The following is a 57,366-nucleotide window of genomic DNA, read 5'->3' as shown; positions in this document are numbered from 1 at the left end:
GGCGAGCCAGCCGTCGCGCTCGGCGGCGGCCGCGGCCTTCTCCGCCGCCTCCGGCCTGGTCAGCAGCCCGAGCCGGGCCCGGAGCTCCACGTGTTCGCCGGAGAGCCAGGCCGCCGTCGTGGGCAGGTCGTGGGTGGTGAGCGTGGCCAGACAGTCCGCGCGCCACTGGTCGGGCGGCAGCGGTCCGTGCCGGCCCGTGGAGCCGCCCAGGTACTCGAAGCGCTGCACGGAGGTGCCGAGCATGCCGCGCGCGGCGAGCTCCTCGCGCATGCCGTCCTCGACGGTGCCGAGATCCTCGCCGATCACGCCCGCGCCCGCCCGGTACGCCTCAAGGGCGAGGACGCCGAGCATGGCGTCCCGGTCGTACCCGACGTACGTGCCCTCCGTCGGCGGGCGCCCCTCGGGCACCCACCACAGCCGGGAAAGCCCCATCACGTGGTCGACCCGCAGGGCGCCGGCGTGCCGCAGACCCGCGCGCAGCAGCTCGGCGAAGGGCCGGTAGCCCTCGGCGGCCAGGGCGTCAGGACGCCAGGGCGGCTGGCCCCAGTCCTGGCCACGCGGATTGAAGTCGTCCGGCGGCGCGCCCACGCTCATGCCGGTGGCGAGACAGCGTTGCAGGGCCCACGCGTCGGCGCCCTCCGGCGCGACGCCGACCGCCAGGTCGTGGACGAGCCCCACCGGCATGCCCGCGCCGACCGCCGCCGCCTGGGCGGCCGCCAGCTGCTCGTCGGTGATCCACGCGAGCCACCGGTGGTGGTCGACGGCCTCGGCGAGCTCCTCCCTGGCCCGCGCCACGGCCGGGGAGCGGGGGTCACGCAGCTCGGCGGGCCAGGAACGCCAGGCGCCGCCGTACACATCGGCGAGCGCGCACCACGTGGCGTGATCGGTGAGCCCCTGCCCCTCGCGCTCGGTGTACGCGGCGAAGGCGGCGGCGCGCCCCGGCGACAACGGGACGTCGTGCACGGCACGCAGCGCCCGGCGCTTGAGATCGAGCACGGCCTCCCGGTCGATAAGCGAACTCCCGCTGAGCACACTGTCGTTGAGCTGCCGGGCCCGCTCGACGAGCCGCTCGACGGCGGGGCGCGCCGAGGCGTCGAGATACGCGTACTCGGGCACCGCCTCCACGCGGACGTGCATCGGGTCGGCGAACCGGCGCGAACTCGGCCGGTACGGGGAGGGGTCGGGCAGCGCCCCCGGCTCCACGGCGTGCAACGGCCCGAGCTGGACGAAGCCCGCGCCCAGCTCCCGCCCCGACCAGGAGGCGAGCTCCGCCAGATCACCGAGGTCGCCCATGCCCCAGGACCGGCGCGACAGCACGGAGTAGAGCTGCACGAGGAACCCCCACGTGCGGCGCGCAGGAGCGGGCAGGCGCTCGGGCACGGCGAGCAGGGGCGCGCAGGCCTGACGGCCGTCGGGCGTGCGGACGTGGAGGGTGTGGTGGCCGGGCGGGAGGCCGGGGGAGAGGGGGACGGTGCCGCCGTGCTCCAACTGGACGGCGGCGTGGGTGTGTTCGGGGAGGTAGAGCGGTGGAGTGGTGTCGGTCCCACCCGGGTCCTGCGGTCCGCCGCGACGGCCGGCCCGCCGGTCCGAGGCGCCCCGCCCGCCGGATCCGTCTCCTACCGGCACCCTCACCAGCACACACGGCGGCAGCAGCCGCGCCGCCCGCTCACTCCGGTGGGCCTCCAGCGCTGCCCGCGCCGCCCGCTCCGTGCCCGCGTCCACGCCGCACGCCGCGAGCACGGCGACGAGCGTGTCCGGGGTGACGTCGACGCGGTGGCCCCGGTCGGTGGTGTAGGCGGTGGCCACTCCGTGCGCGCGGGCGAGGTCGGACAGGGCGTCCGTCATGACAGGGCCTGCGCTCGGGCGGCGGCGGAGGGCGGGGCGAAGAGGCGTTCCAGGACTGCGGCGACGCCGTCCTCGTCGTTGCTCGGCGCGATCTCGTCGGCCATCGCGCGCAGCTCCGCGTGCGCGTTGGCGACGGCCACCCCGTGGCCGGCCCAGGCGAGGAGGGGAACGTCGTTGGGCATGTCCCCGAACGCGACCGTGTCCGCACCGGTGAACCCCAGGAGTCGCGCCGCCCGCGCGACTCCCGTGCCCTTGGTGATGCCGGGCGGCAGGACCTCCACCATGCCCTTCACGGAGTGGACGACGGTGACCTCGTCGCCGCACAACCCGCGGGCGACGGAAACCAGTTGGTCCTCCGGCACCTCGGGGTGGTGCAGGACGAGCTTGTCGATGGGGCCGGCCCACAGCCGTTCCCGGTCGGCCGTCACGTCCCACCCGTGCCGGACCCGCTCCCCGAACCGTGGAGTCACCTTGAAGCGGCTCTCGGGCGGCGCGGTCACGACCCCGAGCTCCACCGTGCCGAGCACGTCCTCGACCCGTGCGACCACCGACCGGGCCAGCTCCAGATCCAGCTGCGCGGAGTCGAGGAGCCGGTCCGCACCCGCGTCGTACAACTGGGCGCCCTGCCCGCACACCGCGAGGCCCCGGTATCCGAGCTCCGTGAGGAACTGCCGGCAGGCGGCGGCGGGCCGCCCGGTGACCACCAGATGGTGCGCGCCCGCAGCGGCGACCAGTGCGAGGGCCCGCCGCGTGCGGTCCGACACGGACAGGTCACCGCGCAGCAGCGTGCCGTCGAGATCGGTGGCGACGACCCGGTACGGCACCGACACAGGGACCTCGACGACGCGTGCAGTGGCTTCCGCCGTGGCCTCACCCACCGGCCCGACCGCCACCCCGTCGACCGGTATCGCGTCCCACGCGATGCGCCCCGAGCGCAAGGTCACCATGGCGACCAGTTCGTGCCCGACCGGCGGCGCGGTCAGGGTTCCATGGAAGGTGCCGTGCTCCCCGCGCTCCAGGGCCAGGAAACCGGCGCCGCTTCCGGTCGGCACCGCCTCGTCGGAGGTGGCGGCCTCTGCGGGGGACTCCAGGGCGCCGATGGTCCGCGCCGTGCCCGGCGACTCCACCACCACCTCCACGCGCTCCGCCCCGGTGTGGACGTACTCCACACGCCACCCGGCACCGTCACCGGCGGGGGCCGGAGTGAGGCGGCAGCGGGAAGTCAGCCGTGCCGTCCAGTCGGCGCGGCCGGCGAGAGACGCGAGTTCCGCGCAGCGCGCGAAGTCCGCCCGTGCCCAGGCCGCTTCGAAGAGGCGCTCATGGGCGGGGCCGTCCAGCGGGGCGCAGCGGGCGTACGCCGCCGCGTCGCCCCGTTCGGCCGCCGCGCGCGCGATCTCCTCGCGGAACCGCGCGAAGTCCGCGTCGTCCAGCGCGTCGAACCATCCGTACGAGATGGCTTCCTCGGCGGGGAAGGCGAGCCGTTCGCCGCGCAGCACCGTGGCGAACGCCGCGAGTCGGAGCTCCGCGCTCCGCGACCAGGTGAACCGGCGGGCCAGGCCGCAGGAGTTGGCCGAGAGGCGGGCGTAGGTGGCCGGGGCGTCCCGGAAGAGCGCCGCGGCCTCCCGTATGCGTCCGGCCAGTTCACGCGCGAGCAGCGGGTCGTCGTCACGGAACGAGCCGCGCACGGGGAAGCCCGTCGCCTCCGGGTCGGTCAGCGGCCGGGCGTGCCCGAAGTGGCCGGTGACCCGCTGCGCGGTGGCGATGGGCACCGCCCCGCAGGCCATTGCCTCGGCCTGGGCGATGAGGAAGCCGTCCAGCTCGTACTTGGACGGGTAGACGCAGAAGTCGGCGCAGGCGGCCTGCTCGAAGAGGGTGTCCTCGTCGGCGAGCCGCCAGTCCAGGTACACCTGACCGGGGTGCCGGTCGGCGACGCTCTGGAAGTACGCGTTCGCGGCCTTCGGCGCCGGCTCACCGCCGCCGCCCGTCGAGCAGCGGACGACGAAGCTTATCTCCGGGTCGTCGGCGAGGACCTCCTCCATCGCGCGCACCAGCTCCAGCTGGCCCTTGTGGTGCACCGCGTAGCGCGCGGCGTGGAAGAAGACGGGGCGGGCGGGGTCGAGGCCGAGGCCCTTCAGGACCGCGGCACGGTCCACCGCCGCCGGATCCCGCTCCAGCCAGCTGTCCGCGACACCGCAGCCGCCCATCAGGAGCTTGTGCGGGTGCGCGCGGAGCTCGCGGGCCACCGGCAGCGTGGCGAAGAGCGCCTCGAAGGGGGTGCCCTCGAAGGTGCTGCAGTAGGCGCGCTGTCCGGGTGAGACGAAGTCGACGAGGTCCGCGTGGGCGGCCACCAGTGGAAAGACGCCGACGTGGTCGGGCCGGCTCTCCTGGTGCATCCGCGTGCCCGCGAGGGCCCGCGCCATCGTCGCGACGGCACTGTCCTCCGGGGGCGGCGGACCGTCGAGCGCGTCGAGGTCCATGTCCGCCGCTCCGAAGAGCGCCAGCAGCCGCTCCACCTGCGGCCGGTGGACCTGCTGGCCGACCGGCGCGTTGGCCGCGACCGTGCTCACGGTCCGGCGCAGCGGGTCGGCGGCGAGCACCGGTGGCAGGAGGTAGTGGTAGTACGGCTCGAAGCCGTGGACGACCGCGGGCCCGCCGCCGAGCACGTCCGACTCCAGGAAGCGCAGCCCGTCCACCTGGAACACCAGCGGCTTGAAGTACGCCAGGTCCCCGCCCTCCATGCCCGGCGGCGGATACAGCCGGTCGGGCAGCAGGTCCAGGTACGCGTCGGACAGGAAGTAGACGTCCACGCCGTCGAGGCGCAGCCGGTACGCGCGCGTGGTCAGCTCGACGGCGACCTCGGCGGGGTGGTCCGGCCACACCTTGGGGTCGAGGACGAGCGGCACCACGTGGTCCGCGCGATAGTCGAGTTCCTCGATCGGGAACGTCTCGCGTAGCCGGTCGAGGTGCCCGTGGGCCGGGGTGATCACCGAGACGCGGTGGCCGCGTGCGGCGTACTCCCGGGACAGGTTCCAGACCAGTGGCGAGAGCCCGCCCCGCATCAGCCGGTTGTCGAAACCGCCGCACTCGAACGAGAAGTTGATGATGTGCACGTGAGGGGTGCCCTTCACTCGGCGGCCGGGGCGGCCCAGGCGTTCGCTCTCGCTCCGCCGTCCGTCCTCGCGCGCGCACACGCGGCGCGCAGCCCCGGCAGATCGATGAACTCGGTGTGGGTGCCCGCGCTCCCGCAGGCGAACGCCCCCGACACGGACCCGGCGAGCACGCACTCCTCCACCGGCTTCCCTTCGAAGAGGGCGTACAGGAAGGCGGTGACGAAGGCGTCCCCCGCGCCGTTGCTGTCGACCACGGGCCGCTCCGGCCGCACCGCGGGGAAGTGCCGCACCGCCGCGTCGCCGCGCACCAGGACGTGGCAGCCGTCCGCGCCGTCCGTGGCGACGACGAGGCGCGCCCTGCCCTCGTCGACGATCGAGTGCAGCACCTCGTCGACGCGGCCGTGGATCGCGGCGGCGCTGAGGAAGACCTGGTCGGAGGCGAGCGCGTACCCGCGGTGGTGCGGGTTGTGCCCGTCCCAGTCGTGCAGGTCCGTCGAACACGTCAGGCCGAGCCTGCGGATGTCGTCGTACATGTCGCGGTTGATGCCGGTGATGGAGAGGTGGACGTGCCGGGCCCGCTCCAGGTACGGCAGGTAGAAGTCACGGGGCAGCCGCAGGCCGGCGGGGTGGCGGCCGTCGTAGAAGGAGAACCGGCGGCCCTGCGGATCGACCAGGTTGACGCCGCGCGGGGTGCCGTGCGGCGAGACCACATGGCTGAAGTCCAGGCCGCGCGCGGCGTACGCGTCGAGGACGGAGCGTCCCTGCGCGTCGTCCCCGAGGAAGTCGATGAACTTGGTGGCGAGCCCGAGGGCGTGCCAGCCGAGCGCGACCCCGTTGCCGGTGTGCGCCACGTAGTCGTACACGGGCGGTACGAACACCGAGTCGCCGGGCGGCAGCCGGAGTTCCTCGACGCGCACGATGGTGTCCACTCCGGCACCGCCGACCACCAGGACGTCGTACTGCGGCTCGCTCATGCGCGTACTCCTTCTGTCTCCGTCAGAGCCCGGTCCTGCGGCACGGCCGGCGTCACCTGCTGGATCCGCCCGTCCTCCATGAACACCGCCCCGTCGATGTCGGCGCCCGCGGGGACGCGGGCGCCGGGCAGCACCACACTGCGCCGCACCCGCGCGCCCGCGCCGATCCGCACGCCGGGAAAGAGCACGCTCTCCGCCACCCGGCCGTCATTGACCAGGTCCGACGCCACGACCGACGAGCGCACCCCGAAGTCGTCCGCCACCCAGGCGCGCCGCACGCCGGGGGCGACGGTCCACGGCATCCGGTCCACGGGCAGCCCGGCCGTGGGGGAGGCGGCGAGGGCCAGATGCGCGCGGTGGTAGCGCTCGACGGTGCCGATGTCCTCCCAGTGCCCCGCCACCTCGTGGCCGCGGATGTGCTCACCGGCCGCGAGCATCGCCGGAATCACGTCCCTGCTGATGTCGTGCTGCCAGTCGGTGCCGTCCAGCTGCTCCAGGTACCGGCGCAGGATCTTCGCGTCGAAGACGCAGAACGCCGCGAACACCAGGTCGCTGGTGGGCACTTCGGGCTTCTCGACGAACGCGGTGAGCCTGCCCCGCGGATCGAACTCGACCATCCCGAAGAGGTGCACCCAGCGCGGCTCGATGCGCTGGTACGCGAGGGTCAGCGCCGCCCCCGACGCCCGGTGGGCGGCGATCAGCGGCCGGTAGTCGAAGCGGTAGACGTGGTCGGCGTGCAGGACGAGGACGTGCTCGGCGTCGCGTCGGCCACCACCGCCCCCGCCGTCCTCGAAGACGTACCCGCCCTTACGGATCAACGCGTCGGCCGTGCCCCGCTCCAAAGGCCAGGTGCGCGCGGGCAGTTCGTCCGGCAGGTGCGTCCCGGCCGCCGCGTACGCACGGTCGTATGGACCGAAGTGCACCCGGAAGTCCGGCCCCTGGTTCCACACCCGGTGCAGGTCGTCCATCAGCTGCCGCTCCTCGTACTGCGAGAGCAGCAGCACCTCGCCGAGGCCGGAGGCCCGGGCGTTGGCGAGGCTGAAGTCGATGAGGCGGCAGGCCCCGCCGTACGGCACCAGCGGCTTGAGCCGCCCCGCGCCGAGCGGACCCATGCGCCTGCCCTCACCGCCCGCGAGCAGCACCGTGCGGACCGTGTCCGCGACGCTCCGGTCAGCCATGACGCACCTCGTCCCAGGTGACGCGCCCGGAGGACAGCGTCAGGAGCAGCCGGGCGCCCGGCCGGTCGGGTGCCGGCCCAGTGAACTCGCCCGGTGCGATGCGCTCCAGAAGCTGTACGTGGGGGAGGGCGCGGCCCTGCCCACCGGTGCTGGAGGCGTCGGCGGTGTCGGACGGCTCGGCGGGGTCGGAGGGAGTGACCAGCTCGACGCGTTCCGCATGCGGGAGCCGGTAGCGGATCCGCCCGTCGGCGGCGACGGCGAGGCGACCGCGCAGCCGGTCCACGTCCTCCCGCCGCACGGCACCGCTCGGCGCCCGCTTCAGGACCCGCTCGCAGGCGGCGAAGTCGGCGCGTCGCCAGGCGGTGTCGAAGATGCGGCGCGCGGCGTCGGCGTCCAGGGGCGCGTGGCGCTCGTAGACCTCCACGGCGCCGTGCGCGACGGCTGCCTCCCGCACCGCCTCGACCGGCGCTCCCCGCACGGCGTCGAACCAGCCGTGACGCAGGGCGAGTTCGTCGGGCACCTCGGCGGGTTCGCCCCTCCACAGCCGGCCGAAGGCGGCCAGGTGCAGGTCCGCGCAGCGCTCCCAGGTGAAGCCGCGCGCGACGGCGGACGCCCGCGCCGACAGCTCCCGGTAGCGGGCGGGGTCGTCGGACCACAGCGTCACCGCTTCCCGGATGCGATCGGCGAGCGCGTCCGTGAGCAGCGGGTCGTCCTCGGCGAACGACCGGTTCACGGCGAAGCCGGTGCCCGCCTCGGGCCCCTCGGCGTGCCGGAAGTGAGCCATGCCCTCCTGGGCCGTGGCGATGGGCACGGCCCCGCACGCCATCGCCTCGCCCTGGGCGATCAGGAAGGTGTCCATCTCAAACTTGGAGGGGAAGAGGCAGAAGTCCGAGCTCGCCGCGTACGCGAACACCCGGCGCTCGTCGACCCGCTCCCACTCCAGGTGCAGCCGGCCCGCGTGCCGCCGTGCCACCTCGTGGAAGAAGGGGTCGTCGATGCCCTCACCGGCGATGCAGCGCAGCACGAAGTTGGCGGCCAGGCCCTCGCTCAGGACCCGGTCCACCGCCCGCACCAGCTCCACCTGGCCCTTGTGGTGGACCGCGTAGCGCGCGTTGTGGAAGAAGGTGGGCAGGGCCGGGTCGAGGCCGAGGCCGCCGAGGACGGCCGCGCGGTCGACGCCGGCCGGGTCCATCGCGAGCCACTCGTCGGAGATCGCGCAGCCCCCCACGAACATCTTGTGGGCGTTGCGCCGCACGACGTCGGCCATCGGGAGCCGCTCGAAGAGCTCGGCGAACGGGGTGTCGCGGAACGAGGCGTAGAAGTCCAGCTGCCCGGGGGAGAGGAAGTCGATCAGATCGGCGTGTTCGGCGGTGAGTTCGTAGAGGGCGACGTGGTCGGGCGGGTAGGTGTAGTGGAGGTGGGTGAGCTGCTGGTACTGCACGATGGCCGCGGGGGCCGCGTGCTCGTCCCGCTCCGCCGGCGCCGGCAAGGCGGCCTTGGCGCCGAGGAGTTCGAGGAGGCGCCGCACCTCGGGCCCGTACACCTTCTTGGCGATGGGCATGTTGCTCTGCACGGTGCTGACGACCAGTTTCGTCGGGTCGTCGCGGAGCGCCGCGGGCAGCAGGTAGTGGTAGTACGGCTCATGTGCGTGCACCACGGCCCGTTCCTCACCGAACCAGCGGCGCAGGAACCGGACGCTGTCGGCCTGGAAGACGAGCGGCTTGAAGAAGACCAGGTCACGGCCCTTCGTGGAGTACGGCGGATAGAAGGTGACGGGCAGCCGGTCGAGATAGTCGTTGGAGAGGAAGTACAGGTCGACGCCTTCGAGCCGGATGCGGTGCGCGGTCGTACGCAGCCCGAGCGCCGCCTCGGCGGGAAAGCCCTGCCACACCCGCGGGTCCAGGACGAGCGGGAGCGTGTACGTGTCCTCGTACGGCAGGTCCTCCACGTCGTAGCGCGAGCGCAGGTCGTCGAGCCTGCCGTGCGCGGGCGTGACGATCGAGACGCGGTGGCCGCGCGCGGCGAAGGCCCGGGAGAGGTTCCACAGGTACACCGAGGTGCCGCCCTGCAAGAAGGTGTGGTCGAAGCCGCAGCACTCGAAGTAGGTCTCGATGATGTGCATACGGGGGGTGTGCGGGGTCGTCACGGCCTCACGTCCTCGTGGTTGGGGCTGCCCAGGCGCAGCGCGTGGCGCAGGTCGATCGCGGCGTGGTAGGGGCGCGCGTGGGCGTGGTTGTAGGCGAGTTCGTGGAGCAGCCTGCGCAGGTAGAGCAGCCGCCACAGCGGATCGTCGGCGGCGGGCCCGAGGAGCAGCTCCTGCACGCGGTCCCGCCAGCTGTCCGCCACCGCGAACACCTGGCTCAGGATGCCTTGCCGGTCCTCGGGAAGGTCCGCCGCGCCGTCCAGCGCACCGAACATGGCCTCCAGCGAGTCCACGCCAAGGCGCCCAGCCACCTCGAACGCCGCCTCGTCCGCCGCGAAGTACTCCAGGCCCCGCCGCAGGGCGACCACGTCCTCCAGCGGCGACTGCGCGGCCCAGCCCGGCGCGGTCGGGGCCGTGCTCGGCGTCGACAGGTCGATCAGGGCGAGCGGGCGCCACAGCAGATGCGACAGGTGCAGGTCGCCGTGGCAGGGGCCGCCCCTCCAGGACACGCCCGGCCGGGTCGTCGCCCGGCGCAGCGCCGCGACTTCACCGTCCAGGGCACGGAACGCGTCCCGCACGGCCCGCGCGGGCAGCGCCGGGTCGGCGGTGGTGCGGCCGTGCAGCTCGGCGAGCCTGTCCTCGGCCCGCGCCAGTTGTTCGCCCACCGGATAGGCGGGCTGCGGTGTGCCGTCGCCGAGCCGTTCCGCCAGATCCCCGTGGAAGCCGCGCAGAAAACGCCCCGCCTCCCGCAACGGCCGCTCCAGCGGGCGGAGATGGCGGCGCGCCACCTCGTCCGGCGTCCCCTTCTCCAGGAGCCGGGGCAGCGCGGGCCACAGCGCCCTGATGTTCTGCCGCAGCGGTACGTCGATGCCCTCGCCCGGCGCGTAGCGGTAGACGACGCCCAGCGGATGGCGGGTCCCGGACGCGGGGTCGGTGTACGCGTAGTCGCCCGCCCACTCCGGTGTGCGCCCGGTGCCGTTCATCAGCCGCAGCAGGTCGGGCTCCCGCACGCTCTCGTCGAGGCAGCGGTACGTCTTGTGGATGTGCGCGACGCCGCCGACCTCCATCAGCGACAGGGCGTTGGACGACCAGCCCTGCTCGAAGGAGAGCCGCCGCACCTCGCGCGAGGCGCCGGGCCCGCCGGCCGCGCTCCGGAACTCCACCGTGCCGCCGCGCGCCGTGTGCAGCAGGCCGCCGGACAGTGTTCTGAGCACCGCGGTCCGGTGGAACTCCTCGCTCGCGTGGGCCTCCTGGAGGCCGCCGCGGACGGCCACCGGCACGAAGAACCGCCGGCCCGCCGCGGGCCCGCCGACCGCCGCCACGACGAGCAGCAGCGCGGCGGAGCCGAGCACGGCGTGGTCGACCCGCTCGTACCGGTCGGCCTTCCGCCCGTCCTCGGACATCCAGGATGCCGTGCGCAGCAGCGCGTCCAGCTCCTCGTCCCGGATCAATGACCTCAACTCCCTGTCATCTCGTACGCGTTGACGCCGCGCCGCCACACGGCCAGGGCGAGCAGCAGAGACAGGGCCGTCACCACGGGCAGCCACCCGAGCAGCCCCGTCCCGCCGGACAGCAGATAGACGCACGGGACGTACGAGGTGAAGGCGAACGGCAGCACCCACGTCAGCAGCGCCCGCAGCGACGAGTGGTAGATGTCGACGGGGTACGCGGCGAACTCCGACACCTGGCTCGCCGCGTACATCGCGGGCAGGCTCGTCACCGTCCAGAACGACAGGGACGCGAAGAACAGCTTCACCGCCGTGTGGATCAGCGCCCCGCAGAGCACGAGCAGCGGAGCGAGCGCCCACTGGACCGCCGTGAGGTCCAGGTCGAGCGAGGCGCCCGCGTACGTCACGAGGACCGCGCCCACCACCAGCTCACCGACCGCGTCGGGGTGGAAGAAGCGCTCGGAGAGCAGCGAGAAGAGCGGGTTCACCGGACGGATCAGATAGCGGTAGAACTCGCCGCGCTGCACCAGCTTGCGGCCCAGCTCCCACAGCTGGTCGGTGAAGAGGTGGTCGAGGCCGCGCGGCAGCAGGGAGAAGCCGAGCAGGAACAGCACCTCGTGGTACGACCAGCCGCCCACCGCCGGCACCTGCCGGAAGACCAGGCCCACCACCGCCGTCTGGATGCCGACCCGCACCAGGAACGCCCCGGCGCCGAGCGCGAAGTCGAGGCGGTAGGCGGCCAGCCGGTGCAGGCCGACCCCGCCGAGGAACCAGGAGAGCCGGACGTACCACAGGGCCGTGCCGAGGCGTGTGCGCGTCATCCGCCGAGCACCTCCAGACGGCCGAGCGCGGCCCGCCACAGCACGGCGCACAGGACGGTGAGGCCGACGACCCAGCCCGCCTGCTGGGCGAGCACGGAGACGGCCCCGCCCACTCCCTCGTACCGTCCGAGGAGGAGCGTGAGCGGACCGTCGACCATGCCCCTGAACGGCAGCGCGTGCGCGACGGCGGCGAGCGGCCCCGGCATCAGCGCGATCGGCACCAGCTGCCCGGCGAAGAAGGCGACGACGCTCTGCTTCACCATCCGTACCCCCCACGTGTTCGTGGTGAGGAAGCCGGTCATGCCGGTCAGCAGATTCACGCAGAACGCGATGAGCACCGACAGGGCGGTCGACACGGCGAACAGCAGGGCGTCGCCGGGCCGGGGCGCGGCCAACGGCACCAGGAAGGAGAAGAGCAGCAGCACCGGCACGCCGACCAGGACGGCGTTGGCCGCGACCACCGGCAGACACGCGAAGAGCCGCACCAGCGGATAGCTGACCGGCCGCACCAGCATCACCGCGACGTCCCCGCGGTAGACCTCGGCGGCCACCTCGTCGTCGACCCGGTTGGCGTGCAGGACCTGAAGCACCTGTGCCACCAGCAGATACGTGGTGATGCTCGCCGGCGTGAAGCCGCCGGGGCCCCCGCCGTCCGGGGAGCCCGCGTACACCGCGCGCCACAGGAAGACGGTCACCGCGGCGCCCGCGGCGGCGGTGACGCCCGTGACGACGAACATCGAGCGGTACTGGAGCAGCGACTGGAGGCCGCCGGTGGCGAAGGGGACGTAGCGCCGCACGCGGGTGTTCATGGGCGGCCACCGTCGGCGCCGACCGGCGAGGGCCGCGGCGCCCGGCCGTAGATCTGCCGCAGCACCTCCTCCAGGTCCGGCTCCGGCGCATAGCAGTCGGTGAGGTCGAAGTGGTCCAGGAGGAAGGCGAGCACCTGCCGGGAGGTGAAGAGGTCCGCCGGATAGTCGACCCGGATCCGGCCGCCGTCGCCGACGGCCGCCCGCACGCCGGGCAGGCCCCGCTCGATCCGGTCGAGGGCGTCGCGCGGCGGGAGGCCGCCCCGATGGTCGAAGGCGACCGAGCGCCGGTCGGCCGTGCGCAGCAGGTCCTGGAGGGTGCCCTGGTGGACGACCCGGCCGTGGTCGACGACCAGGGCGCTGTCGCAGATCGCGGCGATGTCGGCGATGTCGTGGCTGGTGAGCACCACGGTGGTGCCGAGCTCCCGGTGCGCGCGGTTGACGAGGTCCCGCACGGCCTCCTTGAGGACCATGTCGAGGCCGATGGTCGGCTCGTCCCAGAAGACGACCGCCGGGTCGTGCAGCAGGCTCGCCGCGATCTCGGCGCGCATCCGCTGGCCGAGGCTCAGCTGCCGTACGGGTGTGGTGCCGAGGGCGTCGATGTCGAGCAGGTCGCGGTAGAGCGCGAGGTTGCGGTGGTAGACCGGGTCCGGGATGTCGTAGACGCGGCGCAGGATGCGGAAGGAGTCCGGCACCGACAGGTCCCACCACAGCTGGCTGCGCTGGCCGAAGACGACGCCGATGGAGCGGGCGTTCCGCCGCCGCTCGCGGTAGGGCTCGACGCCGGCGACCAGGCAGCGCCCCGAGGTCGGCGTCATAATGCCGGTGAGCATCTTGATGGTGGTGGACTTCCCCGCTCCGTTGGCGCCGATGTACGCGGTCTTCGACCCGGCGGGGATCTCGAAGGAGACGCCGTCCACGGCACGCACGGTGCGGTACTCGCGGGTCAGGAGGGTGGCGAGGCTGCCGAGCAGGCCCGGCCTGCGCTCGGCGATACGGAACTCCTTGGTGAGGTTCTCCGCGACGATCACGTCACCACCTGCTCGCAGGCCCGCTCGACGGCCAGCTCCAACAGCGCCACGCCTTCCTCGAGTTGTGCTTCGTCGAGCGTGAACGGCGGGGCGAGCCGGATGATGTGGCCGCCGAGAGCCGTGCGCAGCCCGAGGTCGAGAGCGGCGTTGTGGACGGCGCGGGCGAGATCCGGCGCGGGGGTGCGGCTCTCCCGGTCGGTGACGAACTCCAGGCCGTACAGGAGCCCGACACCGCGTACGTCACCGAGCTGGTCGAACCGGGCACGCAGGGCCGCGAGCCGGTCACCGAGCAACTCGCCCAGCGCGGCGGCGCGTTCGGCCAGGCCCTCGCGCTCGATGACGCGGAGCGTGGCGTGGGCCGCGGCGATGCCGAGCGGGTTGCTCGCGTACGTGGACGCGTACGAACCTGCCGTGGCGGCCTCGGGGGAGCGCAGCAGCTCCGGGCGCCCGGCGAGCACCGCGAAGGGGAAGCCGTTCGCCATGCCTTTGGAGAGCACCACCAGATCCGGTTCCACGCCGAGGAGTTCGCAGGCCAGGAAGGCACCCGTGCGACCGCCGCCGGTCAGCACCTCGTCGGCGACGAGCAGCACGCCGTTCGCCCGGCAGGCCTCGGCGATCCGCTCCCAGTAACCGGGCGGCGGCACGACGACGCCCGCCGCGCCCTGCACCGGTTCGAAGACCAGCGCGGCGACGTTCGGCTTCTCGGCGATGTGCTTGCGCACCAGTGAGGCGCACCGCAGCTCACAGCTCGGATACGTCAGCTCCAGCGGGCAGCGGTAGCAGTCGGGCGCGTAGCCGAGGACGCTGTTCCCGGCGAAGGCCTGGTGGCCGATGTCCCAGTGGACGAGCATCCGGGCGCCCATCGTCTTGCCGTGGAAGCCGTGGCGCAGCGCGCCGATCCGGTTGCGCCCGGCGGGGGCGGTCGCCTGCACCACGCGCAGGGCCGCCTCGACGGCCTCGGCGCCGGTGGAGAAGAACGCGAACGTCGACAGGTGGTCGGGCAGGAGCCGCGCGAGCAGGTCGAGGAGGTCGGCCCGCTCGGGTGTGGCTGCGTCGTGCACGTTCCACAGCCGCCCGGCCTGTGCGGTCAGGGCCTCGACGACCTCTGGGTGGCAGTGGCCGAGCGACTGCGTGAGGGTGCCGGCCGCGAAGTCCAGGTACTGGTTGCCGTCGAGGTCGGTCAGGAGCGCGCCCGCCCCCTCGGCGAAGACGCGCTGCCCGGCGGCGGTCTCCTCCGACGCGCCGGGCGCGAGGTGCCGGGCCTCCCGGTCGAGCCGGGCGCGTTGCCGGTGACCTGTCACTGCTGCCCCCAGTCGGTGTGTGTGGTGCCGCTGAACTGCCCGGTTCGGCACCGAAGTTGAGCGGCGGGACCGGCGATGCGCACCGAGTCAAACAAAGCCGTCACGGCCTTGGCAAGAGATTGCTGAAACTTTCAGCTGGCTCTTGCGGTGGTGTGCCGCGCTCTGCTTGAGTCGAGGCCTCGCAAGCGAGGAGGGACCCGTGAGAACGCATCCCCAGGCCGCCCCACCCCGCGGACGGCTTCCTTGAAGGCCCTGATCCTGGCCGGCGGAACGGGCAGCAGGCTGCGCCCCTTCACCGACACCGGCGCCAAGCAGCTGCTGCCCATCGCCAACAAGCCCGTGCTCTTCTACGGCCTGGAGGCCATCGCCGCGGCGGGCATCGGGGAGGCCGGGATCGTCGTGGGCCGGCACGGCGGCGACGTCCGCGCCGCCGTCGGCGACGGCTGCGCCTTCGGCCTGCGCGTCAGCTACCTCCACCAGGAGCGGCCGCTCGGCCTCGCCCACGCGGTGCTGATCGCACGGGAGTTCCTCGGCGACGACGACTTCCTGCTCTACCTCGGCGACAACTACCTCCAGGACGGCCTCACCGGCTTCACCCAGCGCGCGGCCGCCCAGCCCGGCGCCGCCCGCCTCCTCCTCACCCGGGTCCCCGACCCGTCGGCCTTCGGCGTCGCCGAACTCGACGCGGCCGGCGACGTGGTGAGCCTCGCGGAGAAGCCCGACCGGCCGCGCAGCGACCTCGCGCTCATCGGCGTCTACGCCTTCGGCCCGGACATCCACGAAGCGGTCCGGGCGATCAGACCCTCCGTGCGCGGCGAGCTGGAGATCACCGACGCCGTGCAGTGGCTGCTCGACCGTGGCCTGCGGGTGCGGGCCGAGACCACCACTCGGCCCTGGCGCGACACCGGCAGCGTCGACGACCTCCTGGAGGTCAACCGCCAGGTGCTCGACGGCATCGAGGGCCGCCTCGACGGCAAGGTCGACCCGGAGAGCACCGTCCTCGGCCGGGTCCGGCTCGCCGAGGGCGCCGTCGTGCGCGGCTCACGCGTCGTCGGCCCGGCCGTCATCGGCGCGGGCACCGTCATCAGCAACTCCAGCATCGGCCCGTACACCGCCATCGGCGAGGACTGCCGGATCGAGGACAGCGCCATCTCCCACTCCGTGCTGCTGCGCGGCGCGGATGTGGAGGGCGCGTCCCGCATCGAGTCCTCGCTCATCGGCCGCGGCGCGGTCGTGGCCCCGGCCCCCCGGCTGCCCCAGGCCCACCGACTCGTCATCGGCGACCACAGCAAGGTGCACTTGACCTCATGAACCACTCCGCCCCCACGGGCCGCCGCGGCCGGCGCATCCTCGTCACCGGCGGCGCCGGTTTCATCGGTTCCGCGTACGTCCGGACGCTCCTCGGCCCCACCGGGCCGCCCGGCGTCGAGGTGACCGTCCTGGACAGCCTCACCTACGCGGGCAGCCTCCACCGCCTCGACGGGGTCCGCGCCCACCCGGGCCTCACCTTCGTGCGCGGCGACGTCTGCGACGCCCGCCTGGTCGGCGAGCTGGCCGCACACCACGGCCAGGTGGTGCACTTCGCGGCGGAGTCGCACGTGGACCGCTCGATCGTGGACGGCTCGGCCTTCACCCGCACCAACGTCCTCGGCACCCAGACCCTGCTCGACGCCGCCCTCCGCCACGGCGTCACCACCTTCGTCCACGTCTCCACCGACGAGGTCTACGGCTCGATCCCGCGCGGCGCGGCCACCGAGGAGGACCCGCTGCGGCCCAACTCCCCGTACGCGGCGTCGAAGGCCGCCGCCGACCTGATCGCCCTGGCCCAGCACCGCACCCACGGCCTGGACGTGCGCGTCACCCGCTGCTCCAACAACTTCGGCACGCACCAGCACCCGGAGAAACTCATCCCGCGCTTCCTGACCTCCCTGCTGAACGGCGGCAGCGTCCCGGTGTACGGCGACGGGCTGCAGGTGCGGGACTGGCTGCATCTGACGGACCACGTCCGCGGCCTCGAACTGGTCCGCACGCGAGGACGGGCGGGGGAGATCTACAACATCGGCGGCGGCACCTCCCTCACCAACCTGGAGCTGACCGGGAAGCTGCTCGCGCTCTGCGGCGCCGACGCCACGCGCATCACCCATGTCGCCGACCGCAAGGGGCACGACCGCAGGTACGCCGTCGACCACACGAAGATCAGCACCGAGCTGGGCTACCGGCCGGTCGCCGACTTCGACGCGGCGCTCGCCGAGACGGCCCGCTGGTACGACCGCCACCGCTCGTGGTGGCAGCCGCTCATCGCGGCGTGAGCCGCCCCGACCCCGTGGAGCCCCGCACCACCAGCTCCGGCATGAAGACGAACTCCCCGTGCGGCGCGGGCGTGCCGCCGATCTCCTCCAGCAGGGCGCGGACCGCCGCCTGGCCCATCGCCTGCACCGGCTGTCGGATCGTGGTCAGCGGCGGATCGGTGAACGCTATGAGCGGGGAGTCGTCGAAGCCGACCACCGAGATGTCCCGGGGCACGCTCAGGCCCAGGTCGCGGGCGGCCCGGACGGCGCCGAGCGCCATCATGTCGCTGGCGCACACGACGGCCGTGCAGCCGCGGTTGATGAGGGTGGTGGCCGCGGCCTGCCCGCCCTCCAAGGTGTAGAGGGAGTGCTGGATCAGCTCGGCCGACTCGTCGGGGTCCAGGCCGAGGCGTTCCAGCAGGCCCAGCTGGAACCCCTCGATCTTGCGCACCACCGGGACGAACCGCTTGGGACCGACCGCGAGACCGATCCGCGTGTGGCCGAGCGACGTCAGATGCGTGACGGCCAGCCGGACCGCGGCGCGGTCGTCCGTGGAGACGAAGGGGGCCTTCACGTCCGGCGAGAAGCCGTTGACGAGGACGAAGGGGACGTCCTGGGCGCGCAACGTCTCGTAACGCCCCATGTCGGCGGTGGTGTCGGCGTGCAGCCCCGAGACGAAGATGATGCCGCTGACACCGCGGTCCACCAGCATCTCGGTGAGTTCGTCCTCCGTGGAGCCGCCGGGCGTCTGCGTCGCGAGCACCGGCGTGTAGCCCTGCCTGGTCAGGGCCTGCGCGATGACCTGGGCGAACGCGGGGAAGATCGGGTTGTCCAGCTCGGGAGTGATCAGGCCGATGAGGCCCGCGCTGCGCCGGCGCAGCCGCACCGGACGCTCGTACCCGAGGACGTCGAGGGCGGCGAGCACCGCCTCGCGGGTGGCCACGGCCACTCCGGGCTTGCCGTTCAGGACGCGGCTCACGGTGGCTTCGCTGACCCCCGCGTGGGCTGCGATGTCGACAAGCCGTGCGGTCATGGCACTGGACTGTACCTGTCGCCGACGGGATTGCACACCGCCCGTGAAAGCTTGCGGAAAGAGCTGTCCTGCAAGAACCTTGCAGGCGTATTCAGCGCGCCCGGCACGCTGTCAAGCGCAGCACCGGCAACGGTAAGGACACACAGAAGTAACGATCACCGGTCCTTGCAGAAATTTGCCGCAAGCTCTTTCGGGCGCATTCCAACGCTGTTACGTTCCTGGCAACCCGGCGCCGCGTCGAGAGCGGCCAGCAGGAGGCACCTCTTCGTCTCCCCGTGATTCCGGGATCAGTTGAAGGAGTTCACATGCGGCGTGGCATAGCGGCCACCGGGCTGATTGCTGCCCTGGCCATGACAGCGGCAGCCTGCGGGGGCGACGACGAGGGCAGCGGCAAGAGCAAGGACGGGAAGCTCTCCGGCACCGTGACCTTCTGGGACACCTCGAACGACGCCGAGAAGGGCGCGTACGAGAAGATCGCCAAGGGGTTCGAGAAGCTGCACCCCGACGTCGAGGTCGACTATGTGAACGTGCCGTTCGGCGAGGCCAACGCCAAGTTCAAGAACGCCGCGGGCGGCAACTCCGGCGCCCCGGACGTCATGCGCACCGAGGTCGCCTGGACCCAGGACTTCGCCTCGCTCGGCTACCTCGCCCCGCTCGACGACACCGTCGCCCTCGACAAGGCCGACGACTACCTCCCGCAGGCCGCCGCGAGCACGAAGTTCAAGGGCAAGACATACGCCGCGCCGCAGACCATCGACACCCTCGCGCTCTTCTACAACAAGAAGATGCTCAAGGCCGCCGGCGTCGACGTGCCCAAGTCCTTCGACGACGTGAAGGCCGCCGCGAAGAAGATCAAGTCCAAGTCCGGCAAGACCGGCCTCTACCTCCGCGGCGACGACCCGTACTACTACCTCCCGTACCTCTACGGAGAGGGCGGCGACCTCCTGGACACCAAGAACAAGAAGGTCACCGTCGACGACCCCGAGGGCGCCAAGGCCTTCTCGGTGATGAAGGACCTCGTCGACTCCAAGGCGGCGGTCACCGACGCGAGCGACGGCTACAACAACCAGCTCAACGCCTTCAAGGACGGCGACGTCGCGATGGCGCTCGACGGCCCCTGGTCCATCGAAGGCGCCTTGCAGGGCAAGGAGTTCAAGGGTGACAAGGGTAACCTCGGCGTCGCCCCGGCCCCGGCGGGCAGCGCGCGCCAGGGCGCCCCGCAGGGCGGCTGGAACCTCGCCGCGTACGCCGGGTCCGAGAACCTCGACGCGTCGTACGAGTTCATCAAGTACATGAGCTCCGCCAAGGCGCAGCAGCAGACCACCGAGGAGCTCAGCCTGCTGCCGACCCGCACCTCCGTCTACGACGTGAAGTCCGTCAAGGACAACCAGATGGTGCAGTTCTTCAAGCCCGCCGTGGAGAAGTCCGTGCAGCGGCCGTGGATCCCGGAGGCCAACGCGCTCTTCGAGCCGATCCGGCTGCAGCTGGGCAAGGTGCTCAGCGGCAAGACCTCGCCCGAGAACGGCGCCAAGGGCATCGGTGACGCCTACCGCAAGCTCCTCAAGGACTACAAGTAACTCCTCAAGGACGACGAGTAAGAGGGAGGGCTGACCGACCCATGGCTGTCGAGACGGGCCGGTCGGTGGTGAAGGCCGCGGATGCGCAGCGCATCCGCGGCCGCGGCCACCGCCCCGCCAAGAATCCAGGACGGCTGCGCAGGGCGTTCGCCACCTACTGGTACGCGTGGGCCATGGTCGCCCCCGTGGTCATCGTGATCGGCGTGATCGTCGGCTATCCGCTGGTGCGGGGCGTGTACCTGTCGACGACCAACGCCAACGAGGCGAACGTCGAGCGGCACATCGGCGTCAACGACATCCCCGCCACCTACGAGTCCGTCGGCCTCGACAACTACCAGGCGATCCTGTCCGACGGCGTCTTCTGGGACCGGCTCACCTGGACCGTCGTGTGGACCGTGTCCTGCGTCGCGCTGTCCTTCGTGCTCGGTCTCGCGCTCGCCACGATGCTCAACCGCAGGCTGGCGGGCCGCTCCCTCTACCGGATGGCGCTCATCCTGCCGTGGGCGGTGCCTGCCTTCGTCTCCGTCTTCACCTGGCGGCTCCTCTTCAACGAGAAGAAGGGCCTGCTGAACAAGCTCCTCGCGGGCGGCGGCATCGACGCGGTCCCGTGGCTCAACGACCCGACCTGGGCCAAGCTCTCGGTGATCACCGTCAACGTCTGGCTCGGCGTGCCGTTCATGCTGGTGGCCATGCTCGGCGGCCTGCAGTCCATCCCGGGCGAGCTCTACGAGGCGGCCGAGATGGACGGCGCGGGCCCCTGGCAGCGCTTCCGGCACATCACCCTGCCGGGGCTGCGCTCCGTGGCCAGCACGGTGATCCTGATCAGCGGCATCTGGACCTTCAACATGTTCCCGGTGATCTTCCTGCTGACCAGGGGCGGCCCAGGAGACTCCACCGAGATCCTGGTGACGTACGCCTATCGGCTCTCGTTCGTCGTCAGCCCCCGCGACTTCGCGGGCTCCGCGGCCTGGGGCGTGCTCATCCTCGCCCTTCTGTCGATCATCGCGGTGGCCTACCGCCGCGCGCTCCGCAAGCAGGGAGAGGTGTGGTGACCACCGTGCCGACCGAACCGAAGGTGAAGCAGCGAAAGCCCAGGGGGCGCGACGAGCGCGGCCCGCTGGCGTCGGTCGCCCTGCACGCGACCCTGCTGCTGGCCAGCGCCATCGCGGTCCTGCCGCCGCTGTGGCTCCTGGTCACGTCGTTCAAGCCGGAGAGCGAGGCCTTCTCCACCGACCTGGTGAAGGACTTCACCCTCGGCAACTACGACCACGTCCTGAACGACACCGAGTTCCCGAACTGGATCCTCAACTCCCTCGTCGTGGTGGGCCTGACCACGGTGATCGGCGTCTTCATCGCGGCCACGACCGGCTACGCGGTGAGCCGCTTCAAGTTCCCCGGCATGCGGCCGCTGATGTGGATGCTCCTGATCACGCAGATGTTCCCGGTCGCGGTGCTCATCGTGCCGCTGTACAACCTGCTCGCGAGCCTCGGCCTGCTCAACCAGCCCGTCGGGCTCGTCGTCACCTATCTGACGATCGCCGTGCCGTTCTGCGCCTGGATGATGAAGGGCTACTTCGACACCATCCCGGTCGAGATCGACGAGGCCGGGCGGGTCGACGGGCTCAATCCGTTCGGCACGTTCTGGCGGCTCATCGTGCCCCTGGCCAAGCCGGGCCTCGCCGTCACCGGGTTCTACAGCTTCATCACCGGCTGGGCCGAGGTCGCCTACGCCTCCGCCTTCATGACCGGCGAGGAGAACCTCACGCTCGCCGGCGGCCTGCAGACCTTCGTCAACCAGTACACCAGCGACTGGGGTTCGCTGACGGCGTCCGCCGTGATCGTCGCGGTGCCCGCCGCGGTCATCTTCGGCTTCGCCCAGCGCCACCTGGTCTCCGGCCTGACGGCGGGCGCGACGAAGTCCTGAGGCGTCCCGCTCCACGACGTCCCGCCCCCACCCCACTCGATCCCCAGGGAAGACATGACCCAGCATCTCGCTGCCCCTGCCGCCCCCGCCACCGAGACGCGCACGGACTGGTGGCGCGGCGCGGTGATCTACCAGGTGTATCCGCGCAGCTTCGCCGACAGCAACGGTGACGGCATGGGCGACCTGGAGGGCATCCGCAGCCGGCTGCCGTACCTCAGGGACCTCGGCGTCGACGCCGTCTGGCTCAGCCCCTTCTACGCATCGCCGCAGGCCGACGCCGGCTACGACGTCGCCGACTACCGCGCCATCGACCCGGTCTTCGGCACCCTCCTGGACGCCGACGCGGTCATCCGCGACGCCCACGGGCTCGGCCTGCGCGTCATCGTGGACCTGGTGCCCAACCACTCGTCCGACCGGCACGACTGGTTCCGGCGCGCGCTGAGCGAGGGCCCCGGCTCCCCGCTCCGGGAGCGCTATCACTTCCGCCCCGGCAAGGGCGCCGACGGCGAACTCCCGCCCAATGACTGGGAGTCCATCTTCGGCGGCCCCGCCTGGACCCGGGTCCCCGACGGCGAGTGGTACCTGCACCTCTTCGCACCCGAACAGCCCGACTTCAACTGGGAACACCCCGCCGTCCAGGACGAGTTCCGCTCGATCCTGCGCTTCTGGCTCGACATGGGCGTCGACGGCTTCCGTGTCGACGTCGCCCACGGCCTGGTCAAGGCGGCGGGCCTGCCCGACATCGGCAGCCACGACCAGCTCAAGCTGCTCGGCAACGACGCCATGCCGTTCTTCGACCAGGACGGCGTGCACGAGATCTACCGCAGCTGGCGCAGGGTCCTCGAGGAGTACGCGGGCGAACGCATCCTCGTCGCCGAGGCGTGGACCCCGACCGTGGAGCGCTCCGCCCACTACGTGCGCCCCGACGAGATGCACCAGGCCTTCAACTTCCAGTACCTGGGCACTTCGTGGGACGCCGCCGAGCTGCGCGAGGTCATCGACGTGTCGCTGGCCGCGATGCGGCCCGTGGGCGCGCCCGCCACCTGGGTGCTCTCCAACCACGACGTGACCCGGCACGCGACGCGCCTCGCCAACCCGCCGGGTCTCGGCACCCAGCTGCGGACCGCGGGCGACCGCGAGCTCGGCCTGCGCCGCGCCCGCGCCGCGACCCTGCTGATGCTGGCCCTGCCCGGCTCCGCCTACCTCTATCAGGGCGAGGAGCTCGGCCTGCCCGACGTCACCGACCTGCCCGACGAGGTGCGCCAGGACCCGTCGTTCATCCGTGCCAGCGGACAGGACGGCTTCCGGGACGGCTGCCGGGTGCCCATCCCGTGGACCACCGAGGGCTCCTCGTACGGCTTCGGTCCCGGCGGCAGCTGGCTGCCGCAGCCCGCCGGGTGGGGCGAGCTGAGCGTGCAGGCACAGACCGGCGACCCCGGCTCGACCCTGGAGCTGTACCGCAGCGCGCTCGCCGTGCGCCGGGCGGAACCGGGGCTCGGCGCGGGCGGGGCGATCCAGTGGCTCGACGCCCCCGAAGGTGTGCTCGCCTTCGCCCGCGAGGGCTTCGTGTGCACCGTGAACACCACCGCCGAGCCCGTGCGGATACCGGCGCCCGGCCGGATCCTGCTCGCCAGCGAGGAGGCGGAGGTCGCGGACGGAGCCGTGCGGCTGCCCGCCGACACCACCGTCTGGTGGGCGGTGTGACGCTTTCCTCCGCGCCGCGGGACGCCCACCGGGGCGCCCCGCGGCTTCTGGACATCGCGGCCCAGGCCGGCGTCAGCGAGGCCACCGCGAGCCGCGTCCTGAACGGCAAGGCGGGGGTCGCGACCGGCACCAGGCGCCGGGTCCTCGCCGCCCTCGACGTCCTCGGCTACGAACGGCCCACCCGGCTCAAGCGGCGCAGCGCCGGCCTCGTCGGCCTGGTCATCCCCGAGCTCACCAACCCGATCTTCCCCGCCTTCGCGCAGGTCATCGAGCAGGTGCTCGCCGGGCACGGCTACACCCCGATGCTCTGCACGCAGATGCCGGGCGGCGCCACCGAGGACGAGCTGGTCGAGCAGCTGGAGGACCGCGGGGTCAGCGGCATCATCTTCCTGTCGGGCCTGCACGCCGACCTGACGGCCGACACCGCGCGCTACCGCGAACTGGCCCACCGCAACGTGCCGTTCGTCCTCGTCAACGGCTACAACGAGGACATCCCGGTCTCCTTCGTCTCGCCCGACGACCGCTCGGCGGTACGCATGGCCGTACGCCACCTCGTCGACCTCGGGCACGAGCGGATCGGCCTGGCCATCGGCCCGACGCGGTACGTCCCCTCGCGCCGCAAGGCGGAGGGGTTCACGGCGGCGCTGCACAGCATGCTCGGCCTGGCACAGGGGGAGGCCGAACGGCTCGTGCAGCGAACCCTGTTCACCGTCGAGGGCGGGCAAGCCGCGGCCGGCGCCCTCCTCGACCTCGGGTGCACGGCGATGGTCTGCGGCAGCGATCTGATGGCGCTCGGCGCCATCAGGACGGTGCGTGAGCGCGGTCTCGCGGTGCCCGACGACGTCTCCGTGGTCGGGTTCGACGACTCCCAGCTCATCGCCTTCACCGACCCGCCGCTGACCACGGTGCGGCAGCCGGTGCAGGCCATGGCGAGCGCCGCGGTGGGTGCCCTCCTGGAGGAGATCGACGGAAACCCCGTGCAGCGCACGGAGTTCGTGTTCCAGCCGGAGCTGGTCGTGCGGGGTTCAACCGGAGTGTGTCCAGAGGGTTGACCCCGCCTTGGGGGCGCCATACGGTCCAACCCGCAACAACTTGTGCTGACTTGCTGCAAGCACTTGCTGAAGGTTCCCCCAACGCGCAGGAGGTACCCATGACCGGCCGGACCATCAAGAGCCGCAGACCCGTCGCCACCGCGCTCGCCCTGGCGGCGGGCCTCGCGGGCAGCGTCGTCGCGGGAGCCCCCGCGGCCCAGGCGGCCCCGCCCGGCGGCAAGGACGTCACCGCCGTCCTCTTCGAGTGGGACTTCACGTCGGTCGCCAAGGCCTGCACGGACCGGCTCGGCCCGGACGGCTACGGCTACGTGCAGGTCTCGCCGCCACAGGAGCGCCTCCAGGGCGAGGCGTGGTGGGCCGCCTACCAGCCGGTCAGCTACAAGATCGGCACCCGGCTCGGTGACCGCGCCGACTTCAAGCACATGGTCGACACCTGCCACTCCGCCGGGGTGAAGGTCGTCGCCGACGCGGTGATCAACCACATGACCAACGCCTCCGGCACCGGCTCGGCGGGCTCCCGCTTCACCAAGTACGACTATCCCGGCACGTACTCGGCCTACGACATGGACGACTGCAAGGCCGACATCAGCAACTACCAGGACCGCTGGAACGTCCAGCACTGCGAACTGGGCGGCCTGGCCGACCTGGACACCAGCGAGGAGTACGTGCGCGGCCGCATCGCCACGTACCTGAACGACCTGCTCTCCCTCGGCGTCGACGGCTTCCGCATCGACGCGGCCAAGCACATCCCCGTGGACGACCTGAAGAACATCAAGTCCCGGCTGAGCAACCCCGGCGTCTACTTCAAGCAGGAGACGCTGCACGGCGCGGGCGAGGCCGTCGACCCGGGCGAGTACACCGCCACCGGCGACGCCCAGGAGTTCCGCTACGCCAAGGACCTGAAGCGGGTCTTCACCAACGAGAAGCTCGCCTACCTCAAGAACTACGGCGAGGGCTGGGGGTACATGCCGAGCGGCAAGTCGGCGGTCCTCGTCGCCAACCACGACACGGAGCGCCACGGCCAGACCCTCAGCTACAAGGACGGCGCCGACTACACCCTCGCGCACGTCTTCATGCTGGCCTGGCCCTACGGCTCCCCGGACGTCCACTCCGGCTACGAGTTCAGCAGCAACGACGCCGGGTCGCCCGACGGCGGTCACGTGAAGGCCTGTTACAGCGACGGCTGGAAGTGCCAGCACGCCTGGCCGGAGATCCGCAGCATGGTCAAGTTCCGCAACACCGCGCGCGGCGCCGCCGTCACCGACTGGTGGGACAACGGCAACGACGCCATCGCCTTCGGCCGCGGCGACAAGGCGTACGTGGTCATCAACCACGAGGGCGCCACCGTCAACCGCACCTTCCAGACCTCCCTGGCGGCCGGCACGTACTGCGACGTGCAGAGCGGCAGGAAGGTCGCCGTCAACGGCTCCGGCCGGTTCACCGCGTCCGTGGCGCCGAACACCGCCCTCGCGCTGCACACCGGCTCCAAGAGCTGCTGAGCAGCCCCCAAGACCGGCCGCCCGGCCCATCCTTGTCCCCGCTGCCGGGCGGCCGCACCTTCTTCCCACCCCTCAAGGAGAGACTCTCGTGACCGGCTCCCCGCGCCGCACCGCCGTCACCGTGGCGGTCGCCCTGCTCGCCGCCACCGTGCCCCTCACCGCGACGGCCACGGCCGTGCCGCTCGCCCCTTCGGCGCGGGGTGCCGAGGCCGCGCCGGCCGACGGCCTCGACCTGTCGAAGTCGCGGGCCCAGTGGATCGACCGGTCCACCCTCGCCTGGGACACCGGCACGGGCGCCGTTCACGAACTCCTGTACGCGCCCCACGGCGGCCTCACGGTCAAGGACGGCGACATCGCCGGCAAGGCGCACCGACTGCGCCTGACCCCGGTGGACGGCGGCCTCACCGACGCTCAGAAAGCCAAGTACCCGCACCTCAAGGGCTACGCCGCCTTCACCGTCGACCCCCGCGACCGCGACCGGATCCGCGCGGCCCTCACCGGCCAGCTCGTCGCCACCGGACGCGCCGCCGACGGCACCCTGCGCGCCGCCACCGGCGTCCAGACCCAGGGCGTCCTCGACGACCTCTACAGCGCGGCCGCCACCAAGGCCGCCCTCGGCCCCCGGTTCGCGCACGGCCGCGTCACCCTCGCCGTCTGGGCTCCGACCGCGCAGAACGTCTCCCTCGACATCGGCGGCCGCACCGTCCGCATGCGCCGTGACGGCGCCTCCGGCGTCTGGTCGGCGACCGGCCCCGGGAGCTGGTCGGGCAAGGCCTACCGGTACGTCGTCAAGGTGTGGGCGCCGAGCGTCCAGAAGGTCGTCACCAACAAGGTCACCGACCCCTACTCGACCGCCCTCACCGCCGACTCCGAGCGGAGCCTTGCCGTCGACCTCGGTGACCCGAAGCTGGCGCCCAAGGGCTGGGCCACGCTCCGCAAGCCGAAGGCGGCCCCGCTGCGCGACGCGCAGATTCAGGAGCTGCACATTCGGGACTTCTCCGTCGAGGACCGCACCTCGGACCACCCCGGCAAGTACCTCGCGTTCACCGACGAGAAGTCCGACGGCATGCGGCACCTGCGCCGCCTCGCCCGCTCCGGCACGTCCTACGTCCACCTGCTGCCCGCCTTCGACATCGGCACCGTCCCCGAGCGCGCCGCCGAGCAGACCACGCCCGACTGCGACCTGCCCGCCCACGCCCCCGACTCCGAAGAGCAGCAGGCGTGCGTCACCAAGAGCGCCGCCGAGGACGCGTACAACTGGGGCTACGATCCGTTGCACTACACCGTCCCGGAAGGGTCCTACGCGAGCGACCCCGACGGCACGCGCCGCACGGTCGAGTTCCGCAGGATGGTGCAGGGCCTGAACGGCTCAGGCCTGCGCACGGTCATGGACGTCGTCTACAACCACACCGTCGCGAGCGGCCAGGCCGACAAGTCCGTCCTCGACAAGATCGTGCCCGGCTACTACCAGCGCCTGGAGGTCGACGGCACGGTCGCCACCTCCACCTGCTGCGCCAACACGGCACCCGAGAACGCCATGATGGGCAAGCTCGTCGTCGACTCGATGGTCACCTGGGCGAGGGAGTACAAGGTCGACGGCTTCCGCTTCGACCTGATGGGGCACCACCCCAAGGCCAACATCCTCGCCGTCCGCAAGGCCCTCGACGCGCTGACCGTGGCGAAGGACGGCGTCGACGGGAAGAGCATCGTCCTGTACGGCGAGGGCTGGAACTTCGGCGAGGTCGCGAACGACGCCCGCTTCGTCCAGGCCACCCAGAAGAACATGGCGGGCACCGGCGTCGCGACGTTCTCCGACCGCTCGCGCGACGCGCTGCGCGGCGGCGGCCCCTTCGACGACGACCCGGGCGTGCAGGGCTTCGCCAGCGGCCTGTACACCGACCCCAACGCCTCGAAGGCGAACGGCACTCCGGCCGAGCAGAAGGCCCGCCTCCTGCACTACCAGGACCTCATCAAGGTCGGCCTCTCCGGCAACCTCGCCGACTTCACCTTCACGGATTCCTCCGGACGCAGGGTCAAGGGATCCGACGTCGACTACAACGGCTCCCCGGCCGGTTACGCGGCGGCCCCCGGCGACGCCCTCTCCTACGCCGACGCGCACGACAACGAATCGCTGTACGACGCGCTCGCCTTCAAGCTCTCCGAGGGCACGTCACCGGCCGCCCGCGCCCGCATGCAGGTCCTCGCGATGGCCACCGCCTCGCTCTCCCAGGGCCCGGCGCTCTCCCAGGCCGGCACGGACCTGCTGCGGTCCAAGTCCCTGGACCGGAACTCCTTCGACAGCGGCGACTGGTTCAACGCGATCCACTGGGACTGCCGCGCGGGCAACGGCTTCGGCCGCGGTCTGCCCCCGGCCGCCGACAACAGGGTCAAGTGGCCCTACGCCAAGCCCCTGTTGTCCGCCGCGGCGACGCTGACGCCGGGCTGCGCGGAGATCGACGGCACGTCGGCCGCGTACCGCGACCTCCTGAAGATCCGCACCACCGAATCCGTCTTCTCCCTCGCCACACCCGGACAGGTCCAATCGGCCCTCTCCTTCCCGCTCTCCGGCACCACGGCCGAGACGCCGGGCGTCATCACCATGAAGCTCGGCGACCTCGTGATCGTGTTCAACGCGAGCCCGGAGGCGCAGCGGCAGCGCGTGACGGCGACCGAGGGCGTCCGGTACGCCCTGCACCCGATCCAGGCCTCCGGCGCCGACCGGACCGTCAAGTCGTCGGCGCACGACAGGCGTTCGGGGACCTTCACCGTCCCGGCGCGGTCGGTGGCGGTCTTCAAGCGCGGGTGAGCCGGCTGAAGTTGTCCCCGAAGGTCCAGCCCTTGGACCCGTCCCAGTTGATCGACCAGGTCATCAGGCCCTTCAGGGCGCCGTTGTAGTGGTTCCAGGCCTGGGCGACGAGGCTCGGGGACATGTAGCCGCCACCGGCGCCCGGCTGGGCGGGGAGGCCAGGGACCTGCTTGTCGTAGGGGACCTTGATGGTGGTGCCCTGGATGGTCAGGCCCTTGTTCAGGCAGTCGGTCTGGGCGGTGAAGCCCTGGACGGTGCCCGCGGAGTAGGAGTCGCCGGAGCAGCCGTACATGCTGCCGTTGTAGTACTGCATGTTGAGCCACCAGAGGCGGCCGTTGTCCGCGTACTTCTTGATGATCGGCAGGTACGCGCCCCAGATCGAGCTGTAGACGACGCTGCCCCCGGTGACGTACGCCGTCTCCGGGGCCATCGTCAGGCCGAAGCCCGCGGGCATCCGGGCGAGCACGCCGTCGATGATGCGGACGAGGTTGGCCTGCGAGGGCGAGAGCTGGTTGATGTTGCCGCTGCCCACGAGACCGGTCTCGATGTCGATGTCGATGCCGTCGAAGTTGTACTTCTTCAGGATCGGCACGATCGTCTCGACGAACCGGTCGGCGACGGTGCTCGAACTCAGGTCTATGCCGGCGGTGGCGCCCCCGATGGACATCAGGATCGTGGCGCCGTCGGCCTTCGCCTGGCACATCTCCGCCGGCGTCGCGACCTTCACCGTCGCGTCCATGCCGTCCTCCCACAGGACGGTGCCGTCGGAGCGGATCACGGGGAAGGCGGCGTTGATGACGTTGTAGCCGTGCTGGCGGATGCGGGGGTCGGTGATCGGGGTCCAGCCGAACGGCGGGTGCACGCCGTTGGCCGCGCCGTCCCAGTTCTCCCAGTACCCCTGGAGCACCTTGCCCGCGGGCTTCGGCTTCAGCGCGCAGGTATCGGCACGGGTGTCGGCCCGAGACCCGGCCGGGTCCGGGGCCGCGGCGGCGGCCGGCAGCTGTGCGACACAGACCAGTGCCAGGGCGGACCCCAGCAGGCGTAACGTCCGACCGATCACGCTGTGCTCCCTGAGTGCGGTGGGGGAAGGGGAGACGTGCTCGTGCGGTGCGTCAACCTAGGCTGGACCAGACCAGCCGTCAATAGGTCTGTACCAAAGCGGAGGCTTCGGGCTCGGCCGGTCGCGGCTCAGGTGTTCACGGGCAGGCCCTGCGGCTCCTTGATCCGCTTCATGATGATCTGGGAGTTGACCTCGGTGACCCCGGCGAGCGCCGTCAGCCGCTCGATCCAGAGACGTTCGTACGCGGCCAGGTCGGCGACGGCGATGCGCAGCAGGCAGCCGGGGCTCCCGAACAGGCGGTACGCCTCGATGACGTCCGGGATGTCCTGGAGCGCCGCCTCGAACGCCTCGACCGTCTCGCGGTCGCGCCGCACCTCGATGGAGACGAGCACCTCGAAACCCCGTCCCACCGCCTCCGGGTCCACCACGGCGCGATAGCCCTGGATCACGCCGTCCAGCTCCAGCTGGCGGACCCGCCGCAGGCACGGCGACGCGCTGAGCCCGACCCGCGCGGCCAGCTCCTGATTGGTCAGCCGGCCGTCGCTCTGCAGCTCGCGCAAAATACTGCGGTCGATCTCATCCATGACGCAATTATCCACTACGCGTATTGCGAAAGCGCCGGAATTAGGCAAACACATTGCGCGCTGTTCGATCTATCCTTGCGCCGAGGCTGCCCACCACCCGGGGGCTGAAGGACCTCAGCACCCTGGGAGGTACGCGGACGTGGAAGCACAGGCGCGCCGGATCGTCGTCATCAGCACCGGCGGGACCATCGCGAGCCGCTGGCAGGGGACCGGCTTCGCCGCCGACGCCCCCGGCCGCGAAGTGCTCGCCACGGCCGCGATACCCCACGGCATACGCTCCGAGGTCATCGACCTGTTCAACGTGAACAGCCCGCGCCTGACCTCCGCCCAGCAGCTCACCCTCCTGCGCACCGTGCGTGAGGTGTTCGCCGACCCCGGCGTCGACGGCATCGTCGTCACCCACGGCACGGACACCCTGGAAGAGTCCGCCTTCCTGCTCGACCTCCACCACGACGACCCGCGCCCGGTCGTCTTCACCGGGGCGCAGAAGCCGCTCGGCGCCGAGGACGGCGACGGACCCGGCAACCTCTACGACGCGCTGCTCACCGCCGCGACCGTCCGTGACCTCGGCGTCCTTGTCGTCTTCGACGGCAAGGTGCACGCCGCCCGCGGCACCGTGAAGACCCAGACCCTCGCCGCCGACGCCTTCGCCGACCCGTCCGCGCCGCCCGTCGGCAAGGTGGGCTTCGGCAAGGTCTCGGTCCTGCACCGCCCGGCGCGCCCCGAGCCGCTGCCGACGCCCGCCGACCTGCCGACCGGGTCCCTGCCGCGCATCGACATGGTCATGCACCACGTCGACGCCGACCCGCTGTTCCTGGAGACGGCGGTCGAGGCGGGCGCGGAGGGCATCGTGCTCGTCGCCACCGGCGCGGGCAACGCGACCCCCGAGTTCGTCGCCGCCGTCACGGCCGCCATCGAGCGCGGTGTCGTGGTCGCCCTCACCACCCGCGTCCCCGCCGGCCCCGTCACCGAGATCTACACCCACGGCGGGGCGGTCGACCTCGCGGCGGCCGGAGCGGTGCTGACCGGCACGCTGCGTGCCGGGCAGGCCCGTACGGCGCTCCTCGCCGCGCTGCTCTCCGCCTCCGGCCCGGCCGAGCGGACGGCTCAGCTGCGCCGCATCGTCGCGGAGCCGGCGGCCGTCGCCGACCAGGCTGCCTGAGGCGTCCCGCCTCGGCAGACCGATGACAATTCTGCGGGCCGCATGTGGCCGGCCGCGCAGTTCCCCGCGCCCCTGACGGGGCCGCCTTGCCCCGGAAGAGAACCATCATGACCGCCGCCCCCGCCCTCCGCCGCGAGCACGACCTGCTCGGTGACCGGGACGTGCCCGCCGACGCCTACTGGGGCATCCACTCCCTGCGCGCCACGGAGAACTTCCCCATCACGGGCATCCCGATCTCCGTGTACCCGCAGCTGATCGACGCGCTGGCCGCCGTCAAGGAGGCCGCCGCCCGCGCCAACGAGGAGCTGGGGCTGCTCCCGAAGGCCAAGGCCGACGCCATCGCCGCCGCCTGCCGGGAGATCCGCGCGGGGCACCTGCACGACCAGTTCGTCGTCGACGTCATCCAGGGCGGCGCGGGCACCTCCACCAACATGAACGCCAACGAGGTCGTCGCCAACCGTGCCCTCGAACTCCTCGGGCACCCCAAGGGCGCGTACGAACACCTGCACCCCAACGAGGACGTCAACCTCAGCCAGTCCACCAACGACGTCTACCCGACCGCCGTGAAGGTCGCGACGGTCAGCGCGGTCCACGGGCTGCTGCGCGCGATGTCGGTGGTGCAGGACGCGTTCGCGGCGAAGGCCCTGGAGTTCCGTGACGTCCTGAAGATGGGGCGCACACAGCTCCAGGACGCCGTGCCGATGACGCTCGGCCAGGAGTTCTCCGCGTACGCCGTGATGATCGACGAGGACCGCATGCGGCTCGCCGAGGCCGTCGAGCTGATCCACGAGATCAACCTCGGCGCCACCGCCATCGGCACCGGCCTCAACGCCCCCGCCGGTTACGCCGAGACGGCCCGCCGCCACCTCGCCGAGATCACCGGCATGCCGCTGGTGACCGCCGCCAACCTGGTCGAGGCGACGCAGGACTGCGGCGCCTTCGTGCACCTGTCCGGCGTCCTGAAGCGGATCGCCGTCAAGCTCTCCAAGAGCTGCAACGACCTGCGGCTCCTGTCGTCCGGCCCGCGCGCGGGCCTCAACGAGATCAACCTGCCGCCGGTGCAGGCCGGTTCGAGCATCATGCCCGGCAAGGTCAACCCCGTCATCCCCGAGGTCGTCAACCAGGTCGCCTTCGAGGTGATCGGCAACGACGTCACCATCACCATGGCCGCGGAGGCCGGACAGCTCCAGCTCAACGCCTTCGAGCCGGTCATCCTGCACTCGCTCGCCAAGAGCATCACCTCGCTCCGCCAGGCCTGCCTCACGCTCGCCGAGCGGTGCGTGGAGGGCATCACCGCCAACACCGAGGTGCTGCGCGCCTCGGTGGAGACGTCCATCGGACTGGTCACCGCGCTCAACCCGTACATCGGCTACACCGCCGCCACGGAGATCGCGCGCGAAGCGCTCGCCACGGGGCGGGGTGTCGCCGAACTGGTCCTGGAGAAGGGGCTGTTGCCGCCGGAGCGGCTGGCTGAGCTGCTCACGCCTGAGCGGGTGGCCGGGGCTGCTTGAGCGGTTCGGGGTTTGTTGTCTGCCGCGGGCGGCCCTCAGGGGACGCCCCCTTTCGGGGCGCCAGAACCTCTAGCGCGGCCTGGGCCGTGAACTCGCCGTGGCCGCCGCGGAACACCAGGTCCGCCGATGTGAACGCCTCGTCGGAGGCGTGCGCCGCGACGTACGGTATCGCCACACACCGCATCCCGGCCGCTCGCGCCGCCAGTGCGCCCGGCGCCGCGTCCTCGAAGACCACGCAGTCGGCCGGGTCCGCGCCCAGCAGCCCGGCCGCCGCGAGGAACACGTCCGGCGCCGGCTTGCCGCGCGGGACCTCCTCGGCGGAGACGACCGTGGTCAGCCGGGCGTCCAGGCCCGTGCCGGCCAGGATCGCCTCGATGGCCGCGCGCGAGGACCCGGACGCCACCGCCATCGGCACGCCCGCCTCGTGCAGGTGCTCGACGAGCTTCCGCATCTCCGGGTAGACGGGCGTATTGGCGCGCGCCAGTTCCAGATAGCGGCGGTCGAGGTCGGCGAGCAGTTCGGCCGCCGAGGCCTCGATGCCGTACTCAGTCCGCCACCGCGCGAGTGTCTCCACGGAGCTGATGCCGACGTACTGCTCGTTGTCGGCCCAGGTGTACTCCCGGCCCGTGAAGTCGGCGAGCAGGGCCCGCGACGCTTCGTAGTAGTTGGGCTCGCTGTCCACGAGAGTGCCGTCGAGGTCGAAGACGACCGAGGTCCTGCCGAAGGTGCTCATGGCCTCCAGCATGCCAAACGGCCAGGTCACCCCGGTCCGGCGGTCGACCTGCCGACCGATTCGACGAGCGGGAGCAGGCGGTGCGGCACGCGCTCCCGCAGCGCCATCTCCGTCCGGGTGCGCACCACGCCCGGCAGGTTGATCAGCTGCTGGATGACGTCCTCCAGGTGCCCGTTGTCCCGGGCCGCGACACGGGTCAGCAGGTCGCCGCCGCCCGTGATCGAGTGCGCCTCGATGATCTCGGGCACGGCGGCGAGCGCGTCACCGACCTCGTCCAGATACCCCTGCGTGACCTCGATGTGGACGAAGGCGAGCACGGGGTGGCCGAGCGCCGCGGGGGAGAGGAACGGACCCGTGCCGGTGATCACGCCGTCCCGCTCCATGCGGTCCAGCCTGGCCTGCAGGGTGCCGCGGGCGATCCCGAGGACGCGCGCGTACTCGCGCAGGCTGGTGCGGGGCTGTTCGAGGAGCAGCCGCAGGATGCGGGTGTCGAGTTCGTCGACGGCCATGGTGCGATGTTCTCCCAGGTGGGCGGGGCTGATCGCTGGTGACTGTAGCCGCTGGGCCGACGGCTACGGCTGTGCCTGGGCCGCGATGAACTCGTCCCAGGTGGCGACCGACCCGGCAGGCGGGGCCGAGATCGTCGGGACGGCGCCGAACCGCGAGTACTCCTCGTTCACCACCTCACGCCCCTTCTTGCCCTCGCCGGTCTCACGGGACTTGAGAACCAGGTCGTCCTTGCCGACCCACATATCGATGACGACCGAGGTCAGGCCCTGCTTCTTCGCCATGGAGACGTAGCTGTCGCGCAGATCCTCGGAGAGGGCGGGGCCGGTGTACTTCGCGAGGTCGTCGAGGACGACCTTGCCGCGGTAGTGGTCCGCGGTACGGCCACCGGCCTTCTCCTCGGCGACCCACCGGGTGGAGTCCGTCGCCGCGAGCGCGCCCGCGAACTCGGAGACGTAGCCCGCCGCGCGCGGCGCGCCCCCGCCGTCGCCGCCGAGGTCCATGCTGTACCACTTCTTGCCGGGCACCTTGTCCGTCTTCATGTACGTCGTGCCGCCCATGGAGATCATGTGGCTGACGCCGTCCGGGTTGGCCGCGGACTTCCCGACCTCGGCTTTGATGACCGTGGCGGCCGGCTTCTTCTGGTACAGCATCTCGGACCGGTCCGAGCCGCCCTGCCCGGTCTGGACCGTCCGGTACGAGGACTGCGCCCCGACCTTCTTCGCCGCGGCGAGCAGCACGGCGCGCGCGTCCTTCCGCTCGTCGGACGCCGCCGTGTCCTTGTCACGGGCGGCGCCGTCGCCGCTGTCGCCGCCGTCGTCGCTGTCCGAGCCGCAGCCCGCCAATACCGTCGCCAGCGCCGCTCCCACGGCCGCCATGACGATGCCCCGCCCCATGACCTGCACTGTTCTCGTTCCCTCTCGATCGTGCCCACCCGGCTGTGCCGAGTGCGCAGTGATCTTAAGGGTTACTCGGGCCGGGCTACTTCGGCGTGACCCAGACCTGGCGCTTGTACGTGTTCGACGCGTGCAGCTGGACCTTGGTGCCGTTGGCGGTGGAACCGCCCCGCACGTCGAGGACCTTGCCGGACGCGACGTGCACGATCTGTCCCCTGGGATTCACCGACCAGCGCTGCGCCGCGCCGCCGTGGCAGTCGGAGAGGCTGATCTTGTTGCCGTTGGTGCTCTGGTTGCGGTAGTTGTCCAGGCACTTGCCCAGCGCCCGGAACGTGCCGTCCTTCTGCAGGATCCACGACTGCGCGACGCCGTTGTTGCAGGTGTAGAGCTGGATCTGCGTGCCGTTGGCCGCCTTGCCGCCCTTGACGTCGAGGCACTTGCGGCCGATGCCGGTCACCTTGCCCTGCGGGGGCAGCGCCGCGCCGCCGCCGCGGGCCAGGTGGCGCAGGCCCTGCATGTCGTACTGCTGGACGTAGGTGCCCGCGCGCTTGTCCTGGTACGCGTTGGTGGGCGTGCACATCACCGGGAACTGGCCGGAGTCGGTGCCCTTGACGCAGTCGCCGCGGGCCGCGCTGCGGTTGGCGTGCGCGAGGCCCATGGTGTGCCCGAGCTCGTGGCTGATGTGGTTGCGCAGGTAGGTCGCGCCCATGGACGGGGCGGGCCTGCCGTCCGCGGTGAAGAACTCGTCGTCGATGTACGCGTGCCCGCTGGTCACCGTGTCGGCGAGGGACGAGGCGTAGAAGCCGCAGCTCAGGTTCTTGCTGCCCGAGCCGTCCCGGACCACCTTCCAGCCCGATGAACCGCCGTCGGCCGGGGGAACGCAGGGCCGGCGCAGGAGGCCGACGACGATCTCGCCCCTCGGCCGGACGTAGTCCCAGCCGACCGGCCTCGTGTCGACGGACACCGGCAGCGTCGTGACCCGCCGGAGGTCCGCGGCGGACTTCTTCACGTAGGGGCCGAGCCAGTCCGCGGCCCGCTTGTCGTAGAACTTGATGGTGTAGCCGGTGGCGAGGTACTTGGACGCGCCGCCCGACTTCCAGCCCGTGCCGTGCGGGGCCCCGGCGGCCGCCTGCCGTGAGGAGGACGCCGGGGGTGGCGGCTTCAGGGACATGACGCCGTTCTCGAAGGAGGTTCCGTCCGTGCGGGAGACGCCGAAGTCGTCCCTCTCGGCGGTGGGCCGCGCGTCCGCCGGCTTGTCCTCGCCGCCGGTGCCGAACGCGGCGGGCGACAGCTGGACCCCCGCCACGACGGCCGCCGCGGCACCCGCGACGGCCATCGCCATGCGGCGCCTGCGCGCGCCGCGCTTCCGTATGGAACTCAAGTCCCCGTCGTCCTCTCACTGAACCCATTGAGCCGAACAGATGATAGGGGGAACTGAGGTACGGACGTGGCCAGTTGGGCGTCAGTGGGTACGGGTGTCAGTGCGCATGGGGCGTCAGTGCGCGTCCTCCGTCGGGCGCAGGCCCTTGGGGATCTTCGCCCAGGTGAGTGCCGCGGCGGCCAGCGGCAGCGCGGCCGCCATCAGGAACGTCGGCGTCATCCCGGAGGTGAACGCGTCGGCGGCCCGGGTGAGCAGGGTGGCGCCGGCCGGGCCGGTGAGGTCGTGGGCGACCCGCGCCGCCTCGCCGATCGAGTCGCTCACGGCCGCCGTGGTCCCCGCCGGAAGGCCAAGCTCGGGCAGGTTCACGCGGTACAGCGCGGTGGCGACGCTGCCGAGGACGGCCACGCCCATCGCGGCGCCGAGTTCGTAACAGGTCTCCTCGACCGCCGCGGCGCCACTGACGTCCTCGGCAGGGGTGGCGGCCATCAGCGTCACCGACGCGGCGGTCGTCGCGATGCCGACGCCGCAGCCGAGCACCGCGAGCGCGACGGCGATCCCGCCGTAACCGAGCGGCCCCGACAGCTGGAGCAGCCACGGCAGGGCGAGCCCGGCCGCCATCACCACCAGGCCGCCGCCCATGACGTGCCGGATCGGCAGCCGGTGCATCAGCACCGGGGTGACCAGCGAGGTGAGGACCAGGCCCAGCGGGGCCGGCAGCAGCCGGATGCCCGCCTCCAGGGGCGTGTAGCCCTGCCCGTACTGGAACCACTGCGTGATCAGGAACAGCGCCGAACCCAGCGCGATCATGCCGAGGAAGATCGAGGCCGCGGCGATGGCGAAGGGGCGGGACGCGAAGAGGCGTACCCGCAGCAGCGGGTGCGCCAGGCGCAGCTGGCGACGGACGAAGACGATGAGCGTCACCGCGGCGACGACGAGGAGCGCCCAGGCCACCGGGTCGGCGGGGCCGCCCTTGCCGAGCTGCTTGATGCCGCCCGCCAGGGCGAGCATGCCGACGACGGACTGGCCGACGCCCCACCAGTCCCAGCGGCCCTCGCGGGGCTGACGGGACTCGGGCAGGATCCACAGGCCGAGCGCGATGACGACCAGCGCGACGGGGATGTTGATCAGGAACGCGGACTGCCAGCCGTCGTGCTCGACCAGCAGACCGCCGACGACCGGCCCGAGCGCCATGCCGCCGCCGAAGACGGCCGACCACACCGCGTAGGCGAGGGCGCGCTCGCGGGCGTCGGTGAAGACGTGCCGCAGGATCGACAGAGTGGCCGGCATGATCGCCGCGCCACCCGCGCCGAGCAGCGCGCGGGCGGCGATGACCTGCCAGGCGGCGGTCGCGAAGACGGCGAGCAGCGAGGCGAGGGCGAAGACGCCGAAGCCGATCAGGAGCAGCCTTTTGCGGCCCCACCGGTCGCCGAGCGCGCCCGCGGTCACGAGGAGTCCGGAGAGCACGAGGGCGTAGATGTCGATGATCCACAGCTGCTGCACGGAGCTGGGCCGCAGATCGGTGACCAGGGACGGGAAGGCGACGTTCAGGATCGTGGTGTCCATGGCGATCAGCAGGAGGCTGCCGGAGAGGATCGCGAGGACGGCCCAGCGCCGTGAGTCACGTTGCGGGGTCATGGGGAGTAACACCTCAGTTCCGAATGAGACATCAATGTCTCACAAGAAACGTACAAGTGTCCACCGAGCCGCCGAGCCACCGTGCTCACAAGCACACCATTGCCACGCCGCGGGGGTCACTCCACGCGCTGGAGCGCCTCCGGGGTGAGATCGGCGAGCGTCGGGTAGCCGTCGACCGCCATGAGGAGGTCGGCCTCGGCGAGCAGTGAGCGCAGCACGTGCGTGACGCCGTCCGCGCCGCCGATCCCGAGGCCGTACGCGTAGGGGCGGCCCACGCCGACGGCGGTGGCGCCGAGCGCGACGGCCTTGACGATGTCCGCGCCGCTGCGCACCCCCGAGTCGAAGAGGACGGGCAGCCCGTCCGCGGCCTCGACGACCGCGGGCAGCACGTCGAGCGCGGGCAGTCCGCCGTTGGCCTGGCGGCCGCCGTGGTTGGAGCAGTAGATGCCGTCCACGCCGCCGTCCTTCGCGCGGCGCACGTCCTCCGGGTGGCACAGGCCCTTCACGATCAGCGGCAGAGACGTGAGGGAGCGCAGCCACGGCAGGTCGTCCCAGGTCAGCGGGTTGCCGAAGAGCTGCACCCACTTGAGCACCGCCGACTGCACGTCCTGCTCCGGGTCGGCGGGCAGCTGGGCGCGGAAGACCGGGTCGCTCGTGTAGTTGGCCAGGCAGTGGCCGCGCAGCTGGGGGAAGTTGGAGGTGCTCAGGTCGCGCGGGCGCCACCCGGAGATCCAGGTGTCCATGGTCACGACGATGCCCTTGAAGCCGGACTTCTCCGCCCGGCGCACCAGGCTCTCGGCGAGTGCGCGGTCGGTCGGCGTGTACAGCTGGAAGAAGCCGGGCGTCTCGCCGAGCTCGCCCGCGACCGCCTCCATCGGATCCTCGGACAACGTGGAGGCGATCATCGGAACGCCGGTCCGCGCGGCCGCCCGCGCCGTCGCGAGATCCCCGTGCCCGTCCTGCGCGCAGATCCCGAGAACCCCGACGGGCGCCATGAACAGGGGTGACGGCAACGTCATGCCGAACAGGTCGACGGACAGGTCGCGTTGCGCGGCTCCGACGAACATCCGCGGTATCAGGCCCCAGCGCTCGAAGGCGGTGACGTTGGCGTTCTGCGTACGCTCGTCACCCGCGCCGCCGGCGACGTACGAGACGATCGAAGGAGGCATGGCGGCATGCGCCCGCGCCTCCAACTCGTCGAAGGTCATCGGGTACTTGGGGACGACCCCGCGCAGCCCATCGAAGTAGATCTCATCCTGATAGGCCTTGAAATCCTTGAAGACCTTGTGGGGGCGAGGAATTGCGTTCATGGGCGGCCTTCCCGGCGTGGCGGAGCGGACACCGCGCCTTCGACGCCGGTGCCGACGGATGACCGCTCAGTCTGGTTTGAAGCTGATGTCAGGGTCAATGTGTGGCAAGGGAAGCGATCGCGGGCGGATTGAGGATCAGCGGGCGGGGGCATCACCGTGGGGCAGGACCGGTCGCGCGCCACGGGTCGCGGCCCCGGTGGCGACGTTGATCGCGGGTGGACGCCGGTTTTTCTCGGGGAGGGGAGTGAGCTGCCATGCGTGCGCACCAGCGCGCCCATCGGTCCAAGGAACGGGTGGTGTACGCGCTGCCGCAGGAGCCCGCGTCGGCGGGCCGGGCGCGGCACCTGACCTCCGGGTTCCTGTCAGGATCCCGCCGCCGCAAGACGGAGGTGGCCGCCGAGCGCGTGGACGACGCCACGCTGATCGTCTCGGAGCTCGTGTCCAACGCACTGCGGCACGCGGACGGCGGCTGCCGCCTGAGCGTGGAGGTCTCCGGCGACCGAGTGACCGTCGAGGTGACCGACACCAGCCCCGAACGCCCCCGGGTCCAACGGCAGAGCACAGACAGGGAGAGCGGCCGCGGCCTGGCAATGGTCCGCCAACTGGCCCACCGCCTGGAGGTGGTGGGCACCCACCGGGGCGGCAAGACGATACGAGCAGTACTGGCCTGAGCACCGCACTGCCGCCCCGACCCGCGGTACCGGTCCGTGGGGGGGGGCTTCAGCGATCGACCACCCGGCGTGCGTCCAAAGGCCAGGACCCCGTGCCGACGATGTGCTCGATGAGCCTCAACGCCTCCCGGACGGGGACAGTGTCCTCGTCCGGGTACTCGTCGTGCTGCCCGTTGGAGAGGGCGAACCCTTCGCTCGATCCCTCGGCTTGCGGGGTCACGGCATGCTCGCCGGGGTCTCCGGCTTCTTCGAGCAGCATCACCATCGCGCGCTCAGAATTCGTGACGAAGGCCAGCGACCGCCCGGACGAACTGGCCAGCCACGTCTCGAGCCGCCCGCTGTCAATCCTCCGACGGAGGACTCCCGACACCGTCTCGGGCGACACACGAACGGGTTCGTCATCATCGATCGTCCAGGACTCGGTCACGGTCACGGTCACGGTCACGACAATCTCACGGACGGGTCTATGGCGTGCCCGGCGAGGGCGGGAGCGTGAGCTGTAGGTGGGGTGGCGGTGGTAGGGGTGTGGGGGAGTCCGTCTCTGGGGCGGTGGCGTGGAAGGCCTCGATCATGTAGGCGGCGAAGCGGCGGGAGGCCGTGAGTCGGGCCGTGCGCGGGGTGTCCTGAAGGCCCCGGTGGGCCGTGAGCATGAGGACCAGGTCGTCGAGGACGAAGCCGGGGCGCAGGTGGCCGGCCTCCTGGGCGCGGCGTGCCAGTTCACCGACCGCGCGCAGCGTCTGCTCCCGGTCGGCGGTGAAGTCCATGGCCTCGGGGAACGCCGCCATGAAGGCGTCGGCGAACCCCCGGCTCTGCGCGTGGAGTTCGCAGATCCGCTCGACCAGGCTCCGGAAGCCGGACCACGCGTCCGACTCCGCGAGGGCGTCGCGGACGGCGGCATGGCACTCCCGCCGCTGCTCGGCGAAGGTCTCCACGATCAGCGCCTGCTTGGTCGGAAAGTGCCGGTACAGCGTGGCGGGGCCGACACCGGCCTGCCGGGCGACCTCGCGCATGGGCGCGCCCAGCCCCTCCTCGCCGAACACCGTGCGGGCGGCGTCCAGTATGCGGATCCGGTTGTCGCGGGCGTCGGAGCGCACGGACTGAGGCAAATGATGGCTCATCGCTTCTCACTTTAGCCAAGCGGACGGGGGCGTCCGTTACGTTCCGATGGCGGTGCTGCCGGGCCTGCCGGGCCGCGCGCACCTGCCACCCCCCCCACCAACCGCGAGGAGTAGTAGCCATGAAAGCCGTCGTGATCAGGACCTTCGGTGACCCCGACGGCCTGGAGGTCGTCGATGTGCCCGCGCCCGATCCTGCCCCGGGACAGGTGCGGATCGCCACGGAGGCGGTCGGGGTGGGCGGCGTGGACGCCGTCATCCGCCGGGGAACGCTTGCCGCCCACGGCTTCCGGGAGGGCCATCTCCTCGGCAGCGAGGTCGCGGGAACGGTCACCGCGGTGGGAGACGGCGTGGACGCCTCCTGGATCGGGCAGCGGGTGTGGGCGTTCACCGGCCTGTCCGGCGGCTACGCCGAGCAGGCCGTCGCCGCGGTCGAGGACATCCTCGTCCTGCCGGACGACCTCACCGGCACCGACGCGGTGACGCTCGGCGGCTCCGGCGTAGTCGCCCACTTCGCCCTGGACCGGGCCCGTTTCACGCCCGGCGAGTCGGTGCTCGTGCGCGGTGCGGCGGGCAGCATCGGGATCACGGCGGTCCAGCTCGCGGCCAGACGCGGCGCGAGCGCGGTGGCGGTCACCACCTCATCGACGGCACGCGGCGCCCGCCTGCGGGACCTGGGCGCGACCCATGTCCTCGACCGCTCCGGCGAGGGAGGCCCGGATGCGCCGACGGGCTTCGACGCAGTGATCGACATGATCAGCGGCCCACAACTGCCCCTCTTCATCGACAGGTTGAACCCCAATGGACGCTACGTGGCTGTCGGCGTGGTCGGTGGGCAACCGCCGACGGACTTCGGCATGCGGCTGATGGACGGCTTCCGCAAGTCGTTGTCGTTCACCACCTTCAGCTCCGACACCGTGCCCGTCCCCGACCGGCAGGCTGTGCGGTCGTCCCAGTTCACCGAAGCCGCACACGGAGACCTGCGCACGGTCGTGCACGAGGTGTTCCCACTGGACCGGGCGGCGCGGGCCCACCACGCGATGGACGCGGGCGAGGTGTTCGGCAGGATCGTGCTCACGCCCTGACCCGGAGCCACTGCGACGCGGTCTCCGAAGAGCCGTCAGCGACTCCGCAACACCCTCCAGCGCCACGGATGTGAGTGCGCGACACCCTCCAGCGCCACGGATGTGAGTGAAGGCCTGGCGTGGCCCAAGCACGCCCGGGTCAAATGGACTCATGACAGGGGGAGCCATGCAACCAGGCGGGAGGGTACGGCGGTTCCGAACTTCCATTGTCCGTTCCTTGACGAATTTCACCCGACGTGCGGAGCCGCCGGCACAGGACCCGGACAGCGGGAGCCCGTCTACCTCTGCATCCAGGCCGGGAAGCGAACCGTGCAGGCCGCCGGACGGAACATCAACGGCAGAACCCGTGCCGAGCAATGCCGGGGCGCCTGCAGGGGACAACAAATGGTCCACCATAGGTGGCGTGGCAGGTGGCCTGATCACAGGTATCGCGGCAGTCCTGGCCGTCGTCGTCACCACCCAGCAGATGCGGGCCGACATACGCGCCACGCATGAGGAACAAATCGCGAATCGCTATACCGCCGCAGTGAACAACCTCGGCAATGAATCGGCGGATGTGCGGCTGGGGGGTGTCTACGCCCTGCAGCGCATCATGCAGGACTCACCGCGGGACCAACCGGCCATCGTCGACGTTCTCTCCGCCTATGTCCGCACGCACGCCCGCTCGTCCGGGCGGGAGAGCGCGGGGTACAAGGGCCGGCCCGAAGCGGATGTGCATTCGGCGTTCGAAATTCTTGCACGCCGGAACCCCGACCATGACGGCGCAGCGGCAGTGGATCTGCGCGAGGCGTATTTGCCGCAGATAGCCCTGCGCAGGTGGTACGGCCCGGACTCGGACGAGGGGGACGTGGACCGCCCGCGTCTGAGCAGGGCCAACCTGAGTGGCGCGAATCTTGCGTCTTCGGATCTGAGCGGTGCGGACATGAGCGAGGTTTTCCTCAGCGGAGCGAAGCTGCCGTCGGCGGACTTGGATGATGCCGACCTGCGCTCGGCCACGCTGTTCCATGCCGACCTGACCAACGCGACGCTCCAAGAAGCCCAAATGGCCCGTGGGAGCTTCGTAGAGGCCACATTCGTCAATGCGTCTCTCCGGGGGGCTGATTTGCGTGGAGCGGATCTCCGTGGGGTGGATCTGAAAGGTGCGGATCTGAAAGGCGCGGATCTACGCGGCGCGGATCTACGGCCCGCGCAGCGCCGCAAGGTGAACGGCAAGGAAGTGGGACGTGAGACGGGGAGGACCACGCGGGTGACAGTGGAGCAGTTGGCTTCCACCAAGCTCGGCCCTCGAACGAAGCTGCCGTCAGAACTGGCAAAGGATGCGCGGGTCAAGAAGCGGATCGCCGAGGGAAAGAGCAAGGAGGACTGAGCGGCACTGGTGTGAACGGAGTGGCAAGCCCCGGGGACAGTGCACACACGTCGTCAGGGACTCGTACGAGATGGACGGCCCCCCGGAAAAAATCCGTTGTGGTCCGGCCCCCAGCCCCCGGACAGTGGACCCATGACGACGTCCCTCACGCCGCCCCCGGGCCTGACCGTGCGCCCGGCGACCCTCGGTGACACGGCGGCCGTGTGTGCGCTGCTCAATGAAGTCGACCTGCTGGAGATCGGCCGGGCCGACACCGAGCCGGCCGAGGTGCAGGCCGACTTGAAGCACCCCGAGGTGGACCTGGAGCGGGACTCCTGGCTGCTGTACGACGGTGACCTGCTCGTCGGGTACGCGCTGCTGCGGGACGAATCAGGCGGCGAGCGGATCGACGTCGACCACTACGTCCTGCCCGGCCGCCCCGAAGGCTCCCTGCACCTCTTCGACCTGTTGGAGGACCGCGCCGCGGAGCGGGCGGCGGCCAACGGCGCGGCGCGAGCCGTCGTGCACCTCCACCTCAACACCGCGCCCACCACGGACCCGACGGCCCTGCGCGCACGAGGCTGGCGGACCGTGCGCCGTTATAACGTGATGGCACGTCAAATCGACCCACAGGCCGACCCGTTGCCTGCGCCCCCGCCCGGAGTGACATTGCGGCCGTGCCTGGCCGAAGAGGACCGCAGGCGCGCCCACGACCTGCTCCAGAAGTGCTTCGCGGAGCACTTCGACCACCAACCGCGCACGTACGAACAGTGGTTGGACGACATCGACGCCGAGCGGGTCGACTGGTCGCTGATCTGGGTCGCCCACGTCGAGGGGCACGGAGACGCAGCCGTGCTGCGCACCCACAACGACCGCGCGTCGATGGGATGGATAGGCAACCTCGGCGTCCTGGCCGAGGCCCGCGGGCGCGGCATCGGCAGCCACCTCCTGCGCCACGCCTTCGGGCACTACGCGGCACTGGGCCGCGACCGGATCGGCCTCGGCGTGGACACCGACAACAGCAGCGGCGCGCTCGCCCTGTACGAACGGCACGGCATGGCCCTGGACCACGCCGTCGACACGTGGGAGCTGATCCGCCCGGTCTGAGGCCTCCGACGGGGGGAGGCCTCAGACCGGGGCACGTGCCCGACACGGCCGGCGAGGAGCGGGGCTAGCGCAGCCCGCTGCCGAAGAGCGCCGCGGTGTTCGGGGCCGCGACGTCCTTGGGGCCGAAGGCCACGGACTTCCTCGCCGTCAGGCCGCTGGACGTGCCGCGCAGCGACCACACCGCGCCGGCCTGGGCGTTCTCCGCGACGGAGGACGCCGCGAGGTCGCCGTGGCCGTCACCCGTGACGTCGAGCAGCGACACGGCCGACCCGAAGAAGTCGCCCTTCTCGGCGACTCCGGGCACGTCCGCCGTGTCCTGGTGGAAGGCCTGGGCCCCCGTGCCCGTCACGCCGTCGGCGCTGCCGCGCACGAGGACGACCGCGCCGGCGTCGGCGACGTCCCGGACGTTCTCACCGACCACCCCGAGCGCGACATCGGCGTAGCCGTCGCCGGTCACGTCGCCGACCGCGACCGAACGGCCGAAGCCGTCACCGCTCTCCTCGGCACCGGGAACGCCCGGCAGGTCCTGGTCGAACTTCTGCACACCGTCCTTCAGGCCGTCCGCCGAGCCGTAGGCGACCATGGCCCTGCTCTCGTAGTCGCTGTCGCCGACGACCAGGTCGTCGTAGTGGTCGCCGTTGACGTCGCCGACACCGAGGGCGCCGCTGGAACCCGGCGCGTCACCCCGCTTGAAGCCGGTGGCGGTGCCGTACAGGACGCTGTTGCCCCACTCGCCGTCGCCGTAATAGTCGTTCATGGCGATGTCGGCGCGGCCGTCGCCGTTGATGTCGCCGACGGCCTGGGGGACCACCGGGCCCTTCACGGACTGCGGCCCGTCCACGCAGGTCTCGGGCCGCTCACCGCACGACGGGCCGGGGCGCTCTTCGTCCTCGTAACTCCACCACTGCGACTTGTCCATGAAGTCGAGCGTCGCGGCGGGGGTCCCGGTGCGCTTGAGGGGGCCCTGCCACAGGCGGGCACCCTGGGGGGTCGCGTCGTCGCCGTAGTAGCCCACCCCGGCGAACAGCGCGAGGTCGGTGGTCCCGTCACCGTCGAAGTCCCCGGCCTGCGGCCTGAAGCCGTACGTGGCGACCTTCGTGCCGCCGGTGAGGCCAGAGGCGGAACCCCACAGGATCACCGAGCCCGCCGCGGAGCCCCGGCCGGCGCTGCCGACGACGAGATCGGTGAAGCCGTCGCGGTCCAGATCGCCCTTGGTGAACGAGTCGCCGAAGGCCTGCTTGGCGGTGGCCGCGCCCGGCACGCCACTGGTGGAGCGGCTGATGATCTTCTTCTGGGCGGGGTCGAGGCCGTCCTTGGAGCCGTACGTCACCACCACGTACCCGGCCTTCGCCTGGCCGGAGACCGTGCCGCCCGGGGCGCCGGCGACCAGGTCGGCGTAGCCGTCGCCGTTGAAGTCGTCCGTCGGCCGCACGGCGCCGCCCACGCGGCCGGCGTCCGGCGCGGCCGCGTGGGCGGCGGTGCCCTGCCCCAGGGCCCAGGCCGAGAGGCCGCCGCCCACCAGCAGGGAGGCGGCGATCAGCGGCATGGTGACACGGGCTCTGCGGCTGGTGAGCGACATACGTCTTCCTCTGTTCCTCAGGTGTTCTTGACCGGTCAGTTGACCTGCCGTGCCCACCAAAGGTTGTACGGCGCCGCTACTGCGGCACATTGAGGACGAAGTCGAAGTCCGCCTCCTTCGCGTTGCCGACGGTGCGGACGTTCATGAGCAGCCGGGGGTCGAATATCGTGTCCGTGTTGTTGCGCGGCTCACCCGGGAAGTACAGCTGCGTCGTGAGGATCGGGCGCCCGGGGGCCTGCACCTTGACGTGCAGGTGGCGGGTGCGACCCGGGTAGAGGCCCGGCACGATCGTGGAGAGCTTGAACGCGCCGTTGGCGTCGGTGAACTGGTGCCCACGGAAGCGGTATCCCACGTTGTCGTACGCTCCGTAGGTGTCGGCCTGCCAGAAGTCCAGCAGCGCCCGGGGGATCGGTTTGCAGGCCAGTCCGAAGACGTAGCCGGTGACGGTGAGGCGCACGCCCGGGGTGCCGGGCTGGACCAGAGAGGTGCGCTGCGGCGAGTTGCGCTTGAAGTACGGCCCCTCCATCTGCGGGATGGTCGGGTCGTCACCGTCGTCGCAGGTGGGCGTCGGCTCGACCGCCTCGCCCCGCTCGCCGGCGGTCCGCGCCAGCGCGGGCGCTCCCCAGAGGGTCAAGGGCACACTCATGCCCATCGCGGCGGCGGCCCGCAGGACGGTCTTGCGGCTCGGGCCCTTGCTGCCGTTCACACCGGTGCCGCCGGATGCGCCGGCTTCGGGGGTGCCGTCACCGTCGGGGATGCCGATCTCGTTGTCCATCGCTCGCTCCTCCTGAGCCGTAAGGGATGGGTGCGTTCCGGATCGGCTATGAAGCTATGCGGGGGAGGAGGACCCGACGATGGACTGGAGCCGGTGGTCGTGGTGAATATCGCCACCGCCGCGCCGGAAGTCCCCGGGGCTCGCGCCGGTCTCGCGGCGGAAGAAGCGGCAGAAGTACGCCGGGTCACCGAACCCGACCCGCCCCGCCACCTGACGGACCGACAAGTCCGTGCGCAGCAGCAGGCGTTTGGCCTCGTGCACCCGGGTCTGCCGGATCAGTTCGCCGGGCGTGCGGCCGGTGGAGGCCTTCACCGCCTCACTGAGGTAGCTCACCGAGACACCCAGCCGCGCCGCGCACGACCGCACCGACTGCAGGGCACCCTCGGGGCCGGCGAGGAGCGTCGCGAAATCCGTGGCCACCGAGGCCGGCCGCGAGTGCGGCGCTCCCTCGTGGGGCGCCCCCTCGTGCGGCGGTCCGGACGCCGCCGGCGACGTCCGCAGGGCGGGCAGCCGCGCCGCCCGCACCACCAGGATGTGCAGCAGCGCCCGCAGAACGCCCTGGAACCCCTCGGCCCCCGACCGGTACTCGCCGTCCAGCTCGGCGACCAGGCGGGCGGTCCACTCCGCCGCCTCCTCGGTCAGGTCGAGACAGGAGCGCCGGGCGAGCCCCCGCAGGATGTGCCGGTCGGCCGGATGGTCGAGGAGGAAGTCATCGGTGAACAGGATGACTTGGCCCTCGAGCCCGGCCACGCCGTCCCAGTGATGGACCTGCCCGGGGGCGATGAAGCACAGGTTCGGCGGCCGCAGCGTGAAGCGGCTCAGGTCGACCACGTGCCCGCCGCTGCCGCCTGTCACGTGGACGATCTCGTGGAAGGTGTGCCGGTGCGGGAAGGGCGCACGGGACATGGGCCCGATGGTGTCGAACGTACCGATGGCGAAGGGCAGGGTGTTGGGCATCGGCACCTGCAGCCGATGCGTCGGCATGCCCTCCTCGCCCGGCTCTCCGTTGTTTCCCTGACCCGGTAAGACGGTGGTGCCGCGCATGCGCACGCTCCTCCTCGGCAGCTGACCTTCCGGGCCGCTGGTCCGGACCAACGGCGCGGAACCACGATGGCACGCGCGACCGCAGTCGGGCAGAGGGCGTGAAGGCTCCCGCCGAAACCGCCGAAACCGCCGAAACCGCCGAAACCGCCGAGCCCGCCGAGCCCGCCGAGAGCGACGCAAGCTGTCCCGGCGGGCCAAGTGTCCCATTGAGACAGTTCGAGGAGTACAGTCGAAAGCATGAGCAGCACACAGGGCCGCAGGACCCGCAAGGTCCAGGAGAGCCGGGCCGCCATGGCGAACGCCGCCGTGGACCTGGTCCTCGCCCACGGCCTCGACCAGGTCACCGTCGAGACGATCAGCGACCGCGCCGACGTCTCCCGCCGCACCTTCTCCCGCTACTTCGCCGGGAAGGAGGACGCCGTGGTCGACGCCCTGCGCGCCGACTACGCGCGGATCAACGCGGCGCTCGCCGCCCGCCCCGCGGAAGAGACCCCGCTCACGGCCTACTACCGGGCCCTCCGCGGCTGGCTCGACGACGAACCGACCGCCTGGCACCGCCTGCCCCGCTCGGGCGACCTGCTCCGGCTGCTCCACGAGGAGCCGTCGCTGCTCTCCGCCTACCTGCGGGTGCGGGACGAGGCCGAGACCGAGTCGGTGGCGATCGTCGCGCGCCGGCTCGGCCTGGACGCCGAGCGCGATCTGCGCCCGGCACTCGCCGTCTCGCTGGCGGTCGGGGCGTTCGGCACGGCCGTACGGTTCTGGATCGCGCCCGGCGCGAGCACCCCCCTGCCGCAGCTCATCGACGCGGCGTTCGCGGCCCTGGCCGACGAACCCGCACCCCGAACCACCACCACGTGAAACCAGGCACCACCATGAACACCAGCACCACCAGCACAGCCGGCGTCACCGCCTCGGCGGAGTTCGCCGGGAAGACCGCCCTCGTCACCGGCGCCGCCTCCGGCATCGGCCTCGAGGTCGCCCGCCGCCTCGCCGCGGCAGGAGCGGCCGTCGTCGTCGCGGACCACAACGAACAGGGCGCGCGGGACGTCGCCCGGTCGCTCACCGAGGCCGGCGGCCGCGCCGCCGCCGTACGCGTCGACGTCACCGACCCCGAATCGGTACGCCACGCCGTCGAGTTCACCGTCGAGACCTTCGGCGGTCTCCAACTGGCCGTCAACAACGCCGGGATCGCCGGAGCCTCCGCCCCGACCGGCGAGTACACGGTCGAGGACTGGCGGCGCGTGATCGACACCAACCTCAACGGCGTCTTCTACTCCCTCCGGTACGAGCTGCCGCAACTCGTCGCCGCGGGCGGCGGCGCCGTCGTCAACATGTCCTCGATCCTCGGCACGAACGGCTTCGCGGGCTCCCCCGCGTACTCCGCCGCCAAGCACGCGGTCGTCGGACTGACCAAGAGCGCCGCCGTGGAGTACGCGGCACGGGGCGTGCGCGTGAACGCCGTCGCCCCCGGCTTCATCGACACCCCGCTGCTCAAGGGCGACGAGGCCCAGCGCAGGCAGCTGATCGCGCTGCACCCGCAGGGCCGCCTCGGCACCGCCGACGAGGTCGCGGACCTCACGCTGTTCCTGCTCTCGGACCGCGCCTCGTTCATCAACGGCAGCTACCACCTCGTCGACGGCGGCTACGCGGCCCGCTGACCCGGCCGCACGAGTAAGCAGAGCGGCCGTACGAGTAAGCAGAGACAGAAGAAGAGGTACCCCGGAATGTCAGCCGAGATGAAAGCCGTCCAGTACCGCAGCGTCGGCGCCGCCCCCGAGGTCGTCACCGTCCCGCGGCCCGAACCGGGCCCCGGCCAGGTGCTGTTGAAGGTCACCGCCGCAGGCGTCTGCCACTCCGACATCGCCGTGATGAGCCGGCCCGCGGAGGCCCTCGGCTTCCCGCTGCCGCTCACCCTCGGCCACGAGGGCGCAGGCACCGTCGCCGCGCTGGGCGAGGGCGTCACCGGGCTCGCGCTCGGCGACTCCGTGGCCGTGTACGGGCCGTGGGGCTGCGGCACCTGCCTGATGTGCGCGCAGGGCAAGGAGAACTACTGCACGCGCGCCGCGGAGCTGGGCATCCGCCCGCCCGGACTCGGGGCGCCCGGCGCCATCGCCGAGTACATGATCGTGGACGACCCGCGCCACCTGGTCCCGCTGGACGGTCTCGACCCGGTGACCGCCGTGCCGCTCACCGACGCGGGCCTGACGCCGTACCACGCCGTCAAGACCTCACTGCCCAAGCTGACGCCCGGCAGCACGGCCGTGGTCATCGGCACCGGCGGCCTCGGGCACGTGGCGATCCAGCTGCTGCGTGCGCTGACCCCGGCACGGGTGATCGCCCTCGACGTCACCGAGGAGAAGCTGCGCCTGGCCCGCGAGGTCGGCGCCCACGAGGCCGTCCTGTCGGACGGGGCGGCGGCGGGCAGGGTGCGCGAGCTGACCGGCGGCCTGGGCGCCCAGGCGGTGTTCGACTTCGTCGGCGCGCCGCCCACCGCCGCGACGGCGACCGCGTGCGCCGCGGTGGAGGCGGACGTCTCGATCGTCGGCATCGGCGGCGGAGCCGCGTCGGTCGGCTTCGGCACGACCCCCTTCGACGTGGCCGTCCGCTCCCCCTACTGGGGCAGCAGGGCCGAGCTGATCGAGGTCCTGGACCTGGCCAGGGCCGGGCTGATCGACGTCCACGTGGAGACGTACGGACTGGACGACGCCCCCACGGCGTACGAGAACCTGCACGCGGGCCGCGTCAACGGCCGGGCGGTCATCCTCCCGAACGGCTAGCTCAGGCCGTCCGCTCCGGGGCGATCTCGGCGATCAGGCCCTCGACCAGGGTCTTGATCTCGTCCCGGATCGGGCGGACCGCCGCAACGCCCTGGCCTGCGGGGTCCTCCAGCGGCCAGTCGAGGTAGCGCTTGCCGGGGAAGACCGGGCAGGTGTCCCCGCAGCCCATCGTCACGCAGACGTCCGACTCCTGGACCGCGTCCACGGTCAGCAGCTTCGGGGTCTCGGCGGAGATGTCGATGCCGACCTCGCGCATCGCCTCGACCGCGGCCGGGTTCACCTCCCTGCCGGGCGCGGAGCCCGCCGAGCGGACCTCGACGCGGTCGCCCGCCAAGTGGGTCAGCCAGGCGGCGGCCATCTGGGAGCGGCCCGCGTTGTGGACGCACACGAACAGGACGGAGGGCTTGTCGGACATCGCAAGGTCTCTCTGGTCGGCGTCAGCACCCGCTGGTGACGTCAGCACCCGCCGGCGTCAGCGGTCACTGGCATCAGCGGTCACTGGCATCAGCGGCTGCTGATGTGAAAGTATCAGCCCATGATGACGTCAGCCAACACTGAACTGATCCGGGTCGTCGCCGACCCGCTCAGGCTTCAGATCGTGACCCTGCTCGCCCACGAGACGCTCTGCACCACCCACCTCGTGGCGGAGACGGGCGCCCGGCAGACGAACCTCTCCAACCACCTCCGCGTCCTGCGCGAGGCGGGCGTCGTGGAGACCGAGCCGTGCGGCCGCTTCACGTACTACAAGCTCCGCCCGCAGATCCTGGACTCGCTGGCCGAGATGTTCGGCGAGCTCGCCGAGACCGCGCGGACGACGATCGCGACCGACCGCAAGCGGGCCTGCTGATGGCCGCCGCGGACCCCGGAACCACGTCGCCGCCCCGGGACGGCACGGACGCCTCCATCGTCGCCAAGCTCTCCACGCTCGACCGGTACCTCGCGGTGTGGATCCTCGCCGCGATGGCCGTGGGGATCGGTCTCGGCCGCCTCGTCCCCGGCCTGAACGACACCCTCGCCGAGGTCGAGATCGGCGGCATCTCGCTGCCGATCGCCCTCGGCCTGTTGGTCATGATGTATCCGGTCCTGGCCAAGGTCCGCTACGACAAGCTCGACGCCGTCACCGGCGACCGCAGGCTGATGGTCTCGTCACTGGTGATCAACTGGCTCGTCGGCCCGGCCGTCATGTTCGCGCTCGCCTGGATCTTCCTGCCGGACCTGCCCGAGTACCGCACCGGCCTGATCATCGTCGGCCTGGCCCGCTGCATCGCCATGGTCATCATCTGGAACGACCTGGCCTGCGGCGACCGTGAGGCGGCCGCCGTGCTCGTCGCGCTCAACTCGGTCTTCCAGGTCGTCGCGTTCGGCCTGCTGGGCTGGCTCTACCTCGACCTGCTCCCGGGCTGGCTCGGCCTCGGCGACGGCGAGAAGCTCGACATCTCCATGGGCGAGATCGCCCTGAACGTCGTCATCTTCCTCGGCGTCCCGCTGCTCGCCGGATTCCTCACGCGGCGGGTGGGGGAGAGGAAGCTGGGACGGGAGCGGTACGAGTCCCGTTTCCTGCCGAGGATCGGCCCGTGGGCGCTGTACGGGCTGCTCTTCACGATCGTCATCCTCTTCGCCCTGCAGGGAAAGACGATCACTTCGCAGCCGCTGGACGTGGCCCGGATCGCGCTGCCGCTGCTGGTCTACTTCGCCGTGATGTTCTTCGGCACGTTCCTGCTGGGCAAGGCCATCGGCCTGGCGTACGACCGGACGGCGACCCTCGCCTTCACGGCGGCCGGCAACAACTTCGAGCTCGCCATCGCCGTGGCGATCGCCACCTTCGGAGTCACCAGCGGCCAGGCCCTGTCCGGCGTCGTCGGCCCCCTCATCGAGGTACCGGTCCTGATCGGCCTGGTGTACGTGGCGCTGTCCTGGCGCGGGAAGTTCACCTCCCGGTCCGAGACGCGCGGGTAGCGCGGGCCGTGGGCCGGCTCAGCATGTGGCCCATCGCCGTGAGGACGGACGGCTCGACGCGGTAGTACACCCACGTCCCGCGGCGCTCGGAGGTGAGCAGGCCCGCCTCCTTCAGCTTCTTCAGGTGGTGGGACACCGTGGGCTGGGAGACGCCGACGTCGGAGATGTCGCACACGCACGCCTCGCCGCCCTCGTGCGAGGCGACCAGGGAGAACAGGCGCAGCCGGACCGGATCGCCGAGGGCCTTGAACATCGCGGCCGTCCGCACCGCCTCCTCCGCGGTGAGGGGGCGCTCCGTGAGGGGCGGGCAGCAGGGCTCGACGTCCGGCTCGAGCAGCGGCACCGTCTTCGCATTCGACATGCGTCCTATGTTGACACGCTTCTATGTCGACGTTCATCGATGCAGGGGTGATTCCGGCCGCTCCTCGGCCTCCCCGCGGCTCAGGGGCCCGTCACTCGGGCTGCAGCCACAGGGTCGCCAGTGGGGGCAGCGTCACGCGCAGGCGGGCCGGGAAGGCTCCGGTGGGCTCCTGCTCCGGCCGCAGCGGACCCGCGTTGCGCACGTCGCCGCCGCCGAACCCGGCCGCGTCCGTATTCAGCGTCTCCCGCCAGGTGCCCGCCGTCTCGGGCACCCCGAGCACGTACGCGTGGCGGATCACCGGCGAGAAGTTGCTCACCGCCAGGAGCGGCGTCCCGTCGGCGGCGAAGCGCAGGAACGCCACGACGTTGTCGTGGGCCGCGTCCGCGTCGACCCAGGCGAAGCCGGCGGGCACGGTGTCCTGCTCCCACAGCGCGGGCGTCGCCCGGTACCGGTGGTTGAGGTCGCGTACCAGCCGCAGCACACCGCCGTGGTCCGGTTCCGCCGGATACGACGGGTCCAGCAGCCCCCAGTCCATGCCGTGCTCCGGCGACCACTCGGCGCCCTGCGCGAACTCCTGTCCCATGAAGAGGAGTTGCTTGCCGGGGTGGGCCCACATGAAGGCCAGATAGGCACGGTGGTTGGCGCGCTGCTGCCACCAGTCGCCCGGCATCTTGGACACCAGCGCCCGCTTGCCGTGGACGACTTCGTCGTGCGAGATGGGCAGGAGGTAGTTCTCGCTGTACGCGTAGACCATCGCGAAGGTCAGCTCGTTGTGGTGGTACTGCCGGTGCACGGGCTCGTGCTGGATGTACTCCAGGGAGTCGTGCATCCAGCCCATGTTCCACTTCAGGCCGAAGCCGAGCCCGCCGAAGCCGTCCTGGCCGACGTGATCGGTGGGCCGTGTGACACCGTTCCACGCGGTCGACTCCTCGGCGATGGTGACCACCCCGGGGCAGCGGCGGTAGACCGTCGCGTTCATCTCCTGAAGGAACGACACCGCGTCGAGGTTCTCCCGGCCGCCGTGTTCGTTCGGCGCCCACTGGCCGTCCTCGCGGGAGTAGTCGAGGTAGAGCATGGAGGCCACCGCGTCGACGCGCAGCCCGTCGATGTGGAACTCCTCGCACCAGTAGACCGCGTTGGCGACCAGGAAGTTGCGCACCTCCTTGCGGCCGTAGTCGAAGGTGAGCGTGCCCCAGTCCGGGTGTTCGGCGCGCCGGGAGTCCCCCGGCTCGTACAGCGGCCGGCCGTCGAACTCGGCGAGCGCCCAGTCGTCCTTGGGGAAGTGCGCGGGCACCCAGTCCACGATCACGCCGATGCCCGCCTGGTGCAGCGTGTCGACGAGGTGCCGGAAGTCGTCCGGTGTGCCCATGCGGGACGTCGGCGCGTACAGGCCGGTGACCTGGTACCCCCACGACCCGCCGAACGGATGCTCGGCCACCGGCATGAACTCCACATGCGTGAAGCCCGCGTCGGCCACATAGGCCGTGAGTTCCTCCGCCAGCTGACGGTACGTCAGCCCCGCTCGCCAGGACGGGAGATGCACCTCGTACACCGAGAAGGGCGCCTGATGCACCGGACGGTCCGCCCGGTGCGCCATCCACTCCCCGTCCGCCCACACATGGGTCGACCGGGTCACCACGGAGGCGGTCGCCGGAGGCGTCTCCGCGAGGCGGGCCATCGGATCCGCGCGCAAGGTGTGCGTGCCGTCGGGCCGCGTGATGTCGAACTTGTAGCGGTCCCCCTCGCCGATGCCGGGGAGGAACAGCTCCCACACTCCGGTCGACCCCAGCGAACGCATCGGGTAGGCCGCGCCGTCCCAGTGGCAGAAGTCCCCGCACACCCGCACGCCCCGGGCGTTGGGCGCCCACACCGTGAACCGGGTGCCGACGACGCCCTGGTGGGTCATCGGATGCGCCCCCAGCGCCCGCCACAGCTCCTCGTGCCGTCCCTCGCCGATCAGGTGCAGATCGAGTTCGCCGAGCGCGGGCAGGAAGCGGTAGGGGTCCTGGACCTCGGTGTCCCGGCCGTCGTACGTCACCCGCAGTTCGTACGCGGGGATCGACGCGAGCGGCAGAACGCCCGAGAAGAGACCGTCCCCCACGTCGTTCAGGCGCGCGGACCGGCCGTCGACGACGACCGTCACCGCCTGGGCGTACGGGCGCAGCACCGTGAACGCCACGCCCCCGGGCACCGGATGCGCGCCGAGCACCGCGTGCGGGTCGTGGTGGGTGCCCGCGAGGAGGCGGCCCCGGCTCTCCTCGTCGAGCGGCGCATCGGACACGCGCCAGTCCTGCGCCCGGCCGCCGTCGGTGACGGCCCCCGGGTCGAGCAGCGGGGTGCGGAGGGTGACGGCGGGGGTGGAGGTGTCGGTGATGGCCACGGAGTCAGATCTCCTCTGAGCAGGTGCGGAGCGTGGGCGGCGGAACGGGCGGGCCGGGCGGACGCGGGCGCGGGCCCGTCGGCGGGGGAGTCAACGGCCCTCCGCCAGACGGGCGATCGCCGCCATGGGCACGGGCAGCCAGTCCGGCCGGTGCCTGGCCTCGTACAGCGCCTCGTACACCGCGCGGTCGGTCTCGTAGGCCCGCAGGAGCTCGGCCTGCCCGCGTGGGTCCCACGCCGCCTCGGCCGCGTAGCCCGCGCAGTAGGCGTCCCGGCACCGCTGGGCCCACCGGGGCTGCCAGGGCCGCCTGGCGTGGGCCGCGTAATCGAAGGAGCGGAGCATGCCCGCGATGTCGCGGACGGGGGCCTGCACGCGTCTGCGTTCGGCGATCGGGCGGGCCGGCTCGCCCTCGAAGTCGATGACGAACCACCGCTGCCCGGCCTGCAGCACCTGCCCGAGGTGCAGGTCTCCGTGGATGCGCTGCGGCGGCCGGCCCAGGCCGCGCGCCGCGACGGCGTCGTACGCGCCCCGCAGCCGTGACACGTACGGGACGAGCGCCGGCACCTGCCGCGCGGTGGTGTCCAGGCGGGCCGTCATCGCGGCGGCGAGGCGACGGCCCCCGTGCGGGTCCTCGGGGCCGGGCGCGAAGATCTGGGCCAGCGCGAGATGCACCTCGGCGGTGGCACGCCCCAGTTCGTACGACTCATCGGTGAAGTCCCGGCCCGTGGCGAGGGATTGGAGGGCCAGGGTCCAGCCGTCCGTCGCCTCGCGCAGGAAGGGCTGGAGCACCCCGAGGGTCGTCCTGCGCGGCTCGTCGGTCCAGAACCAGGCCACGGGTGCGGGCACCCGCGCACACCCCTCGCGGGCCAGCGCCCAGGGAACTTCCAGGTCGGGATTGACGCCGTACTGCACCCGGCGGAACAGCTTCAGGATGAAGGAATCGCCGTACACCAAAGAGGTATTGGACTGCTCGCCGTCCAGGATGCGGGGCGTGAGCCCCGAGGGCACCACGGTCTGCGCGTCACGTTCGAAGCGCAGCGGTCCCGCCGAGCCCGGGGTGCGCAGACGTTCCAGGAGCAGTGCGGCCGACCGGGGGTCGTGAAGGGCGTCGTACACCGTGAGCCCAGCGAGGGGACCCTCGCTGGGGCGGCCGACGAAGGCGTGGTGGAGGCGGGGCGGCAGCTCCTCGCGCACGCCGAGGAGCAGTTGGTAGCAGTCGTCGCGCGACCCGGCGTGCCCGGAGCTGATCAGCAGGTGCAGGCAGCCGGGGTGCAGTTCGGTCATCGACACCACGGCCAGGTCCGTGACGGGCAGCCCCTTGCCGGCGAACCACCGCTGCTCGGGCAGCCACTCCTGGAGCACTCCGGCCAACGACGTGAGCAGCAGCGGAGGGCTGAGGCTGCTGCCACGCGACTGCGTTGCGGTCTTGAGCATGCGACACGTCCCTTCAAAGGCGCACGGCGAGGTCCGCCGGGCGGCGCGGGTGGAGGTCGTTGCACAGCCGGAACCAGTAGAAGCCGTGGCCCGCCAGTGTCAGCAGGTAGGGCAGCTCACCGATGGCCGGGAAGCGCACCCCGCCGATCAGCTCCACGGGATGGCGTCCGTCGAAGGCCTGCAGATCGAGTTCGGTGGGCTGCGCGAAGCGCGAGAAGTTGTGCACGCACAGCACGAGGTCGTCCTGGTACTCGCGCAGATAGGCGAGGACCGCCGGATTGGACGACGGCAGTTCGGTGTACGAGCCGATGCCCAGGGCCAGATTCTGCTTGCGGATCTCGATCATGCGGCGGGTCCAGTGGAGCAGGGAGGAGGGGCTGCTCATGGAGGCTTCGACGTTGGTGACCTGGTAGCCGTA

General features: G+C 71.7%; 46 protein-coding genes and 3 pseudogenes (1 of these 49 only partly in view). 20 read left to right on the top strand and 29 right to left on the bottom strand.

Translation table 11 applies throughout. From position 1 onward, the window contains the following. The 10 genes in view from malQ to ACH4D5_RS36665 are tightly spaced (at most 14 nt apart) and all read right to left on the bottom strand, a layout consistent with a single transcriptional unit that may run on beyond the window. Positions 1-1,845, bottom strand: partial view of a 4-alpha-glucanotransferase gene (gene malQ, locus ACH4D5_RS36710; protein WP_398311855.1) — the 5' portion only. It extends 381 nt beyond the left edge of the window; 1,845 of the gene's 2,226 nt are visible here — the first part of the coding sequence; its start codon is at positions 1,843-1,845; the stop codon falls past the left edge of the window. Next, positions 1,842-4,955: an HAD hydrolase family protein gene (locus tag ACH4D5_RS36705; protein WP_398311853.1), complete on the bottom strand. Its 3,114-nt coding sequence runs from the start codon at positions 4,953-4,955 to the stop codon at positions 1,842-1,844. Before ACH4D5_RS36705 ends, malQ begins: the two co-directional genes overlap by 4 nt. Positions 4,956-4,969: 14 nt before the next feature. Further along, positions 4,970-5,929, bottom strand: a complete 960-nt coding sequence (locus ACH4D5_RS36700) for a carbohydrate kinase family protein (RefSeq protein ID WP_398311851.1) — start codon at positions 5,927-5,929, stop codon at positions 4,970-4,972. Next, positions 5,926-7,107 carry a sugar phosphate nucleotidyltransferase gene (locus ACH4D5_RS36695; RefSeq protein WP_398311848.1) on the bottom strand — a complete coding sequence of 394 codons (1,182 nt, stop codon included), beginning with the start codon at positions 7,105-7,107 and terminating at the stop codon, positions 5,926-5,928. Before ACH4D5_RS36695 ends, ACH4D5_RS36700 begins: the two co-directional genes overlap by 4 nt. Continuing rightward, entirely contained in the window at positions 7,100-9,253 is a 2,154-nt protein-coding gene (locus ACH4D5_RS36690; protein WP_398311845.1) for a glycosyltransferase, read from the bottom strand. Before ACH4D5_RS36690 ends, ACH4D5_RS36695 begins: the two co-directional genes overlap by 8 nt. Next, a complete protein-coding gene (locus ACH4D5_RS36685) occupies positions 9,250-10,701 on the bottom strand; it encodes a hypothetical protein (protein WP_398311843.1) in 1,452 nt (483 codons plus the stop codon). The genes ACH4D5_RS36690 and ACH4D5_RS36685 overlap by 4 nt, the downstream gene beginning before the upstream one ends. A 5-nt stretch (positions 10,702-10,706) precedes the next feature. Continuing rightward, positions 10,707-11,519 (bottom strand): ABC transporter permease, encoded by an 813-nt coding sequence (locus ACH4D5_RS36680; RefSeq protein WP_398311840.1) that lies wholly within the window; start codon positions 11,517-11,519, stop codon positions 10,707-10,709. Further along, on the bottom strand, positions 11,516-12,328 hold the full coding sequence (locus ACH4D5_RS36675; protein ID WP_398311837.1) for an ABC transporter permease: 813 nt from the start codon (positions 12,326-12,328) through the stop codon (positions 11,516-11,518). Before ACH4D5_RS36675 ends, ACH4D5_RS36680 begins: the two co-directional genes overlap by 4 nt. After that, complete coding sequence (locus ACH4D5_RS36670) at positions 12,325-13,356, bottom strand: ATP-binding cassette domain-containing protein (RefSeq protein ID WP_398311834.1); 1,032 nt, start codon at positions 13,354-13,356, stop codon at positions 12,325-12,327. Before ACH4D5_RS36670 ends, ACH4D5_RS36675 begins: the two co-directional genes overlap by 4 nt. Then, positions 13,353-14,657, bottom strand: a complete 1,305-nt coding sequence (locus tag ACH4D5_RS36665) for an aspartate aminotransferase family protein (protein ID WP_398311832.1) — start codon at positions 14,655-14,657, stop codon at positions 13,353-13,355. The genes ACH4D5_RS36670 and ACH4D5_RS36665 overlap by 4 nt, the downstream gene beginning before the upstream one ends. A gap of 243 nt (positions 14,658-14,900) precedes the next feature. Here ACH4D5_RS36665 and ACH4D5_RS36660 point away from each other — a divergent pair, with 243 nt between their 5' ends. Next, the gene (locus tag ACH4D5_RS36660) at positions 14,901-15,968 is read left to right on the top strand and encodes a glucose-1-phosphate thymidylyltransferase (RefSeq protein WP_398311829.1); all 1,068 of its coding nucleotides are present in this window, start codon (positions 14,901-14,903) and stop codon (positions 15,966-15,968) included. After that, a complete protein-coding gene (rfbB, locus tag ACH4D5_RS36655) occupies positions 15,965-16,966 on the top strand; it encodes a dTDP-glucose 4,6-dehydratase (RefSeq protein ID WP_398311826.1) in 1,002 nt (333 codons plus the stop codon). Before ACH4D5_RS36660 ends, rfbB begins: the two co-directional genes overlap by 4 nt. On the opposite strand, the gene ACH4D5_RS36650 is transcribed toward rfbB, so the two are convergent. Then, positions 16,953-17,978 carry a LacI family DNA-binding transcriptional regulator gene (locus ACH4D5_RS36650; RefSeq protein WP_398311823.1) on the bottom strand — a complete coding sequence of 342 codons (1,026 nt, stop codon included), beginning with the start codon at positions 17,976-17,978 and terminating at the stop codon, positions 16,953-16,955. The two genes, rfbB and ACH4D5_RS36650, sit on opposite strands and share 14 nt — an antisense overlap. Positions 17,979-18,283: 305 nt before the next feature. On the opposite strand from ACH4D5_RS36650, the gene ACH4D5_RS36645 reads away from it, so the two are divergent. The 7 genes and pseudogenes from ACH4D5_RS36645 to pulA all read left to right on the top strand — a co-directional run bounded on the left by ACH4D5_RS36645 (position 18,284) and on the right by pulA (position 28,540). Next, positions 18,284-19,555, top strand: a complete 1,272-nt coding sequence (locus ACH4D5_RS36645) for an extracellular solute-binding protein (protein WP_398311820.1) — start codon at positions 18,284-18,286, stop codon at positions 19,553-19,555. Positions 19,556-19,596: 41 nt separating this feature from the next. Then, positions 19,597-20,607, top strand: a complete 1,011-nt coding sequence (locus ACH4D5_RS36640) for a carbohydrate ABC transporter permease (RefSeq protein WP_398311817.1) — start codon at positions 19,597-19,599, stop codon at positions 20,605-20,607. Further along, on the top strand, positions 20,604-21,479 hold the full coding sequence (locus ACH4D5_RS36635; protein ID WP_398311814.1) for a sugar ABC transporter permease: 876 nt from the start codon (positions 20,604-20,606) through the stop codon (positions 21,477-21,479). Before ACH4D5_RS36640 ends, ACH4D5_RS36635 begins: the two co-directional genes overlap by 4 nt. A gap of 54 nt (positions 21,480-21,533) precedes the next feature. Next, positions 21,534-23,183 (top strand): glycoside hydrolase family 13 protein, encoded by a 1,650-nt coding sequence (locus ACH4D5_RS36630; RefSeq protein ID WP_398311811.1) that lies wholly within the window; start codon positions 21,534-21,536, stop codon positions 23,181-23,183. Further along, a complete protein-coding gene (locus ACH4D5_RS36625; protein WP_398311808.1) occupies positions 23,171-24,235 on the top strand; it encodes a LacI family DNA-binding transcriptional regulator in 1,065 nt (354 codons plus the stop codon). Before ACH4D5_RS36630 ends, ACH4D5_RS36625 begins: the two co-directional genes overlap by 13 nt. 98 nt (positions 24,236-24,333) lie before the next feature. Then, positions 24,334-25,731: pseudogene (locus tag ACH4D5_RS36620) on the top strand (alpha-amylase family glycosyl hydrolase); the annotation flags it as partial. 91 nt (positions 25,732-25,822) lie between these two features. Continuing rightward, the gene (gene pulA / locus ACH4D5_RS36615) at positions 25,823-28,540 is read left to right on the top strand and encodes a pullulanase-type alpha-1,6-glucosidase (protein ID WP_398311805.1); all 2,718 of its coding nucleotides are present in this window, start codon (positions 25,823-25,825) and stop codon (positions 28,538-28,540) included. Here the strand turns inward: pulA and ACH4D5_RS36610 are convergent. Then, positions 28,527-29,600, bottom strand: coding sequence for a chitinase (locus ACH4D5_RS36610; protein WP_398311802.1), 1,074 nt, complete (start codon positions 29,598-29,600; stop codon positions 28,527-28,529). The two genes, pulA and ACH4D5_RS36610, sit on opposite strands and share 14 nt — an antisense overlap. A 128-nt stretch (positions 29,601-29,728) precedes the next feature. Then, the gene (locus ACH4D5_RS36605) at positions 29,729-30,184 is read right to left on the bottom strand and encodes an Lrp/AsnC family transcriptional regulator (RefSeq protein ID WP_398311799.1); all 456 of its coding nucleotides are present in this window, start codon (positions 30,182-30,184) and stop codon (positions 29,729-29,731) included. A 139-nt stretch (positions 30,185-30,323) separates the two neighbouring features. Here ACH4D5_RS36605 and ACH4D5_RS36600 point away from each other — a divergent pair, with 139 nt between their 5' ends. Next, a complete protein-coding gene (locus tag ACH4D5_RS36600) occupies positions 30,324-31,346 on the top strand; it encodes an asparaginase (protein ID WP_398311796.1) in 1,023 nt (340 codons plus the stop codon). 107 nt (positions 31,347-31,453) lie between these two features. Further along, positions 31,454-32,857, top strand: a complete 1,404-nt coding sequence (aspA, locus tag ACH4D5_RS36595) for an aspartate ammonia-lyase (RefSeq protein WP_398311793.1) — start codon at positions 31,454-31,456, stop codon at positions 32,855-32,857. Here aspA and ACH4D5_RS36590 read toward each other — a convergent pair. From ACH4D5_RS36590 to ACH4D5_RS36565, 6 genes are all read right to left on the bottom strand, one after another. Beyond that, positions 32,826-33,590, bottom strand: coding sequence for an HAD family hydrolase (locus ACH4D5_RS36590; protein ID WP_398311790.1), 765 nt, complete (start codon positions 33,588-33,590; stop codon positions 32,826-32,828). The two genes, aspA and ACH4D5_RS36590, sit on opposite strands and share 32 nt — an antisense overlap. Before the next feature lie 26 nt (positions 33,591-33,616). After that, entirely contained in the window at positions 33,617-34,099 is a 483-nt protein-coding gene (locus ACH4D5_RS36585) for an Lrp/AsnC family transcriptional regulator (protein ID WP_398311787.1), read from the bottom strand. 63 nt (positions 34,100-34,162) lie between these two features. Continuing rightward, on the bottom strand, positions 34,163-34,993 hold the full coding sequence (locus ACH4D5_RS36580) for a hypothetical protein (RefSeq protein WP_398311784.1): 831 nt from the start codon (positions 34,991-34,993) through the stop codon (positions 34,163-34,165). 85 nt (positions 34,994-35,078) lie between these two features. Further along, positions 35,079-36,374, bottom strand: a complete 1,296-nt coding sequence (locus ACH4D5_RS36575) for a ricin-type beta-trefoil lectin domain protein (RefSeq protein WP_398311781.1) — start codon at positions 36,372-36,374, stop codon at positions 35,079-35,081. A 114-nt stretch (positions 36,375-36,488) separates the two neighbouring features. Continuing rightward, positions 36,489-38,009, bottom strand: a complete 1,521-nt coding sequence (locus tag ACH4D5_RS36570) for an MFS transporter (RefSeq protein WP_398311778.1) — start codon at positions 38,007-38,009, stop codon at positions 36,489-36,491. Between the two features lie 116 nt (positions 38,010-38,125). Then, positions 38,126-39,319 (bottom strand): alpha-hydroxy-acid oxidizing protein, encoded by a 1,194-nt coding sequence (locus ACH4D5_RS36565; RefSeq protein ID WP_398311775.1) that lies wholly within the window; start codon positions 39,317-39,319, stop codon positions 38,126-38,128. 254 nt (positions 39,320-39,573) lie between these two features. On the opposite strand from ACH4D5_RS36565, the gene ACH4D5_RS36560 reads away from it, so the two are divergent. After that, positions 39,574-39,990, top strand: coding sequence for an ATP-binding protein (locus ACH4D5_RS36560; protein WP_398311772.1), 417 nt, complete (start codon positions 39,574-39,576; stop codon positions 39,988-39,990). A 49-nt stretch (positions 39,991-40,039) separates the two neighbouring features. On the opposite strand, the gene ACH4D5_RS36555 is transcribed toward ACH4D5_RS36560, so the two are convergent. Further along, entirely contained in the window at positions 40,040-40,429 is a 390-nt protein-coding gene (locus ACH4D5_RS36555) for a hypothetical protein (protein WP_398311769.1), read from the bottom strand. Between the two features lie 25 nt (positions 40,430-40,454). Next, positions 40,455-41,108 (bottom strand): TetR/AcrR family transcriptional regulator, encoded by a 654-nt coding sequence (locus tag ACH4D5_RS36550; protein WP_398311766.1) that lies wholly within the window; start codon positions 41,106-41,108, stop codon positions 40,455-40,457. A 119-nt stretch (positions 41,109-41,227) separates the two neighbouring features. On the opposite strand from ACH4D5_RS36550, the gene ACH4D5_RS36545 reads away from it, so the two are divergent. From ACH4D5_RS36545 to ACH4D5_RS36535, 3 genes are all read left to right on the top strand, one after another. After that, positions 41,228-42,190 carry a zinc-dependent alcohol dehydrogenase family protein gene (locus ACH4D5_RS36545; RefSeq protein ID WP_398311763.1) on the top strand — a complete coding sequence of 321 codons (963 nt, stop codon included), beginning with the start codon at positions 41,228-41,230 and terminating at the stop codon, positions 42,188-42,190. A gap of 403 nt (positions 42,191-42,593) precedes the next feature. After that, positions 42,594-43,556, top strand: a complete 963-nt coding sequence (locus tag ACH4D5_RS36540) for a pentapeptide repeat-containing protein (RefSeq protein WP_398311761.1) — start codon at positions 42,594-42,596, stop codon at positions 43,554-43,556. A gap of 132 nt (positions 43,557-43,688) precedes the next feature. After that, entirely contained in the window at positions 43,689-44,642 is a 954-nt protein-coding gene (locus ACH4D5_RS36535; RefSeq protein WP_398311758.1) for a GNAT family N-acetyltransferase, read from the top strand. A 64-nt stretch (positions 44,643-44,706) separates the two neighbouring features. Here the strand turns inward: ACH4D5_RS36535 and ACH4D5_RS36530 are convergent, their stop codons facing one another. The 3 genes and pseudogenes from ACH4D5_RS36530 to ACH4D5_RS36520 form a co-directional block, all read right to left on the bottom strand. Beyond that, positions 44,707-46,221 carry a hypothetical protein gene (locus ACH4D5_RS36530; protein WP_398311755.1) on the bottom strand — a complete coding sequence of 505 codons (1,515 nt, stop codon included), beginning with the start codon at positions 46,219-46,221 and terminating at the stop codon, positions 44,707-44,709. 79 nt (positions 46,222-46,300) lie between these two features. Further along, a pseudogene (locus tag ACH4D5_RS36525) lies at positions 46,301-46,996 on the bottom strand (dioxygenase); the annotation flags it as partial. Between the two features lie 54 nt (positions 46,997-47,050). Beyond that, entirely contained in the window at positions 47,051-47,980 is a 930-nt protein-coding gene (locus tag ACH4D5_RS36520) for an AraC family transcriptional regulator (protein ID WP_398311752.1), read from the bottom strand. A 297-nt stretch (positions 47,981-48,277) separates the two neighbouring features. Here ACH4D5_RS36520 and ACH4D5_RS36515 point away from each other — a divergent pair, with 297 nt between their 5' ends. From ACH4D5_RS36515 to ACH4D5_RS36505, 3 genes are all read left to right on the top strand, one after another. Beyond that, positions 48,278-48,898 (top strand): TetR family transcriptional regulator, encoded by a 621-nt coding sequence (locus tag ACH4D5_RS36515; RefSeq protein WP_398311749.1) that lies wholly within the window; start codon positions 48,278-48,280, stop codon positions 48,896-48,898. A 14-nt stretch (positions 48,899-48,912) separates the two neighbouring features. Beyond that, on the top strand, positions 48,913-49,698 hold the full coding sequence (locus ACH4D5_RS36510) for an SDR family NAD(P)-dependent oxidoreductase (protein ID WP_398311746.1): 786 nt from the start codon (positions 48,913-48,915) through the stop codon (positions 49,696-49,698). Between the two features lie 78 nt (positions 49,699-49,776). Further along, positions 49,777-50,817 carry an NAD(P)-dependent alcohol dehydrogenase gene (locus ACH4D5_RS36505; protein ID WP_398312130.1) on the top strand — a complete coding sequence of 347 codons (1,041 nt, stop codon included), beginning with the start codon at positions 49,777-49,779 and terminating at the stop codon, positions 50,815-50,817. A 1-nt stretch (position 50,818) separates the two neighbouring features. On the opposite strand, the gene ACH4D5_RS36500 is transcribed toward ACH4D5_RS36505, so the two are convergent. Beyond that, the gene (locus tag ACH4D5_RS36500; protein ID WP_398311743.1) at positions 50,819-51,232 is read right to left on the bottom strand and encodes an arsenate reductase ArsC; all 414 of its coding nucleotides are present in this window, start codon (positions 51,230-51,232) and stop codon (positions 50,819-50,821) included. A gap of 120 nt (positions 51,233-51,352) precedes the next feature. Here ACH4D5_RS36500 and ACH4D5_RS36495 point away from each other — a divergent pair, with 120 nt between their 5' ends. Together ACH4D5_RS36495 and arsB are read left to right on the top strand one after the other, a co-directional pair. Then, a complete protein-coding gene (locus ACH4D5_RS36495) occupies positions 51,353-51,664 on the top strand; it encodes an ArsR/SmtB family transcription factor (RefSeq protein ID WP_398311740.1) in 312 nt (103 codons plus the stop codon). Then, a complete protein-coding gene (gene arsB, locus ACH4D5_RS36490) occupies positions 51,664-52,773 on the top strand; it encodes an ACR3 family arsenite efflux transporter (RefSeq protein WP_398311737.1) in 1,110 nt (369 codons plus the stop codon). The genes ACH4D5_RS36495 and arsB overlap by 1 nt, the downstream gene beginning before the upstream one ends. Here the strand turns inward: arsB and ACH4D5_RS36485 are convergent. The 4 genes and pseudogenes from ACH4D5_RS36485 to ACH4D5_RS36470 all read right to left on the bottom strand — a co-directional run. After that, entirely contained in the window at positions 52,745-53,134 is a 390-nt protein-coding gene (locus ACH4D5_RS36485) for an ArsR/SmtB family transcription factor (protein ID WP_398311734.1), read from the bottom strand. The two genes, arsB and ACH4D5_RS36485, sit on opposite strands and share 29 nt — an antisense overlap. Before the next feature lie 91 nt (positions 53,135-53,225). Further along, positions 53,226-55,522: pseudogene (gene glgB / locus ACH4D5_RS36480) on the bottom strand (1,4-alpha-glucan branching enzyme). Positions 55,523-55,604: 82 nt separating this feature from the next. Beyond that, a complete protein-coding gene (locus ACH4D5_RS36475) occupies positions 55,605-56,948 on the bottom strand; it encodes a maltokinase (protein WP_398311732.1) in 1,344 nt (447 codons plus the stop codon). 13 nt (positions 56,949-56,961) lie between these two features. Further along, positions 56,962-57,366 (bottom strand): alpha-glucosidase C-terminal domain-containing protein (locus tag ACH4D5_RS36470; RefSeq protein ID WP_398311729.1); only part of this gene is annotated, 405 nt, incomplete at its 5' end.

The organism is Streptomyces sp. NPDC018029 (assembly GCF_044327655.1).
Lineage (GTDB): Bacteria > Actinomycetota > Actinomycetes > Streptomycetales > Streptomycetaceae > Streptomyces.
The sequence above is the reverse complement of the archived record's forward strand: the minus strand, read 5'-3'. Positions and strand labels throughout refer to the sequence as shown.

Excerpts from the sequence above, each read along its gene's own strand:
- ACH4D5_RS36680 (WP_398311840.1), bottom strand. The coding sequence starts at position 11,519 with ATGACGCGCACACGCCTCGGCACGGCCCTGTGGTACGTCCGGCTCTCC.
- ACH4D5_RS36545 (WP_398311763.1), top strand. The coding sequence starts at position 41,228 with ATGAAAGCCGTCGTGATCAGGACCTTCGGTGACCCCGACGGCCTGGAG.
- ACH4D5_RS36565 (WP_398311775.1), bottom strand. The coding sequence starts at position 39,319 with ATGAACGCAATTCCTCGCCCCCACAAGGTCTTCAAGGATTTCAAGGCC.
- ACH4D5_RS36585 (WP_398311787.1), bottom strand. The coding sequence starts at position 34,099 with ATGGCCGTCGACGAACTCGACACCCGCATCCTGCGGCTGCTCCTCGAA.
- ACH4D5_RS36645 (WP_398311820.1), top strand. The coding sequence starts at position 18,284 with ATGCGGCGTGGCATAGCGGCCACCGGGCTGATTGCTGCCCTGGCCATG.
- ACH4D5_RS36485 (WP_398311734.1), bottom strand. The coding sequence starts at position 53,134 with ATGTCGAATGCGAAGACGGTGCCGCTGCTCGAGCCGGACGTCGAGCCC.
- ACH4D5_RS36580 (WP_398311784.1), bottom strand. The coding sequence starts at position 34,993 with ATGGGGCGGGGCATCGTCATGGCGGCCGTGGGAGCGGCGCTGGCGACG.
- rfbB (WP_398311826.1), top strand. The coding sequence starts at position 15,965 with ATGAACCACTCCGCCCCCACGGGCCGCCGCGGCCGGCGCATCCTCGTC.
- ACH4D5_RS36675 (WP_398311837.1), bottom strand. The coding sequence starts at position 12,328 with ATGAACACCCGCGTGCGGCGCTACGTCCCCTTCGCCACCGGCGGCCTC.
- aspA (WP_398311793.1), top strand. The coding sequence starts at position 31,454 with ATGACCGCCGCCCCCGCCCTCCGCCGCGAGCACGACCTGCTCGGTGAC.
- ACH4D5_RS36695 (WP_398311848.1), bottom strand. The coding sequence starts at position 7,107 with ATGGCTGACCGGAGCGTCGCGGACACGGTCCGCACGGTGCTGCTCGCG.
- ACH4D5_RS36500 (WP_398311743.1), bottom strand. The coding sequence starts at position 51,232 with ATGTCCGACAAGCCCTCCGTCCTGTTCGTGTGCGTCCACAACGCGGGC.
- ACH4D5_RS36640 (WP_398311817.1), top strand. The coding sequence starts at position 19,597 with ATGGCTGTCGAGACGGGCCGGTCGGTGGTGAAGGCCGCGGATGCGCAG.
- ACH4D5_RS36630 (WP_398311811.1), top strand. The coding sequence starts at position 21,534 with ATGACCCAGCATCTCGCTGCCCCTGCCGCCCCCGCCACCGAGACGCGC.
- ACH4D5_RS36530 (WP_398311755.1), bottom strand. The coding sequence starts at position 46,221 with ATGTCGCTCACCAGCCGCAGAGCCCGTGTCACCATGCCGCTGATCGCC.
- ACH4D5_RS36505 (WP_398312130.1), top strand. The coding sequence starts at position 49,777 with ATGAAAGCCGTCCAGTACCGCAGCGTCGGCGCCGCCCCCGAGGTCGTC.
- ACH4D5_RS36605 (WP_398311799.1), bottom strand. The coding sequence starts at position 30,184 with ATGGATGAGATCGACCGCAGTATTTTGCGCGAGCTGCAGAGCGACGGC.
- ACH4D5_RS36510 (WP_398311746.1), top strand. The coding sequence starts at position 48,913 with ATGAACACCAGCACCACCAGCACAGCCGGCGTCACCGCCTCGGCGGAG.
- ACH4D5_RS36550 (WP_398311766.1), bottom strand. The coding sequence starts at position 41,108 with ATGAGCCATCATTTGCCTCAGTCCGTGCGCTCCGACGCCCGCGACAAC.
- ACH4D5_RS36475 (WP_398311732.1), bottom strand. The coding sequence starts at position 56,948 with ATGCTCAAGACCGCAACGCAGTCGCGTGGCAGCAGCCTCAGCCCTCCG.
- ACH4D5_RS36570 (WP_398311778.1), bottom strand. The coding sequence starts at position 38,009 with ATGACCCCGCAACGTGACTCACGGCGCTGGGCCGTCCTCGCGATCCTC.
- ACH4D5_RS36650 (WP_398311823.1), bottom strand. The coding sequence starts at position 17,978 with ATGACCGCACGGCTTGTCGACATCGCAGCCCACGCGGGGGTCAGCGAA.
- ACH4D5_RS36700 (WP_398311851.1), bottom strand. The coding sequence starts at position 5,929 with ATGAGCGAGCCGCAGTACGACGTCCTGGTGGTCGGCGGTGCCGGAGTG.
- ACH4D5_RS36515 (WP_398311749.1), top strand. The coding sequence starts at position 48,278 with ATGAGCAGCACACAGGGCCGCAGGACCCGCAAGGTCCAGGAGAGCCGG.
- ACH4D5_RS36590 (WP_398311790.1), bottom strand. The coding sequence starts at position 33,590 with ATGAGCACCTTCGGCAGGACCTCGGTCGTCTTCGACCTCGACGGCACT.
- ACH4D5_RS36495 (WP_398311740.1), top strand. The coding sequence starts at position 51,353 with ATGATGACGTCAGCCAACACTGAACTGATCCGGGTCGTCGCCGACCCG.
- arsB (WP_398311737.1), top strand. The coding sequence starts at position 51,664 with ATGGCCGCCGCGGACCCCGGAACCACGTCGCCGCCCCGGGACGGCACG.
- ACH4D5_RS36535 (WP_398311758.1), top strand. The coding sequence starts at position 43,689 with ATGACGACGTCCCTCACGCCGCCCCCGGGCCTGACCGTGCGCCCGGCG.
- ACH4D5_RS36520 (WP_398311752.1), bottom strand. The coding sequence starts at position 47,980 with ATGCCGACGCATCGGCTGCAGGTGCCGATGCCCAACACCCTGCCCTTC.
- ACH4D5_RS36560 (WP_398311772.1), top strand. The coding sequence starts at position 39,574 with ATGCGTGCGCACCAGCGCGCCCATCGGTCCAAGGAACGGGTGGTGTAC.